The 57,671-nt window shown below is 61.7% G+C and carries 49 protein-coding genes and 3 pseudogenes (1 of these 52 running past the window's edge); 15 read left to right on the forward strand and 37 right to left on the reverse strand.

The genetic code is table 11. The features are described 5' to 3' along the window. Positions 1–622: 622 nt before the first annotated feature. From M1E07_RS01860 to M1E07_RS01880, 5 genes are all read right to left on the reverse strand, one after another. Positions 623–2,266 (reverse strand): AMP-binding protein, encoded by a 1,644-nt coding sequence (locus tag M1E07_RS01860; protein ID WP_461188608.1) that lies wholly within the window; start codon positions 2,264–2,266, stop codon positions 623–625. Between the two features lie 404 nt (positions 2,267–2,670). Then, the gene (locus M1E07_RS01865; protein WP_461188609.1) at positions 2,671–3,621 is read right to left on the reverse strand and encodes an alpha/beta hydrolase; all 951 of its coding nucleotides are present in this window, start codon (positions 3,619–3,621) and stop codon (positions 2,671–2,673) included. 278 nt (positions 3,622–3,899) lie between these two features. Continuing rightward, positions 3,900–6,359: a glycoside hydrolase family 2 TIM barrel-domain containing protein gene (locus tag M1E07_RS01870; protein ID WP_461188610.1), complete on the reverse strand. Its 2,460-nt coding sequence runs from the start codon at positions 6,357–6,359 to the stop codon at positions 3,900–3,902. Then, the gene (locus tag M1E07_RS01875) at positions 6,356–7,369 is read right to left on the reverse strand and encodes a Gfo/Idh/MocA family protein (RefSeq protein WP_461188611.1); all 1,014 of its coding nucleotides are present in this window, start codon (positions 7,367–7,369) and stop codon (positions 6,356–6,358) included. The genes M1E07_RS01870 and M1E07_RS01875 overlap by 4 nt, the downstream gene beginning before the upstream one ends. 7 nt (positions 7,370–7,376) lie before the next feature. Continuing rightward, positions 7,377–8,759, reverse strand: coding sequence for an MFS transporter (locus M1E07_RS01880; protein ID WP_461188612.1), 1,383 nt, complete (start codon positions 8,757–8,759; stop codon positions 7,377–7,379). A gap of 275 nt (positions 8,760–9,034) precedes the next feature. Between M1E07_RS01880 and M1E07_RS01885 the strand changes: the two genes are divergently transcribed. Continuing rightward, entirely contained in the window at positions 9,035–9,847 is an 813-nt protein-coding gene (locus tag M1E07_RS01885) for an IclR family transcriptional regulator (RefSeq protein ID WP_461188613.1), read from the forward strand. Between the two features lie 26 nt (positions 9,848–9,873). Here M1E07_RS01885 and M1E07_RS01890 read toward each other — a convergent pair whose 3' ends face one another. From M1E07_RS01890 to M1E07_RS01905, 4 genes are read right to left on the reverse strand one after another with little or no spacing between them, the layout of a single operon-like run. After that, positions 9,874–10,548: an SDR family NAD(P)-dependent oxidoreductase gene (locus M1E07_RS01890; RefSeq protein WP_461188614.1), complete on the reverse strand. Its 675-nt coding sequence runs from the start codon at positions 10,546–10,548 to the stop codon at positions 9,874–9,876. A 2-nt stretch (positions 10,549–10,550) separates the two neighbouring features. Continuing rightward, positions 10,551–11,585 (reverse strand): zinc-dependent alcohol dehydrogenase, encoded by a 1,035-nt coding sequence (locus tag M1E07_RS01895; protein ID WP_461188615.1) that lies wholly within the window; start codon positions 11,583–11,585, stop codon positions 10,551–10,553. Further along, entirely contained in the window at positions 11,582–12,442 is an 861-nt protein-coding gene (locus M1E07_RS01900) for a fumarylacetoacetate hydrolase family protein (protein ID WP_461188616.1), read from the reverse strand. The genes M1E07_RS01895 and M1E07_RS01900 overlap by 4 nt, the downstream gene beginning before the upstream one ends. 12 nt (positions 12,443–12,454) lie before the next feature. Continuing rightward, on the reverse strand, positions 12,455–13,357 hold the full coding sequence (locus tag M1E07_RS01905; protein WP_461188617.1) for an SMP-30/gluconolactonase/LRE family protein: 903 nt from the start codon (positions 13,355–13,357) through the stop codon (positions 12,455–12,457). Positions 13,358–13,479: 122 nt separating this feature from the next. On the opposite strand from M1E07_RS01905, the gene M1E07_RS01910 reads away from it, so the two are divergent. The 4 genes from M1E07_RS01910 to M1E07_RS01925 all read left to right on the forward strand — a co-directional run bounded on the left by M1E07_RS01910 (position 13,480) and on the right by M1E07_RS01925 (position 19,488). After that, positions 13,480–15,198: an IlvD/Edd family dehydratase gene (locus M1E07_RS01910; protein ID WP_461188618.1), complete on the forward strand. Its 1,719-nt coding sequence runs from the start codon at positions 13,480–13,482 to the stop codon at positions 15,196–15,198. 1 nt (position 15,199) lies between these two features. Then, the gene (locus M1E07_RS01915) at positions 15,200–18,004 is read left to right on the forward strand and encodes an FAD-binding and (Fe-S)-binding domain-containing protein (protein WP_461190462.1); all 2,805 of its coding nucleotides are present in this window, start codon (positions 15,200–15,202) and stop codon (positions 18,002–18,004) included. A gap of 128 nt (positions 18,005–18,132) precedes the next feature. Beyond that, positions 18,133–18,396 carry a hypothetical protein gene (locus M1E07_RS01920; RefSeq protein ID WP_461188619.1) on the forward strand — a complete coding sequence of 88 codons (264 nt, stop codon included), beginning with the start codon at positions 18,133–18,135 and terminating at the stop codon, positions 18,394–18,396. A 252-nt stretch (positions 18,397–18,648) separates the two neighbouring features. Further along, a complete protein-coding gene (locus M1E07_RS01925; RefSeq protein ID WP_461188620.1) occupies positions 18,649–19,488 on the forward strand; it encodes an alpha/beta hydrolase in 840 nt (279 codons plus the stop codon). 353 nt (positions 19,489–19,841) lie between these two features. Here the strand turns inward: M1E07_RS01925 and M1E07_RS01930 are convergent, their stop codons facing one another. The 7 genes and pseudogenes from M1E07_RS01930 to M1E07_RS01960 form a co-directional block, all read right to left on the reverse strand. Continuing rightward, positions 19,842–20,624, reverse strand: coding sequence for an IclR family transcriptional regulator (locus M1E07_RS01930; protein WP_461188621.1), 783 nt, complete (start codon positions 20,622–20,624; stop codon positions 19,842–19,844). Positions 20,625–20,797: 173 nt separating this feature from the next. Continuing rightward, complete coding sequence (locus M1E07_RS01935; protein WP_461188622.1) at positions 20,798–21,715, reverse strand: carbohydrate ABC transporter permease; 918 nt, start codon at positions 21,713–21,715, stop codon at positions 20,798–20,800. After that, positions 21,712–22,563, reverse strand: a complete 852-nt coding sequence (locus M1E07_RS01940; protein ID WP_461188623.1) for a carbohydrate ABC transporter permease — start codon at positions 22,561–22,563, stop codon at positions 21,712–21,714. The genes M1E07_RS01935 and M1E07_RS01940 overlap by 4 nt, the downstream gene beginning before the upstream one ends. A gap of 158 nt (positions 22,564–22,721) precedes the next feature. Then, the gene (locus M1E07_RS01945) at positions 22,722–24,080 is read right to left on the reverse strand and encodes an ABC transporter substrate-binding protein (RefSeq protein WP_461188624.1); all 1,359 of its coding nucleotides are present in this window, start codon (positions 24,078–24,080) and stop codon (positions 22,722–22,724) included. Positions 24,081–25,224: 1,144 nt separating this feature from the next. Further along, positions 25,225–25,575, reverse strand: a pseudogene (locus M1E07_RS01950) (ABC transporter permease); the annotation flags it as partial. Between the two features lie 318 nt (positions 25,576–25,893). Further along, a complete protein-coding gene (locus M1E07_RS01955) occupies positions 25,894–26,889 on the reverse strand; it encodes a Gfo/Idh/MocA family protein (RefSeq protein WP_461188625.1) in 996 nt (331 codons plus the stop codon). A gap of 2 nt (positions 26,890–26,891) precedes the next feature. Next, positions 26,892–28,073 carry a Gfo/Idh/MocA family protein gene (locus tag M1E07_RS01960; protein ID WP_461188626.1) on the reverse strand — a complete coding sequence of 394 codons (1,182 nt, stop codon included), beginning with the start codon at positions 28,071–28,073 and terminating at the stop codon, positions 26,892–26,894. Between the two features lie 108 nt (positions 28,074–28,181). On the opposite strand from M1E07_RS01960, the gene M1E07_RS01965 reads away from it, so the two are divergent. Then, complete coding sequence (locus M1E07_RS01965) at positions 28,182–29,219, forward strand: LacI family DNA-binding transcriptional regulator (RefSeq protein ID WP_461188627.1); 1,038 nt, start codon at positions 28,182–28,184, stop codon at positions 29,217–29,219. A gap of 205 nt (positions 29,220–29,424) precedes the next feature. Here the strand turns inward: M1E07_RS01965 and M1E07_RS01970 are convergent, their stop codons facing one another. The 9 genes from M1E07_RS01970 to M1E07_RS02010 form a co-directional block, all read right to left on the reverse strand. After that, entirely contained in the window at positions 29,425–30,063 is a 639-nt protein-coding gene (locus tag M1E07_RS01970) for an RES family NAD+ phosphorylase (RefSeq protein WP_461188628.1), read from the reverse strand. Next, on the reverse strand, positions 30,057–30,689 hold the full coding sequence (locus tag M1E07_RS01975; protein WP_461188629.1) for a hypothetical protein: 633 nt from the start codon (positions 30,687–30,689) through the stop codon (positions 30,057–30,059). Before M1E07_RS01975 ends, M1E07_RS01970 begins: the two co-directional genes overlap by 7 nt. 545 nt (positions 30,690–31,234) lie before the next feature. Then, entirely contained in the window at positions 31,235–32,395 is a 1,161-nt protein-coding gene (locus M1E07_RS01980) for a glycerate kinase (RefSeq protein ID WP_461188630.1), read from the reverse strand. 5 nt (positions 32,396–32,400) lie between these two features. Beyond that, positions 32,401–33,867 carry a C4-dicarboxylate transporter DctA gene (gene dctA, locus M1E07_RS01985; RefSeq protein WP_461188631.1) on the reverse strand — a complete coding sequence of 489 codons (1,467 nt, stop codon included), beginning with the start codon at positions 33,865–33,867 and terminating at the stop codon, positions 32,401–32,403. A gap of 139 nt (positions 33,868–34,006) precedes the next feature. After that, a complete protein-coding gene (locus M1E07_RS01990; protein WP_350004235.1) occupies positions 34,007–35,104 on the reverse strand; it encodes a tartrate dehydrogenase in 1,098 nt (365 codons plus the stop codon). Between the two features lie 126 nt (positions 35,105–35,230). Next, positions 35,231–36,154 carry a LysR family transcriptional regulator gene (locus tag M1E07_RS01995; RefSeq protein ID WP_461188632.1) on the reverse strand — a complete coding sequence of 308 codons (924 nt, stop codon included), beginning with the start codon at positions 36,152–36,154 and terminating at the stop codon, positions 35,231–35,233. A 147-nt stretch (positions 36,155–36,301) separates the two neighbouring features. Beyond that, entirely contained in the window at positions 36,302–36,547 is a 246-nt protein-coding gene (locus tag M1E07_RS02000) for a hypothetical protein (RefSeq protein WP_461188633.1), read from the reverse strand. 54 nt (positions 36,548–36,601) lie between these two features. Next, positions 36,602–36,913 (reverse strand): hypothetical protein, encoded by a 312-nt coding sequence (locus tag M1E07_RS02005; RefSeq protein ID WP_461188634.1) that lies wholly within the window; start codon positions 36,911–36,913, stop codon positions 36,602–36,604. Positions 36,914–37,278: 365 nt separating this feature from the next. Further along, entirely contained in the window at positions 37,279–38,907 is a 1,629-nt protein-coding gene (locus M1E07_RS02010; RefSeq protein ID WP_461188635.1) for an SLC13 family permease, read from the reverse strand. Positions 38,908–39,624: 717 nt separating this feature from the next. On the opposite strand from M1E07_RS02010, the pseudogene M1E07_RS02015 reads away from it, so the two are divergent. Next, a pseudogene (locus tag M1E07_RS02015) lies at positions 39,625–40,008 on the forward strand (ATP-binding protein); the annotation flags it as partial. A 27-nt stretch (positions 40,009–40,035) separates the two neighbouring features. On the opposite strand, the gene M1E07_RS02020 reads toward M1E07_RS02015, so the two are convergent. The 6 genes from M1E07_RS02020 to M1E07_RS02045 all read right to left on the reverse strand — a co-directional run bounded on the left by M1E07_RS02020 (position 40,036) and on the right by M1E07_RS02045 (position 46,532). Beyond that, entirely contained in the window at positions 40,036–40,818 is a 783-nt protein-coding gene (locus tag M1E07_RS02020) for an ANTAR domain-containing protein (RefSeq protein WP_461188636.1), read from the reverse strand. An 855-nt stretch (positions 40,819–41,673) separates the two neighbouring features. Next, the gene (locus tag M1E07_RS02025; RefSeq protein WP_461188637.1) at positions 41,674–41,802 is read right to left on the reverse strand and encodes a hypothetical protein; all 129 of its coding nucleotides are present in this window, start codon (positions 41,800–41,802) and stop codon (positions 41,674–41,676) included. A gap of 52 nt (positions 41,803–41,854) precedes the next feature. After that, the gene (locus M1E07_RS02030; RefSeq protein ID WP_461188638.1) at positions 41,855–43,462 is read right to left on the reverse strand and encodes an aldehyde dehydrogenase (NADP(+)); all 1,608 of its coding nucleotides are present in this window, start codon (positions 43,460–43,462) and stop codon (positions 41,855–41,857) included. A gap of 111 nt (positions 43,463–43,573) precedes the next feature. Then, positions 43,574–44,632 (reverse strand): Ldh family oxidoreductase, encoded by a 1,059-nt coding sequence (locus M1E07_RS02035; RefSeq protein ID WP_461188639.1) that lies wholly within the window; start codon positions 44,630–44,632, stop codon positions 43,574–43,576. Positions 44,633–44,634: 2 nt separating this feature from the next. Then, entirely contained in the window at positions 44,635–45,609 is a 975-nt protein-coding gene (locus tag M1E07_RS02040) for a hydroxyacid dehydrogenase (RefSeq protein WP_461188640.1), read from the reverse strand. Continuing rightward, positions 45,606–46,532, reverse strand: a complete 927-nt coding sequence (locus M1E07_RS02045) for a dihydrodipicolinate synthase family protein (RefSeq protein ID WP_461188641.1) — start codon at positions 46,530–46,532, stop codon at positions 45,606–45,608. Before M1E07_RS02045 ends, M1E07_RS02040 begins: the two co-directional genes overlap by 4 nt. 115 nt (positions 46,533–46,647) lie before the next feature. On the opposite strand from M1E07_RS02045, the gene M1E07_RS02050 reads away from it, so the two are divergent. The 8 genes and pseudogenes from M1E07_RS02050 to M1E07_RS02085 all read left to right on the forward strand — a co-directional run bounded on the left by M1E07_RS02050 (position 46,648) and on the right by M1E07_RS02085 (position 52,878). After that, positions 46,648–47,328, forward strand: a complete 681-nt coding sequence (locus M1E07_RS02050; RefSeq protein WP_461188642.1) for a GntR family transcriptional regulator — start codon at positions 46,648–46,650, stop codon at positions 47,326–47,328. Between the two features lie 490 nt (positions 47,329–47,818). Further along, positions 47,819–48,694, forward strand: coding sequence for a tripartite tricarboxylate transporter substrate binding protein (locus tag M1E07_RS02055; RefSeq protein WP_461188643.1), 876 nt, complete (start codon positions 47,819–47,821; stop codon positions 48,692–48,694). Between the two features lie 8 nt (positions 48,695–48,702). Next, positions 48,703–49,239, forward strand: coding sequence for a tripartite tricarboxylate transporter TctB family protein (locus M1E07_RS02060; RefSeq protein ID WP_461188644.1), 537 nt, complete (start codon positions 48,703–48,705; stop codon positions 49,237–49,239). Positions 49,240–49,252: 13 nt separating this feature from the next. Further along, on the forward strand, positions 49,253–50,761 hold the full coding sequence (locus M1E07_RS02065; protein ID WP_461188645.1) for a tripartite tricarboxylate transporter permease: 1,509 nt from the start codon (positions 49,253–49,255) through the stop codon (positions 50,759–50,761). 395 nt (positions 50,762–51,156) lie between these two features. Beyond that, positions 51,157–51,471, forward strand: a pseudogene (locus tag M1E07_RS02070) (extracellular solute-binding protein); the annotation flags it as partial. Positions 51,472–51,722: 251 nt separating this feature from the next. After that, a complete protein-coding gene (locus tag M1E07_RS02075) occupies positions 51,723–52,022 on the forward strand; it encodes a DUF4193 domain-containing protein (RefSeq protein WP_440154199.1) in 300 nt (99 codons plus the stop codon). Positions 52,023–52,142: 120 nt separating this feature from the next. Continuing rightward, entirely contained in the window at positions 52,143–52,415 is a 273-nt protein-coding gene (locus M1E07_RS02080; RefSeq protein ID WP_461188646.1) for a hypothetical protein, read from the forward strand. Positions 52,416–52,605: 190 nt separating this feature from the next. Continuing rightward, positions 52,606–52,878 (forward strand): hypothetical protein, encoded by a 273-nt coding sequence (locus tag M1E07_RS02085; protein WP_461188647.1) that lies wholly within the window; start codon positions 52,606–52,608, stop codon positions 52,876–52,878. 729 nt (positions 52,879–53,607) lie between these two features. Here the strand turns inward: M1E07_RS02085 and M1E07_RS02090 are convergent. The 6 genes from M1E07_RS02090 to M1E07_RS02115 form a co-directional block, all read right to left on the reverse strand. Next, the gene (locus M1E07_RS02090) at positions 53,608–54,366 is read right to left on the reverse strand and encodes an SDR family NAD(P)-dependent oxidoreductase (RefSeq protein WP_461188648.1); all 759 of its coding nucleotides are present in this window, start codon (positions 54,364–54,366) and stop codon (positions 53,608–53,610) included. Positions 54,367–54,400: 34 nt separating this feature from the next. After that, positions 54,401–55,243 (reverse strand): fumarylacetoacetate hydrolase family protein, encoded by an 843-nt coding sequence (locus M1E07_RS02095; RefSeq protein WP_461188649.1) that lies wholly within the window; start codon positions 55,241–55,243, stop codon positions 54,401–54,403. Between the two features lie 81 nt (positions 55,244–55,324). Further along, complete coding sequence (locus M1E07_RS02100; protein ID WP_461188650.1) at positions 55,325–56,296, reverse strand: aldo/keto reductase; 972 nt, start codon at positions 56,294–56,296, stop codon at positions 55,325–55,327. Between the two features lie 2 nt (positions 56,297–56,298). Then, positions 56,299–57,177: an amidohydrolase family protein gene (locus M1E07_RS02105; protein WP_461188651.1), complete on the reverse strand. Its 879-nt coding sequence runs from the start codon at positions 57,175–57,177 to the stop codon at positions 56,299–56,301. Positions 57,178–57,189: 12 nt separating this feature from the next. Continuing rightward, positions 57,190–57,618 carry an RbsD/FucU family protein gene (locus tag M1E07_RS02110; RefSeq protein ID WP_461188652.1) on the reverse strand — a complete coding sequence of 143 codons (429 nt, stop codon included), beginning with the start codon at positions 57,616–57,618 and terminating at the stop codon, positions 57,190–57,192. After that, positions 57,615–57,671: the 3' portion of an L-fuconate dehydratase gene (locus M1E07_RS02115; protein ID WP_461188653.1), read on the reverse strand. Its footprint extends 1,329 nt past the window's final position; the window shows 57 of its 1,386 coding nt (coding positions 1,330–1,386); its start codon lies beyond the right edge, outside the window; the stop codon is at positions 57,615–57,617. Before M1E07_RS02115 ends, M1E07_RS02110 begins: the two co-directional genes overlap by 4 nt.

Below are 57,671 nucleotides of genomic sequence, written 5' to 3' on the forward strand. Positions count from 1 at the left end.
TGTCTGAGAACAAGACCGAAGCCCCACCGGCAGGTGAATCCTCCCTTGCGAGACCGCCTTTACGTCAGGCTGGGGTGTACTTCTTTTGCAAAGGACCAGCAACGAATTACCAGGCTCGGCCAAGTGAAACTGAGCCCAAAGCCGACGTTCTCCGACGCACTTCGCTGAAAGCCTGGCTCAACTTGAACGACATCACCCTCGATGACATCGCAAAGGCTACCTGCAACCTTGCGCGTCGTAAGGTTGGCGGGCGGCAAACGCGTGAGGTCGGCGGCTGCCCTGGACGCGTTGATCATCAGCTGACAATTTGGTGGTGCTGTTTCTGCGGTGCTGCCACGCGTGCTTTGGAGACAGCGCCACAGCGGCTGAATATCTATCGCCCTGACGCTCGGGAACCGCTGGAGCCGGGCGGGTCCCGGCCACTGTGTTAAAGCAAGCCCCGGAAGCGGGGGGCGGCGCTAAACCGCTCGCTTCCGGGGCTTGCTGTTTTGCTGTCTAATTTTGTTTTGTAGTCGTACCTGACTTTGAAAAGGTCACGGCATCTCCGGCCGTCAGCCGTAGCGCGCCATGTGGGGCCAGAGAGCCAGTCAGACAGGCTGTCGGGTTGTGGCCCCGCTTCCCGTCAATGCTCCAGAGCGCGCTGTTTTCGCAGGACGTAGCGCTGCAACTTCCCGGAGGGCGTTTTGGGCAAATCATCCACGAAGTGAATTTGACGGGGGTATGCGTGTGCTGCGAACTGCGTCTTGACGAGTTTTTGAAGCTCAACGACCAGGTCTTCGCTGCCAGTGGTCCCCTCGGTGAGGACAATGTACGCTTCCAGGACTTCACCACGGAGTTCGTCCGGGGCTCCAATGACAGCACATTCCTGGACGGACGAGTGGCCGGCGAGGATGCTCTCCACGTCGAAGGGTCCGATGCGGTATCCGGCCATGATGATGAGATCGTCGTCGCGGGATGAGAAGAAGTAGTTTCCGTCTTTGTCTATTTTGCCGGCGTCTCCGGTGAGGTACCACCGCCCGTCCGGGCTGAAACGTTCAGCAGTTTTTTCCGGGGCATCTTTGTAGCCGGCGAACCACATGAGGGGGCTACCGGCGACATCGACGGCGACACGGCCCATTTCACCGGCTGCGGCTGGTTCGTCGCTGCTGTCTTTGAGGACTGCGCAACTCCAACCGGGGAGGGGCCGTCCCATGGAACCTGGCCGAAGCTCGTCCCGCACTGCTTCGTGCCAGGCGTTGATGATCATCATTCCGTGTTCAGTTTGGCCGTAGTGGTCCCTTACCGGGATGCCGAAGGTCTCCTCAGCCCAGGTAATCACTTCCGGTGTCAAGGGTTCCCCGGCGGAGGATGCCCTGCGCAGTGGAATGTTTCTCGTCCCGGGCGCGTACTTTGAGCGCATGGTCCGGTACACGGTGGGCGCCGCGGCGAAGTTGGTGACGCCGAAGCGTTCCAGCACATCAAAGCTGAGTTCAGGGGAAAGGCCTGCGTGCAGCAGCAGGTTTCGTCTGCCTGCCGACAGAGGCCCGAGGATCCCGTAGTAGAGGCCGTAGGCCCAACCCGGGTCCGCGGCGTTCCAAAATACGTCGTATTCACTGACGTCCAGCCCGACTTCGATGTACTGCCGGAAGGATGCCAGAGCCCGGACGGGGACTGGGACGCCCTTAGGCGAGCCTGTGGTTCCGGAGGTGAAGATCAACACCAGGGCACCGTCCCCTCCGACGGCTTCGGCCGGGATGCCCGGCCTTTGAGTTGCAAGGAGCGGGGTGAGGGCAAGATCCGGCGCTGAAACATTTTCGCCAACTACAATCACTGCAGCCGTCGTGTCCTGAATCTTTCGGCGCTGGTCCGCATCCGTAATGATCACTTTTGCCTTTGACGATGCCATGCGCATCTCAATTGCTGGCCATGCGAATGCCGTGAACAGGGGTACATGCACCGCACCACGGCGCCAAATGGCCAGCAGCATGACCACCAGATCAGCCGATTTTCCCATGAGCGTTGCCACGGCATCCTGAGGGCCTACGCCCAGCTCAGCCAAGGCCGCAGCCCCCCGTTCGGACCGCTCACGCAGCTCTCCGTAGGTTATGTCCTCACTGGACAGGTCGGCTTCGACAATAGAAAACGCTACAGCGTTTGGATCATGGCTGTCACAAAGTAGATCCGCAGCACAGGCGTCAGAAGCACTGTACTGGTTGAGAAGGGCCTCGGCTGTGGGGACCTGAAGGGACATCGATTCTCCTTTGAATGGTGACGTTCCGGAAAGCATGAAGCGGCCCCGCTATTTCTGTCTGGCTAGTAGCGGATGGATAACCTATGGAGTTTTCCACGCATGTGGTCGGGAAAGCGCTTCTCGTGCCAAGGTAGGCCAATTGCAGTTGTTTGAGGACCTCCTTCGTGGCCATAAGTTGTTCCTTGAGTGAAAGCGAGGTGCAGACAGTTGGGAGTTGATCAGTTGCGGTACTTGCGGCAGGGACGCTCGAAACCTCAACAGCGGACGAACGCATAGGCCGGCTTTGCCGGGGACTGAAGCCAGGACTCTCAGGAGAGGCTCTTTGTCTTCGTGCTTCGTCAAGCCTGAACTGTTCCGTCGAATATCAGCTGCTACGAGGCCTGTTTGCCCACGGGGGCCCGATGCTTCTCATCGAGCCCCCGTACTGCTTCTTGCAGGTGTTAGATGGTCTCGTCGCGGATGAACCGGGTGATGGTGTTCAGTGTGTTATCGGTTTCTGCGACTGCGGGGGTCATAGCGAGGTGTCCGTGAGGAACGCCTTGGGCGAGGTATTCCTGTACTGTGACGCTGGCTTGGCGTGCTTCCTCAGCGAAGGCGTCTGCGGAACCGCGGAGGTCGTCGTACTCGCAGGCGATGACCAGGGTGGGGGGCAGCCCGTGTAGGTCATGGCCTTCTATGAGGGTGTAGAGTCCGGGGTCGGCACCGCGGTAGTTAGCGATCACCCATTCAGCGAATTCAGGTGACATCCGCAGTACCTGGGGCACCTTCGAGAGATCGGCCTGCTGTGCTGGGGCGGGGACGGGTACATGGAGGAGCGGGTAGACGATCACGAGACCGTCGGGAAGGGTTTTCCCGTCGTCCCGGAGCTCCAGTGTTGCACCCATGGTGAGGTTAGCCCCAGCGGAGGCGCCGCCGAGGAAAACGCTGGCGTTCTCGGCCGCGATGTCACTGGTGTTTTGGCTCGCCCACTGGAAGGCTTCCGCCATTTCACGGTGCAGGGTCGGGTAGGCGATTTTTCCGTCAACGAGGTGATAGTCGACGGAAACGACTGCGATGTTGCCGCGGGCACAAAGCTCGCGTGCGACTCCGTCAGCTTCCTGAAAGTCCAGGGTGCCGCCAACGAAGCCGCCGCCGTGGGCCCAAACCAGTACCTGGCGCGCTTCAGCCTTTCCTGCGGGTGGTTCATAAACCCTCAGGCGCAGTGAGTCATCGCCCAAGGGCCCGTCGATGAAGGTGTCGTGGCTATGGATTGTTGGGGGCTGGTAGGTGGGGTCGTCGGTGTAGGAGGACATCAGCCGGGCTGCCAGGGTGGGGTCGCTCATGATGGCTTCTACCGGGTAGGCGTCGGCCCATCCGAACTGGCGGTTAATGATCGGGTCTAGCTCGCTCACTTTGGATCCTCCTGAATCGTTTGGTGGTGCACCTGGTTGCTGTCCGCCTTCAGGGGGTCCGCCGGGAGTACCTGAGTGCGGGGGATGGCTCAGGAAAACGGGTCCTGCTCTCTGAAGCCGAGGGTGGATCTGCGGTTCTCTGTCGGGGCCTCCTGGGATGGGTGGCTAGGGGAGGCCCCGACTTGAGTTGTGTAATCAGCCGCAGGGGAAGGTGACACTTCCGCCTACCCAATGAATGACGGGTGGTAGTTCTCCAACCGCCGACATTGGGAGCTTGATTAGGCTGAGGGCTGAGCCGTCGTTGGGGTCGCCACTACTTCCACCACAGTGTCGGTTTGCCCTTGGGCTTGTGCAGTGAGGGTGATCCGGCCCGGGCCGGTGGGGCGCAGGATGGCCAGGGCCCGGCCGTCATAGGTGGACAGGCTCCTGCCATTGAAGCCTTGCTCCGGGTCGGGCTGGGCGGTAGCGAAAGCCACGAGTTCAGCTGGGCCGTCCACTGAGACGGAGACTTCGGCGATGGCATCCGGGGCGAGTACGCCAGCCTTGTCACGCATTGAGATCTCGATGAAGGCAAGATCGGAAGCATCAGCGCGGATCTCGCTGCGGTCAGCGCTGGCGGACAGGGCGACCGGGCCGGAAGCGCTGGTGAGGGACGTTCGTGCCACTTCGGTTCCCTCCCGGAAAGCGACGGCTGTCAGTTCGCCAGGGCGGTACTTCGTTTCGAAGCGTGCAATGAACGCTTTTTCGGTTCCGACCTGGGCAGTGCCGATGGCCTCACCGTCGAGCAGCAGCTTGATTTCGTCAGCGTTGCTGTAGACGTCGATGACGACGGGGGATGCCTCGTCCACGTCCCAGCTCCAAGTGTTGGCGACGTCGTCCCATGCCCACGGGCCAACGGAAAGCGACCGGCCGTATGACTGGGGCCTGTGCACGGCGATGTATGGTTCGGCACGGAGGCCCCAGACGATTTCGCGCCAGTACGAGATGGGCCGGCGGACCCCGGTGATGTCGATTGTTCCGCAGTCTGCGGTGAGGAAGGGGTATGGTGCGGTGATGCCGGTGTTTTGGATGGGATCGTCTGCGTAGACGGCACGGCCTACGCCTGCTTCACCCATGTAGTCCCAAGCGGTCCAGGCGAAGTCACCGATGACATGCGGATACTGCTCCACGAGTGCCCAGAGACGGTCCAGGGCTCCGGGAAAAGTTTCCGATCCGTACTCGACCCGGTTTGGGTTCTTCTCAGCATCGACCGCGTAGCGTGCCTCCGAGTAGTTGATCCCCGATGCGTCGAGCTGGGAGTGTGCCTCTTCGGTGCGGTCAGAGACCGGGTCGGAGGCGCCGAAGTTGTTCATCAGCTCGCCCAGGGCGGCAATCATTGAGTTAATGTCTGTGGGTTCGTCGCTGTCACCTGACGATGCCTGCAGTAGGTCGCCCGCGGCTACGAGGCCGTTGATGGCGTTGGTGACCAGGCGGGTGCTATCGAGTTCACGGACTTTCGTGGCGAGTTCGCGTCCCCAGCGGCTGCCGAGCGGGCGGCCTACTTCAAAGATCTCATTGCCGATCGAGTACATGATGACGCTGGGGTGGTTGAAGTCCTTGGCGACCATCGCCTCGACGTCGCGTTCCCACCACTCTGGGAAGGACAGGGAGTAGTCGTAGCTGGTTTTGCCTTCGGTCCAAACGTCGGTGAGTTCGTCGATGACGAGCATCCCGATCCGGTCGCAGGCTTCGATGAAGGAACGACTCAAGGGGTTGTGGGCGCTGCGGATTGCGTTGTAACCGGCCTCTTTGAGAATTTCGACGCGGCGCTCTTCGGCCCTGGCGATGGCAGCGGCTCCGAGCGGTCCGTTGTCGTGGTGAACGCAGCCACCGCGGAGTTTTAACGGTTCGCCGTTGATGCGCAGGCCGCGGGTGGGATCGAGTTGAATGGTGCGGATACCGAAGGTCGCGACGTCTTCATCGAGCTGGCTGTCGTGCTCGGTGACGGTCGTGCGCAGGGTGTAGAGATTGGGGTGATCGACGCTCCAGAGCTTGGGCGAGGATACGTAAAGCCGCAAGTGGGCTGTGGCGCTTTCGCCTGGCAGCAGGGTGAGCGGTGCCAGTGCAGAAGCGACGACATCAGAAGCCGACTGGTCTTGCTCGGTAGCATCTGTCCTGACCCGGACGGTGCGGGTGTGCCGGCTCTGGTTGACGACAGTTACTTCTGCAACGACGACGGCGAGCTCGGAGTCGACCTCCGGTGTGGTGATCTTTACTCCGTTGGGCGCGACGTGTACCGGGTCAGCGACCATGAGCCAGGTGTCCCGGTAAATTCCGGTTCCGCTGTACCAGCGGCTGTCTTCGTGTTGGCGCGCCTCGACCTTGATGGTGTTGGAAGCCCCGAAGGCGAGGTAGGGGTCGATTTGCACGGAGAACGTGCTGTAGCCGTTGGGCCGTTGCGCTACGAATTCGTTGTTAATGTAAATGACAGCGTCACGGTAAATTCCCTCGAACTCCAGGGTTACGGAGCGTTCGCGCCAGTCTGCCGGCACGTCAAAGGTCTTCTCGTAACTGACGTGGCTTCCGGGGAAGTAGCCGGTGTGCGCGCCGTTGTGTGCGGTGGAGCTGCGCTGAAGATCGCGCATGCTGTCGTGGGGCAGCCGCACGGTGCGGGGCTGACCCGCGCCCGGCATAAGGGCTTCGAATGCGGATTTTTTGGGTCCGACGGTCCAATTGTCGTTGAACGGCTCGCGGATCATTGGTGGTCCTTTCGTTGTGGTGCTACAGCTGCCCCAAGCAGCTGGGCTTTGATGGTGTCCAGGAGCGCGAAGGTCTTGAGGGTGTCAGCGCTGGTGTGAAGCGGGTGTTCGGTGGCGCCGCTTCCGATGGCCTCTGCTACTGCACGGAACATGGGGGTGTAGCCGAACCCCTCGGGCTCGAACGGGTGGCTTTGGGGTTCAAACAATGCAGTCATGATGTCGCCGTTATAGACCTTGAATTCTCGGGTAGCCCAGAATGGAGCGGCAAGACTGATCCATCCTTCCGTGCCTCCAATGGACGCTGACGGATCGATGAAGTCAACCATTGAGCTGGACAGCTGGGCGAACCGCCCGTCCTCGTACTCGAAGGTGACAAACTCGGTGGCGTCAATCCCGCTGTCTTCGACGGTGCCGCGTGTGGTGATCGTGGCTGGCTCTCCGAGGATCATCCGGGCGAGGGCGACAGTGTAGATGCCTTGATCGAGGAGGGCGCTGCCGCCGAGCTCGGGTTTCCAGCGGCTGCCGGAGCCGCGGGGAAAAGAGATACCGAAGGAAGCCTGGACATTTCTTACCTGCCCGATGGCGCCGGAATCAATGACCTGTTGCAGTTTCTGGAAGGCCGGGCTGAATTTCACCCAAAAGGCTTCCATCACGAATTTGCCCTCTTGGCGTCCAATATCGAAGACTTCGGCGACCTCTTGGCTGTTCAAGCCCATGGGTTTTTCGATGACGACGTGCTTGCCGGCTTTCAGCGACTGCTTCGCCAGGTCGGCGTGGGTGCCGTGTGGGGTGCCGATGTAGACGATGTCGATGTCCTGATCGGCCAGCATGTCTTCAAATGAATATGAGCAGGCAATGCCGTGCGTTGCAGCGAACTCTTCGGCCCTGGCGGTGGAGCGTGACGCGACCGCCGACACATGGTTCCCGTCGACCCGTTGGAGGTCCGGGACAATGGCGTGGGAAATATCGCCGGTACCGACAACCGCCCATCGAAGCTTCTGTGTGCTCACCGCTGCCTCAGAGATTCGTGGAAGTGGGTGCGGATTCGGTGGTGTCATCAGTGCGGCGGCCGGTCAGAAACGCCTGGATCTGCGGATTGTATTTCTCCACGTCGAGGAAGTATACGACGACGGTGAGAAGGATTATCAGGGCTACCGGCAGCCAGATGAAGGCGGCCTGGATGGCAGCGACCGCCGAGTCCGGCTGGCTGGTCGCCAGGCTCTGGTAACCGCCCGCGGCAAGAACCCATCCCACGGCGGCCGCCCCGACGCCTGAACCGACCTTCTGCCCGAAGCTGACCGCGCTGTAGGTCAGGCCGTCGATCCGTGTTCCGAATTTCCACTCGCCGTAGTCCACGACGTCGGCGACCATGGCCACCATGCCTGCAGCAAATGGAACGCTTCCGAAGCCGCGCACCAGCAATCCGACCAGCACGATGGTGATGTTTGACGGATCGAGCACGACGATGAGCGAACCGATGAGCTGCAGGCCCAGGCCGATGAGGAAGGCGGTGCGCTTCCCGATGCGCGCCAGCAGCGCCGGCATGAAGGCGATGCCGACCAGGGGTGGCGCCAGAGTCGCCAACGTGATCGTGCCGAACAGGGACGGGTCACCGAGGACATCGGTTGCGTAATAGATTCCGACGCCGCTTGTGATGCCGCTGATGAGGTAGAAGCCAAGGAACATGGCGGCGGCGATGAAGAAGTACTTATTGGCGAAGAGCTGCTTGAGCAGGACACGCAGCGGCTGCCGGTCGCTTCGTTCGTCCTCGCGGGCTTCAATGACGCGTTCCTTTGTGCCGAAGAAGACAGTGAGCAGCGTGACCAGCCCGATCAGACCGTAGATCGCGGTCGTAGCCGTCCATCCCTGCTGCCCGCCGCCGAAGCTCTCGACCAGCGGGATGGTGATGTAGCTGACGATGAGAGTGGTTGCGATCGCTGCGAAGAACCGGAAGGTGGACAGCACAACGCGGGTCTTCGGGTTAGCCGTCATCACCGAGACCAGGGCGCTGTAGGCGACGTTGGAGGCCGTGAAGAAGACGGCCATGACCAGGGAGTACATGATAAACGTCCAGATAATGCGGCCGGTCTCATCCAGGCCTGCGGGCACGCTGAACATCAGGACGAAGCAGAGCATGAGGGGAGGCGCGGTCCACAGGATCCACGGCCGCATTTTCCCCCACCGCGTGGAGGTCTTATCCATCATCGCGCCCATGGTGATGTCGGTAATTCCGTTAAGGAGCTGCCCGACCAGCAGGATTGTTCCGGCGATGCCCGCTCCAATTCCCGCCACTGTCGTGAGGTAGAAGAGGAAGAAGGAGGAAGCGGGCATGAAGACCACATTCGAGGCGACGTCCCCCAGGCTGTACGAGAGCTTCTCCCGCATTCCCAGTTTCGTCATTGGATCCAGTCCGGGCGATTTGATCGCCGACTCTTTCATAGTTCCATGCATGTGCAACAACTCCTTCGTTGTTCGTCCCTTGCGGTACTGAACTTCTGGCACCTGTTATGCGGCGCGTCTCACATGTGAGTATGACAGACGTCACCAGCAAATTCCAACTACCTATATAGTTTTCCAATATATGCAATTTGCTAGGGTGGGTTTTTGTGGACAACAGGCCGTGGGGTTCATGTTTGGTCAATATCAGGGAGGCAAGAGGGCTTCGGGAAGCGGGAATGATGAGCGTTGATACTGATGATGGTCGGGTTGTGGGCGCGGACCGGGTCCTTGCCGTTTTGGTGCAGCTGGCCGAGTATCCGACCGGGGTGACGCTGGACGAGCTGGCACATCGACTGCGCAGCTCCAAGTCGACGGTTCACAGGGCGCTGGCCTCGCTTCGACGCGCGCGCCTGGCGATGCAGCTCGGCCGTGGCGTTTACGCTTTGGGCGATGAATTTTTCAGGCTGGCGTATCTGAACCAGGCCACACGTCCAGAGGCTGTACTGATGGAGCCGGCGCTCCGGGAGCTGGCGGCCCGCTACGGCGAAACGGCCCATTACGCCGTTCTTGACGGGGCAGAGGTTGTCTACCGGGCAAAGGTAGACCCTCCGCGGGGAGCGATGAGGCTGACCTCGGTGATCGGGGGACGGAATCCGGCTCACCGCACCGGTGTCGGAAAGCTTCTGCTCAGCTACTCTCTTTCGAGTCTCGATGAACTGCGCGAGTGGCTCGGTGACCAAGTCCTGGAGGCGCGCACCCCGCATTCGATCACAAGCGTGGAATCGCTCTGGCAGGAACTGCTGCGTACCCGCGAACGCGGATACGCAGTCGATGACCAGGAGAATGAGCTGGAAGTGAACTGCATCGCAGTCCCTGTCCTTTTGGACGCCGACATTGAACCGACGGGTGCAGTCAGCGTCAGTGCACTGGCATTCCGGACTCCGCTCGAGAAACTTCTGTCAGAAGTGGGCGCTATCCGCGAGATCGTGGCGCGTTCGCGGGGATTGCATGATTATCCGAGTGATCAAGGCTCGGCCGTTACCGCCTGATGGCGTCCGCGCTGACGCGGGCGCCATCAGTACGTTGCCCGACCCCCGCTGATGTCGTAGACGGATCCGGTGGAGAAGCTGATTTCCTCAGACGCCAGCCATGAAACGAGTGCCGCGACCTCCTCCGGCCGCCCCACCCGCTTCATGGGGATCAGGCTGGTGATGTGTGCGAGCACGTCAGGTGCGGTGCTGTCGTTCATGGGGGTGGCAATCACGGCCGGGGCGATGGCGTTGACCAGCACGCCAGTGGTGGCCAGTTCCTTGCCCGCGGATTTCGTCAGCGCAATCACTGCGGCCTTGGAGGCGGAGTAGATGGCGAGGTTCGGGTTTCCGTCTTTGCCTGCCATGCTCGCGAAGTTGATGACCCGGCCCCAGCCCCGTTCGACCATGCCCGGCACAAAGGCCCTCATGGTCGCCACGACGCCCAGGACGTTGACCTCCAGAACTTTCCGCCAGTCGTCAAGGTCGGTGCCGAGCAGCGGCTGGTTGGGCCCGACAACGCCGGCTGAATTGACCAGGATGTCGATGGGGCCCGCCGCTTCCGCGACCCGGGCGAGGGCGGCTTCATCGGTGACATCGACTTCGTAGTCGACGTTGCCGGCGATGTCGAGGGTGACAACTTCTATTCCGTCCCGGGCAAACCGGGAAGCAGCTGCTGCTCCCAGGCCACTCGCGGCTCCCGTGATCAGTGCACGCTTCATCGTTAATCTCCTTCAGTGTGGTTGTCGCCAGCGATGGCAACGTGAATTTTTGGGCCGGGGCCGCTGTCTGCGGGACGCCCGCCGGCCAGGATCCCTGCCAGGTCTTCGAGTACGACTGTTGCTGCAATGAGGGGGCGGGGATCGACTGCCCCGGAGGCGTAGGCCTCGATGGTCCCGGCCAGGCCGGCCGAGGCGCCGAGGATGCCGACAGCCGTCACGTCCTTTAGCGCAAGGGTCCGTGTGTCGATCATGCTTGGGCTCCCGGCCAGTCCGACGTACACGACCCGCTTTCCGGGCTCGACGAGGTCCAGTGCCCGGGCCGGCAGCTGCGGAGCGTTCGAGCAGTCAATCACCGCGTCCCAGGGAAGGTCCGGGAGTTCTTCCTCTGTCCACACGCCGTCGAACCCAAGGGTGCGCGCGAACTCGACAGAGCGCGGGCTGCGGCCCATCAAGTGGACTTCGGCACCTGCGGCCCGGGCGAACATGCCAACCAGGAGTCCGATCGTGCCGGGTCCAAGAACGAGCGCGCGGTCTCCTGGGCGAAGATTGGCCGCCTCGACGGACCGGAAGGCGTTGCCGCCGGGTTCGATCATTGCCGCCGCTGCGTCATCGACGCTGTCCGGCAGTGCGTGAAGATAGGCGGCCGGGAAAGCGACCTGCTCGGCGAGGGCCCCGGGGCGGCCGCCCCGGACACCGAGTTCGGTCCGGAATTCGCAGACATGGTGCAGGCCTGCCCCGCAGCGGCGGCAGTCCCCGCAGCCGAGCATGGTGTCGCCGGTGACCCGCTTGCCCAGCCAGCCCGGGTCGACGCCTCCACCGACGGCGGAAACCTTTCCGGTCCATTCGTGGCCGAGCCGGACGGGATAGGACGCGTTTCCGTCGTGGAGATACTGCATCTCCCCGGTGTAGAACTCGACATCGGTTCCACAGATACCGGCCCGGGTCACATCGACTACTACCTCGCCGGGCGCCGCCGTGGGCTTCGGGACGTCCTGGACCCCGGCCTCGTGGGGGCCGGTGACGACGAAGGCTTTCATCGCGGTGCCAGTACCGTCTGGCGCTGGCTGCCCAACCCGGTAATGCCGAGTTCCATGACATCGTTCGGCTGCAGCCAGATCGGGGGATTGAAGCCCATTCCCACGCCCGGGGGTGTTCCGGTGTTGATCAGGTCTCCCGGTTCGAGGACCAGGAACTGGCTGAGGTAGTGCACGATGAAGTACGGGTCAAAGATCATCGTCGCGGTCGAGCCTGTCTGACGGCGGACTCCATTGACGTCCAGCCACATGTCCAGGTTCAGGACGTCCTCGACCTCGTCGTGCGTGACCAGCCACGGGCCGGCGGGGTTGAACGTCTCGGCCGACTTGCCCTTGGCCCACTGGCCGCCCCGCTCCATCTGAAATGCACGTTCACTGACGTCATTGACGAGGGTGTAACCGGCAATAACGCCCTTGGCGTCCTCGGGGGTGTCGAGGTAGCTGGCCCGGCTTCCGATAACGATGCCGAGTTCAACCTCCCAGTCAGGTTTGGTCGCACCGCGGGGGATCCGGACATCATCGTTGGGCCCGATGAGCGTGTTGGGTGATTTGGTGAACAGGATGGGTTCCTCGGGTACTGCCTGGCCCGTCTCGGCTGCATGGTCGCTGTAGTTCAGGCCGATGCAGAGGATCTGGTGAGGACGGGCGATGGGGGCCCCAATGCGCTGCCCATCGAGTTTGGAGACCTCCTGACGGCTGGCGCGTTCGGCCACGACGGTGCGGATACGTTCAATGCCGCCGTCGTGGAAAAATCGCTCGTCGAAGTCGCTCACCACGTCGGAGAGGTCAACAAAGGTGTCGTCGGTAACCAGGGCCGCGGGCTTTTCGTTGCCGGGGGCGCCGATGCGCAGGAGTTTCATGCTTCCTTCTTTCTAGAAAACCGGACCGCGCCAGTAGGGCTGCGGCAGGCCGGGAACGGGGGTATTTAACGTGAAAAGTGCGCCTGACTGCGGGTACTGGGCGAGTTGGGCCTCGCTGAGGTCCTGGGTTGCCGTGGTGATAACGAGTGTCTGAAGGGACGGGCCCGCGAACGCGACGCTGGTGACGTGGGGGGCAGGGACCTTGATGACCGAGACGAGCTGGCCGGCGGGGGAGTACCGGTGGACTTCACCCAGGCCCCACATTGCAATCCAGAGGTGTTCCTCGGCGTCCAGGCACATGCCATCGGGCAGACCGTTGACCTGCAGGAATTCACTGCGCGGACCGGTGGTACCGGACATGGCGTCGTAGGACCGCACGTAGACGACCTGTTTGAGGGTATCGATGCTGTACATCCGCGAACCGTCCGCAGTCCAGGCCAATCCGTTGGAGAGGGTAAGGTCGCCGTCGAGTTCTGTCACTTCACCCTCTGCGCTGCTGACACGGACGAGGACCTCCGTTGATGAGGGAAGGCCCAGCGACAGCGAACCGACGATGAAGTTTCCGGCAGGGTCTGCCTTGCCGTCATTGAGCCGGCGCCCGCAGTCCTGCGGCAGAATCCTCGGTCCGCGGCTGACATTGCCGTCGTTGTCCCGCACGAGGATCTCCTCGGCACCTGCAACCAGCAATTCTCCGCCGGCTGCTACCGCGACCGCTCCCACGGTCTCCTGGAATTCGATGCGTTCCAGGATCTCCACGCGGCCATCCTCCTGCAGGGCTCCGGCGAACACCAGGCCGCGGCGGATGTCCACCCAGAGCAGCCGGTTCCTGGCCGCGTCCCAGACCGGACCTTCACCCAACGTGCAGATCTCGGCGTTCGCGAGCACAACCTCAGCGGTCACCATATCCATCTCCATCTCCATCTCCTTTGATGCAATGCGCTCGAGACCGTCGGCGGCGGGACCTGCATGAAGCGTGCGTCACAGCTATACTAATCAAATTCCACTAAATAGATCCAATTTCCGAAAGTTGGTAAATCATGGCGTCGACCTTGCGGAGCTCCGAATGGTACTCGGGCCAGGACCGAAACGCTTATATCCACCGTGCATGGATGCGCAGAGGCACACCGTCAAGCGCCTTCGAGGGCCGGCCGCAGATCGCCATTGCGAACACTGCCTCCGATCTCACCCCGTGCAATGCTCATCTTGACGAGGTGGCACAGTCGGTGAAGAACGGCATCTATGAAGCCGGCGGTATCCCGCTGAACCTTCCGGTCGTCTCCCTGGGCGAGACCCAGGTCCGGCCGACCGCGATGCTGTGGCGGAACATGGCCGCCATGTCGACCGAAGAAATGCTGCGGGCCAATCCCATCGACGGCGTCGTGCTTCTGGGCGGCTGCGATAAGACCATCCCGGCGCTGCTGATGGCAGCTGCCTCCGTTGACATCCCGGCGGTCGTGGTTCCGGGTGGTCCGATGATCACCGGCACCTTCCGCGGCCAGCCGCTTGGCTGCGGCACCGATGTATGGCGCCTGAGCGAGGAGGTACGCGCCGACACCCTGTCCGAGCGTGACTTCATGAAGTCCGAGTCGTCCATGATCCGCAGCAAAGGCCACTGCAACACCATGGGCACAGCGTCGACCATGGCGCTGGTCGCCGAGGCGCTCGGGACAGTCATCCCCGGCCTTGCCGGCACACCAGCCCCCGACAGCCGGCTCCTGGAGGCCTCACATGAGACAGGCCGGCTCGCGGTTTCACTAATCGAGGCAGACCGCCGGCCCAGTACTTTCCTGACCAAGGGCTCATTCCACAACGCCATCGTGGCCCTGGCCGCGATCGGTGGTTCGACCAACGCTGTGGTGCACCTCCTGGCCATCGCCGGCCGGTTGGGCATCGACCTTACGCTGGAGGACTTCGACCGGATCGGCCGGGACGTTCCCCTCCTGGTGAACCTGCAACCGGCAGGCAAGTTCCTGATGGATGACTTCCACAGTGCCGGCGGGTTCCTTGCCGTACTTCGCGAAGTCCGCGACCTGCTCGACCCGGACGCCCTGACCGTCACGGGTAAGCCTTTGGTTGACCATCTTGAGGACGCGCGGATTTGGGCGCCCGAAGTCATCATGTCCCGCGAATCCCCCCTGCTGCCTGCTGCCGGCATCAGCGTCCTGCGCGGCTCCCTCGCACCGGGAGGAGCCATCATCAAACCCGCGGCCGCATCAGCCCATCTGTTGAATCACCGCGGCCGCGCCGTGGTCTTCGACAGCATCGAGGACTTCCACGCACGGATCGATGACCCCGACCTGGACGTTGACGCCGACTCGGTCCTGGTGCTCCGCGGTTGCGGGCCGAAGGGCTACCCGGGCATGCCCGAGGTCTCCAACATGCCACTTCCCAAGAAGCTGCTCGAAGCAGGAGTTCGTGACATGGTGCGGATCTGTGACGGACGGATGAGCGGTACCGCCTACGGCACCGTGGTCCTGCACGTAACACCGGAAGCTGCCGCAAACGGGCCCCTGGGGCTGGTACAAACCGGGGACTTCATCATCCTGGACGTGGAGAACCGCCGCCTCGATCTGGACGTCCCCGAAGAAGAACTTGCACAACGGGTCCCCAACGAAGCCACACTCAACGGCTTCGCAGCCCCGCAACGGGGCTGGGAACGGCTCTACGTCGACCACGTCATGCAGGCCGACCAGGGCGCAGACCTTGACTTCCTTGTCGGATCCTCAGGATCGAAGGTAAGCCGTGAGTCACACTGACATGCTGAGCCTCAAGGACGTCGAACCGGACCTGGTCAAAGCCCTGGAAAGCGCCTGTACAGCCGTATCGGTGCGGGCTTCAGACCGCCTGTCCGGTTCCCACGACGCGTCCCACTACCAGCTGACCCCTCTGGCCGTAGTGACCCCCGAAACCGCCACGGAAGTCGCTGCGGTCCTTGCCGAGGCCCATCGGTACCAGGTTCCGGTCACCTTCCGCTCCGGCGGAACGAGCCTGAGCGGACAAGCCGGCAGTGCAGGAATCCTTATCGACACCCGCCGCCATTTCCGTTCCATCGATGTCCTGGACAACGGCAGCCGGGTACGGACCGGGCCAGGGGCCACCGTCCGGCAGGTCAACACCCGACTTGCCCGGCACCGGACAAAGCTGGGCCCCGACCCCGCCAGCGAAATCGCCTGCACCATCGGCGGTGTCGTTGCCAACAACTCCAGCGGAATGGCGTGCGGCACCGAGGCGAACACGTACCAGACCATTGCCTCCGCCATCCTCGTGCTGCCCAGCGGCACCACCATTGACACCGGTGACAGTGATGCCGATGAACAGCTCCGCCGCAAGGAACCGGCCATCCACGCCGGACTCGCAGAGCTCCGCGACCGTATCCGCAGCAACACCGCTTCCGTTGACAGCATTAGGACGCTGTACTCCATCAAAAACACCATGGGGTACGGGCTGAACTCATTCCTGGACCATGAGCTGCCCATCAAGATTCTTGAGCACCTTGTCATTGGCAGCGAGGGGACCCTGGCGTTCGTCGCCGAAGCGACGTTCCACACCGTCCCGGTAAAAGCGTTCGCCGCGACAAGCCTGCTCGTCTTCCCGGACCTGGCCGCGGCGACAACGGCTCTGCCGGACCTGGTCGCTGCCGGTTTCGCCACCATCGAACTGCTGGACGCCACCAGCCTGCGTGTCGCACAGCGCGACCCCGAAGCCACTGCGGAGCTCATTGCCCTGGACGTGGTGGACCACGCAGCACTTCTGGTCGAATGCCAGGAGCAGACCGAGGCTGACCTTAACCTGCGGCTGGCCCAGGCGCCTGAAGTTTTCGCCCCGTTGACCCTGGCAACGCCCGCCACGATCAGCACCGACCCGAAGCAGCGGGCACAGCTATGGCACATCCGCAAAGGGCTTTACACCCTGGTTGCCGGTAACCGCCCATCAGGTTCGACCGCGCTGCTGGAAGACATAGCCGTCCCGGTCGAACGCCTGTATGCAACCTGTACCGAACTCATCAGGCTCTTCGAGGTCCACGGTTACGAAGACAGCGTGATCTTCGGCCACGCCAAGGACGGCAACATCCACTTCATGATCAACGAACAGTTCGACCGGCAGGAGTCGCTGCGCCGCTACGAGGCGTTCACCGACGACATGGTCCACCTCGTTCTTTCCCAGGGCGGGACGCTGAAGGCCGAACACGGAACCGGGCGCATCATGGCTCCCTTCGTCCCCCGCCAGTATGGTGACGCTCTCTATCAGGTCATGCTGGACCTGAAAGCACTGGTCGATCCGCACAGGATTCTTAACCCCGGAGTGCTGCTCACGGACGACCCGGACGGGCACGTCCGCGACCTGAAGACAACGCCAAGCGTCGAAGCCGAGGTGGACCGGTGCGTCGAATGCGGTTACTGCGAGCCCGTTTGTCCCAGCAAAGACCTCACCACAACACCGCGTGAACGTATCGTTCTCCGCCGCGAAATTGCGCGGGCACGTGAGAACGGAAATGACGCGCTGGTCCGGACGTTGGAGCGGGAGTACCAGTACGACGCCGTTGAAACCTGCGCCGTGGATGGAATGTGTCAGACGGCCTGCCCGGTGCTGATCAACACCGGTGACCTGGTGCGCCGGCTGCGGGAAGAGGGCGCCAACCCGGTCGAGCAGGCGGGGTGGAAAATGGCCGCGAAGCACTGGGACGCCTCAACCGGTATCGGCGGCAAGGTACTTTCCCTGGCCAAAGCAGTACCCGCCGCCCTGCCGGCAGCAGCCACCCACGTTGCCCGTGCTGTCCTTGGGCACGACAATGTGCAGCTGTACTCCGGCGATTTACCCGGCGGCGGCAAACGGCGGCCGACACTGTCATCAGATAAGCCGGTCGCCGTGTACTTCTCCAGCTGCACCACCACCCTGTTCGGGTCTGAACAGGGCGACGGCGTCGCAGAATCTTTCCTCCGCCTGTGTGAACGCGCCGGGGTCGAACTCACCACTCCGGACGATCTGCCCTCACTGTGCTGCGGAACTCCCTGGAAGTCCAAGGGCCTTTCGAGCGGATACGCCGAAATGAAGACCCGCGTCGCGGCCTCCCTCCGACGAGCCACCCGGGACGGCGAACTGCCGGTCGTCTGCGACGCCTCATCATGCACCGAAGGGCTCCACGTCCTTCTCGAAGCGGCAAATGATGCGGCAATCCGCGTCATTGACGCCGTGGAATTCGTCGACCAGGTCGTCCTGCCAGGCCTACCCGAAGCCACGAAGGCCAAATCCCTGACAGTACATCCGACGTGCTCCTCCACACGGCTCGGCGTCAACGACGCGCTCCTACGGGTCGCAAACGCCTCCGCAGACGAAGTAGCCGTCCCGGAAGACTGGGGCTGCTGTGCCTTCGCCGGGGACCGGGGCATGCTGCACCCTGAACTCACCGCATCTGCTACAGACCGCGAGGCAACCGAGGTCAAGGCCGCAGCGACAACCGACTACGCATCCATCAACCGCACCTGTGAGCTGGGAATGACCCGGGCAACGGGCCAGCCCTACCGCCACATACTCGAAATCCTCGACGAAGCAACAACGCGCTGAGTACCCAAGGAGCGAGGAGTGCACCTGACAGGCCGCTTCAGGTGCACTCCTCACCGACACCATTGGCCAGTGGCGACAGCACGGAGAGCGACCGCCCGGCGGCAAACACATCCAGGAGACTGACAACCGTGACAAGCAGGCATAAACGACATCCTCTCCTCATCCGGGATTGGACAAGCCTCTGGCGCGAGGAACTGGTCGAACTCCGCCAAGGCCACGACGTTCTGGGTTCAGGCGAGATTGACGAAGTAGCAGCTGACGGCAGCGCCGTCTGGATTCACTTAGACGGCTGGGGCAGGAAACTGGTCCACGAAGGTGACGGCGTCTACATCTATCGCGTTGATCCCCGAATACTCCAGGACCGCATTGTGGCTGAAGTGAACCGGACCTAGCGAACCAACCAAGTGCACAACTGCACGGACGCCCGCAGCGGAGTTGCAGCCAGTCAAACGTCACTCGCGCGGTTCTTTTCACCGGCTCGACTACACAGACGACCAACTTAGGACGCGAGGTCGTCCCGATGATTGCCTATAGCTCGGTGACGAGCAATCGGAGCACTGGTCACGGCACAAGCCTTCCCCGCCAATCGTGGAGGACGCAATTGAGCGTGAAACGACGCAATGAAGCATGAAAGGAACCCTTCCATGGTCCAAACGCTTGAACCCATCCGGCTCTGGGACGGAACCGCCCCGGGCTCTGAGAGCTGGAACGTGCCCGAGAACCTCTGGCAGATGCCCAACCCATTAATACCTGACTACGGAACGATGGATTTCGCGTGGAACGTCACCGAACCCACGCTTACGCCCTTTTTGCCTGACCCTGTTTCGGCGACCGGGGCAGCGGTCATGGTTTGCCCCGGCGGCGGATACTTCACCCTGGGGATGAATTACGAAGGTTACGATGTGGCGCGCTGGCTCGCCGAGCGCGGGGTCGCGGCGTTCGTGCTGAAGTACCGTGTCCAGCAGACGGTTGTTCAAGACAATACAGAGTTCCTGAACCTTTTGATGCAGGTTGCGATCCCTGACGGGCTTGAACGCGTGCTTAACCGTATGGATAGCTTCGCGGAGGCAGCGGCAGACGGCCGCACAGCCCTTGCCCTGATCAGACGGGAGGCGGGTAACTGGGGCGTAGATCCTCAACGCGTTGGGGTTATGGGGTTTTCAGCGGGTGCCCGGCTCGCTCTCGACCTGACCGCTCTCGGCGATCCTGACGAGCGCCCCGCCTTCGTAGGGAACATCTATGGTCCCCGGACACCGAACCAAATCCCTGCGGACCCTCCTCCGCTCTTCATCGCCGTTTCCGCCGACGACCCCTTCTTGGCCCACTGCCAGGACACTGAGCGGGATTGGCGGGCAGCCGGTGGTGCGGTCGAAAGTCACTACTACGCTCACGGCGGGCACGGGTGGGGCATGGTTCCCTATGGGCGTCCTTCCGACCACTGGATCGACGCGTTTCACACGTGGACGCGCGCGGTGACTACCTAAGCTCGCCTAAATTCTGTCAGCCGGATCCACCCGGGCCGATGATCAGATGACTGATCGGCAGACAGGAACCCCTGGGGACATCGACAGCCTCATTCCCCGATGCGGCTGTCGATGCCCCGACAGGGGCCGGGTGCTTTCTTAGACATGGGAGCCGGACGTCGCAATCTGCCCGCTTCGTCTGCAGCCCGATTCAAGAGCAGAACGAGATGCAGCAGTGTTGTGCAAATGGGGCTCGGTCCATCCGCAATGACAGGCTCTCGGCTCTGACTACGGCTTTTCGGCCGTGTTCCTTCTCGACGATGGCAACCCATTGACCACGCGACGCCCGTAGAGGCCAGGCTACCCGGACGTACCTATGCGGCAGAGATTCCCATGGTTCCGTTATCCACTGCCTCCTGAATGGCAGACGCGTCAGCAATCAGTCTTTCCAGCGGTGTACGGAAAGCGAGAGCACTGACACTAACTGATGCGCTGGGACTGGACGCCGGGCTCCAGCGAACCGGTACGGCAATGCAATTGATGCCCAGCTCGTTTTCCTGGTCGTCAACGGCGTAGCCGCGTTCTTTGGTTTTGACGAGCTCGGCCCAAAGCTCAGTTACCGAAGTGATTGATCGCTTGGTCCTGGCGGGCAGAGGGCCGTCGCCGACGAGTTCGCGAAGTTCTCCCTCATCATTGATCGTGTAACTCAGGAGCAGCTTCCCCACTGCGGTTCGGTGTGCAGGGTTGCGGCCGCCGACGACCGAGGTGAGCCGAACGCCGCCTTCGGGAGGGTCCACTTTTGCGCGGTAGACCACCTCCGCTCCCTCGAGCACCGCAAAGTGGGCCGTTTCTCCGTACTTGCGGGCCAGCGCGTGCAGAATTGGCTCGATGAGCGCAGACTCCGGCCGTGAGCTTTGAAACTTTAGGGCCAAGCGGACGAAGTCATCGCCCAGGCTGTACACACCGCGACGGACCTGGGCAGCGAGCCCGGCCCTGCGCAGGGCACCCAGCGCCCGGTGAATAGTCGGTTTACTGCTCGCCAGCCGCTGAGCGAGATCATCCAGGGTGATGCCCGTTGGATGATCCGCCAGCTCGACAAGAACCGCAAGCACCCGGTCCGCTCCAACCGCGTGGGTTTCCTCCGCTTGTACCGCCATGATGGTTCGCACTCCTTAGTCATGCTCTAATTCAGACTATCGGAATATCCGTCCGTATAACACCTGTAGAATACAGCCCGCGTGTGCCTGCCCACCCCTTCTGTGGCAGTGCCCAGCGCCCGCACCTTGGGCCGGCATTGAAGTCACGGTAGAGGCTTACTCCTGTGTCTTGCTTACTTGACGCTGCCCGCGGTCAGGCCGTTCTGCCAGTAACGCTGCAGGTATGCGAAGGCGAGCATCAGGGGGATTACCGACAGCAGGGATCCGGTGATGACCGTGGAGAAGATTACCGAGGTCCCGCCGCTGGCGGCTATTTGACCATTGAGGTGAGCCAGTCCGACGGTTACGGGATAGAGGTCATCGTTCCTGATCATCAGCAGTGGCAGCAGGTAGTTGTTCCATGCGCCCACCAGGGAGAAGAGCAGGACGGTGACGAAGCCAGGACCCAGCAGCCTGAAGGCGATTTGGAGGAAGATCCGCAGTTCGCCTGCGCCGTCTACGCGGGCGGCTTCGATCAGAGAGTCTGATATGGCGTCCTGTGCATAGACACGCATGATGAAGACACCGATGGGGCTGGCTACGGCCGGCAGGATAACGGTGAGTGGCGAGTCCGTCAGCTGAAATGAGCTGGCAAGGATGTACTGGGGCAGGGCCAACGCCGTCGCGGGAATCATGATCGCTCCCAGCGCCAGGGAGAAGAGAAGCTTCTTGCCCTTGAAGTCGTACTTCGCGAACGCATATCCGGCCATGGTGGAGATGAATGCTGCCGCGAGGGCCGCGACTCCTGCGTAATAGACGGAGTTCAGCATCCACCGCCCGAACAGTCCTCCCTCGTACTGGAACACCGCCACGATGTTGTCCCAGAGCGCGAAATTGCCCGCGAACCAGAGCCCGAAAGACGTGAAAAGGTCCGAATTGCTTTTGGTTGAGGCTATGAAGAGCCACGCCAGGGGCAGGACAAAATAAGCCGTGCACAGCCAGATCATGACGGTGAGGAGGGCGCTGTTTTCACGTTTGCGGCGCCTGCGCGGGGAACGGAGAGGTTTTCCCGTTATCGCGCGCGGTTCAAGCAGGTCGACGTTGGCACTCATGAACGCCCCTTCCGGTTGGATGACAATTGGACGGCGTAGGAGACCAGGACGATGACAAAGCCCAGGACGAAGGACATTGCAGCGGCGTAACCGATGTCATTTGATCTGAATGCTGTGTTGTAGATGTAGATGTTGGGTGTGTAGCTGGAATCAATGGCCCCCGGACTCAGCGGCGCGAGCAAGTTCGGTTCGTTGAAAAGCTGGAAGCCGACGATGACCGACAGGACCAGGCAAAGCATGACGGAGGGCAAAATCTGGGGGATCTTTACACTCCACGCAGTCCGCAGTTCTCCTGCACCGTCGAGTTTCGCCGCTTCATAGAGCTCAGCGGGAATACTCTGCAGTGCGGCATACAGAATGATCATGTTGTATCCGAGCTGGCCCCAGAAGGCGATGTTGATCATGCCACCCAAGATGTTAGCCGGACCGAGAAGGTCCGGATCTGGCAGCCCAAGGGCATTCATTACCTGAGCGATGGGACCAAAGTCGTTGCCGTACAGGTAGCCCCACATCAGCGTGGCCACGACGACCGGGATAGCGTTGGGAATAAAGATAAGGAGCCGGGACGCTTTGCTGCCCCGGATCCGTCCAGTATCAAACACCAGGGCGAACACCAGAGCGAGCCCAATAGTGAGGGGCACCTGGATGAGCATGTACAGGCCCACCCGAAGCATGCCCTCCAACAGCGCCGGGTCTGTTAAAGCCCGGACGAAATTATCGAACCCGACGAAAGTCGATCCGCCGATGATCCGCGTGCGGAACATACTCGCCCAGACTGCGTAGAACAGCGGCAGCACGATCATGAGAATGAAAATGAGGAAGAAAGGCGCTACTAGCAGGTAGGCCACGGCCGACTGGTGACCGCCTTGCTGGCCTTTGCGAAGACGGGGCCGGCTGTCAGCTCGCTGCGCTGGAGGTGAGGTTGTGGTTGTCATGGCTTCCTTGGAGATAGGACGATGATGAGCTGTGGGATGTGCGGTCCGTTAGTGGACCGCACATCCGGAGTTCAGTCCTGTTTGACCTCAAAACCCTGGTCCTTTGCGTACTGCACCAGCTTGTCCTGATAGGCATGCAGACCATCGGCCATGCTTGTTTTGTTCGCCAGGGCGGCGGCGACAGTATCGTTCAGGGCGGTGTTCATGTAGGCATAGAACGGTGGGTAAACAATCACGTCCATTTTGTCCGCGGTGTCCGCGAAAAGAGCGTTAACTGGCTGCCCGCCAAAAAATGCATCCGGCCGGTTGCGCCACTCGGGATCCTGGAGCACGGCTTTGGTCGCCGGGAAAAGACCGGCTTTGGAACTCAGGAGCTCTGTTGACTCGGGGTCCGAATTCATCCATTGTGCGAACGTCGCTGCTGCAATGGGGTTTTTTGTTGACTTCAAAACGGATGTAGACGAGCCGCCGAGATTGGGGAAGACGGGCTTCGATGGGTCCCACTGCGGCACTTCGGCAACGCGCCACTTTCCTGCGGTGTTGGCTGCAGTTCCCTGAAGGAAGATCGGGCCCCAGGGGGCTGTAAACCATGACGCATACTTTCCCGTCGCCATTCCTTGGTACCAGGGATCGGTGAAGGGCGCGTCCGTAGATACCAGGTTTCGGTCTATCAGGTCCTGCCAATATGCCGCCCACTTCATAACGTCGGCGTTGTCCGTGGCAAGCTCGACGTTCTCGCCCCCGTCCCAACCGTGCAGTGGTTGCTCTGAGGCTTGGTAGGACAGGGCTTGAATTTCCAAGCTACTCAGGTTTGTGATGTAGCTTCCGGTCTTGTCCTTGACGGTCTTTGCCGCCTCGGCAAAGTCTTCCCAAGTTTCGGGGAACTTGGTGATCCCGGCCTGCTCCAAAATATCGGTGCGGTAGAGGGAAGCGACGGGACCGGTGTCCTGTGGAACGCCGTATACGCCATCGCCGATGGCTCCTGTCGCCCAAACTGCCGGCAGGAATTCGTCCTTCAGATCTTCCGCACCATAGGGCCGGAGGTCCAGCAGATCCTCTGACAGGACGAAGGACGAAACCGAAGGGGACGAAAGATGCACTGCATCGGGCATTCCCGACCCTGCCTGGATTGCGGTGCGGAGACGCTGCTCCTGCTCCGCGCCCGTTGTCTGCACCAGCTCCACATCGATGGCCGGGTACTTCGCCTCAAAGGCATCCACAAGCACTTGCGCGCTGGGCAACCATGACCAAAATGTCAGCTTGGTTGGCGTCTCGAGGGCCTTTGTAACTTCGTCCTGGCTGACCTCTTGTACCGCCGCCTCACCACCGGGGGAAGAAGGCGAACAGCCCGTGAGGGCGAGTGCTGCAGTAATTGCCACTGCCCCCGACACTCGCGAGAGCTTCCTTAGGCCTGATTGATTCATGCTCATACTCCAAACTTCGTTGTTTGACTCCGCAGGTCCGCACGCAGAGCGGCTGGATCCAAGTAAACGCTATTTGGAACATTATGTCGATGGTTGGAATATAGGTTTTTGAACGTATGCCCCAAAGTGACCTAGGATCGCCCTCCACCTGGAGGAACGTCACAGGTGCGCCGTTTGGATGCTCGCCTAGCCAGACAGCCCGACACCCGTCTACCCAAGGCCTCACAGCGGAAGGACGGAAGCAGTCGCAACACCATCAGACGCGGGAGTAAGTGGCTGCGCTCCGGTTACCGGGCAGCTAGTTCACCCTTGGCCGGTGCTCGGGCGCGAACAGGGCGGCCACGAACTCGTTGTGCCAGTCCAGCGAAAAACGTATTGGCGGATGGTGTGGCAGCAGCCCGGGGCCAACACGGGTGTCGGTGGCGGCCATTCCCTGCCCCGCAGCGCGACTGTATTGAGCAGTAGGACTTCCTGAGTCGGTGCAACGCGACAAATGATCGAAGGAAACAGCCCTTCTGTAGGCCGCCCCCCACTCATTTTAAAGAGCCGATAACGGATATTCCGTCAACCCGGCTGAATCGGGCAAACTCGCTCCGTTGACTCTGATCCGTCTACAGCTGGGGTCAATTCCGGTTATCCACGGCTGGAAGTAGGAGCCGTTGGGGTAGCTCCCTGGCAGCAGTAGCGGTGGACACCTATGAGGATTGTCCCCGGCTGGGGCGGGCGGACCTGACTTCTCGTCAAACGTAGATCAATTTGGGTTTTTAGAGGACCAGGCACGAAGCCGTGTGTCAGCTTTGGGTGTACCTAAACCTAGTAATTCCGAGTGACGAGATCTCGACCCTCGGGCATTTTTGATCACGGTCTGCGATAGCCATGGGCGGACCAGCCAAGGGGTCGGTACACCCCGTTTCCTATTCCTAACCCGCTTGCGCGAGGGCTTGCTCAACGATGTGTTCGGCGATGGCGAGGGAAGCCGTGGCCCCGGGGGAGGGTGCGTTGCGAACCTGAACGAGCCGCCCGGTGGTGCGGATGACGAAGTCGTCTACCAGTCTTCCGTCCGAGTTGAGGGCCTGCGCGCGGATCCCGCGCACGCCCTTGACCACGTCGGCTGATTCGATGGCCGGCACGAATTTGCGGGCTTCCTCGACGATAGACCCACCCCAACCCAGACGTTCAGGCTGAAGTACCAGCTGAACATCGACGCCGTGAGCGCCGAACTGATCACTGCAACACCTGTGGAGAGGTCAAACTCCCCGCCAATCATCAGCAGCGACACCCCCACGGCCATGATGCCGATCGTGGAGCTACCGTAAAGAACGGTGGCGAAGGCGTTTGGCTGGATGAAAGTCTGGGAGACCGAGGCGAAGAAGACGAAGAGGACGATCGCGCCTACCAGGGCTCCGACTTCGGGACGTGCCAGGAGTTTCTGGAAGGGGTTGCGCTTCGCCACGCGCTCATCTGCCACAGCGGGTTTTGGCATTGTTGGGGTCAGGGTCATGGAATTCTCCTAGGTGTGCCGGGCCCAGTGAGGGCTGGGCCCGGCTGGCGGCTTGTTTAGCGGATGCCTTGGTCGAGAACTGCTTGCGCATCCGCTGCCCCCCGATCGATCTCGTAAGGCTTCAGGACGGGTACGACATCCACTACGGAGTTATCGAACGGATTGATGACTTCTTGGACGTCGCAGCTGGGAAAACAAGGGGTGGAGGTTCAGCGCTGGAGATCCATTTGCACCGGATGACTCCTGAGCTAGTTGGGACTCGTTTAGGTCGTTGTCCGACGGCTGCCACGAGCAAGGCCTTCACGGCCGATTCGGGGATCAGTAAGAGATTGGTTCCGACCGACCGGTTGCCAAAGAGTGAGTGGCCGCTTCGGCGATCGCTTGGGCTTTCAGTCCGTCCTCCAGGGAGGGGCTGACGGGGGTGCCGTCCTCGAGCGCTTTGACGAAGGCGGCGAGGGCTGCGGCATACGTCGGCTTGACTCGTTCGAACCATCCGGGGTGGAGCCCGTCGTCCGTGATCTTGCCGGCGGAGTAGCGCGCTACGTTGCCGTTGCGGTGGCGGCGCGCCTCGGCCATGCCGGTGGATCCGAGGACCTCGATGCGTTCGTCGTAGCCGTATCCGATGCGACGCGTGCAGTCGATCTGGACGAGTGCCCCGGAGGCCAGCCGGAGGGTGACGGCCGAGGTATCTACGTCACGGTAGGCGGCCAGGCGGGGTTCGGCCAACGTGGACCCGGCGGCAAAGACTTCAACGGGATCGGATCCGGAGATCCATCGGGCGAGATCGAAGAAATGGACTGCCTGGTCGCGCATCTGTCCGCCGGAGACGGCGATGTACTCGAGGGGAGGCATGGCTGGACCTCTGCTGGAGAGCTGGATGAGTTCAACGTCGCCGATCTCTCCGGAATCAACGATGCGCTTCAGCTCGCCGTAGTCGCGGTCGAAGCGGCGGTTGAAGTCGACCATGGCGCGGGTGTTGCGTTCCCTGGCATAGGCGACAGTCTCGGTTGCCTCCGCGAGGTCGAGGTGGATCGGCTTTTCGCACAAGACGGCGACCCCGGCATCTGCGGCGCGCCGGAGATGGCCGGCGTGGGTGTCCGTCGAAGACGCTATGAATACGGCATCAATCGCGCCGGCGTCGAAGATTTCGTCGAGGCTGCCGGCGACGGCGGCCCCGTATGAGCGCGCGAGGACATCGGCGCGGTTGGTGTCGACGTCGTACACCAAGCGGAAGTCGACGTCCAGGTTGGCTGCGAGGCTGGCTGCATGGACGGTGCCGATGAATCCGGCGCCGATGAGGGCGAAGCGTTGCATGGTCAGGCCTCCTGGCAAGTTGCGCTGGCCGGGATGGTCCAGGCGCCGTTGTTCGCGTGGGATGCGGCGACGGCTTCGACAAACTGCACGCCGATGAGCCCGTCGATGCCGGTCGGAAAGGACAACTCGCGGATTGTGCTTGCCGTGCGGTCACGTCGTGCCGTGAGTTCATCGGCGAGGTCACGGTAGAAGTTTGCGAATGCTTCGAGGAAGCCTTCGGGGTGGCCGAGGCCGACGCGGGTGACCCGGGCAGCATCATCGGACAGAGTGCCGAGTCCGTGCGTCAGGATGGTCGTGGTGCCGTCGAGGTCCTGCACCGACAGGTGGTGGGGATCCTCGTGTTGCCATTCCAAGCTCCCGGCGTCGCCGAAGACGCGGATGCGCAGGCCGTGGTTGTGTCCCGTCGCGGCCATGCTGGCCCAGACGCGCCCCGGTACTCCGCTGTTGAGCCGGAGCGATACCGTGGCGTTGTCGAAAACCGTGCGCCCAGGGACGAGAGTGTGCAGCTGCCCGGAGATTTCTTCCGCTTCAAGGCCAGTGATGTAGCGGGCCAGATGATAGGCGTGGGTGCCGAGGTCTGCCACGACGCTGGGGAATCCGGCAACGTCGGGGTCGGTGCGCCAGGAAGCCTGCTTGTGCCCGGAGAGTTCCAGCGGTGTCGCCGCCCACCCGGAGGCGTGCTCGACGTCGACGAAGGTGATGCGGCCGAGCGCACCGTCGCGCACCATCCTGCCGGCCTGGCGGACCATGGCATAGGCGGAGTAGCAGTGCGGCACGGCGATGAGGACGTCGTTCTCGGCCGCGATGCGCACGAGCTCAGCGGCCGTAGCCGAATCGCTGGTGAGCGGCTTCTCACACACGACGGAGATTCCCCGCTCCAGGAACGCCTTCGCGATCGGGAAGTGGCTGTCATTCGGAGTGGCAACGACAGCGACGTCGATCCCCTCCGGGTGCGCTGACTCCGCCTCGGCCATCTGCTCGTAGTCCGCGTACGTACGCTCCGGTGAAATACCCAGGCTGCCGGCAACGCGTACCGCCTGCCCGGCATCCCGCCCGAAGACGCCGGCTTCCAACGAGTAACGGTCATCGAGCCTCATGCCGAAGCGGTGTGTCTTGCCGATGTCGGCGCCGGCGCCGCCACCGACCATTCCTGCCTTGAGGCGGATCCTGCTTGGTTCAACCATTACTTTGCTTCTTCCTGGGTGCCGTTTGGACAAATATGGACCGTTCCATAGTGCGCCAGAAGAAACGTCTCCGCAACACCTACACTGGATTTGATGCAAGGAGGATGGATGCCTGAAACGGACAATGACGCACGATCACTGCGGCAGCCGACAATCCGCGACGTCGCCGAACGGGCGCAGGTGTCCAAATCCCTGGTTTCGCTGGTTCTCCGGGACGCGCCGCACGTCAGCGATACACGTCGCCAGGTGGTCCTCCAGGCCATGGCCGATCTCGGGTACCGGCCCAATGCCCATGCCCGGGGGCTCTCGCGCACTAAGAGTGACAGCGTCGGGGTTCTCCTGAACGATCTGCGCAATCCCTGGTTCGTGGACCTGCTCGAGGGCCTTGCCGCGACCCTGCATGCTGCGGGTTTGTCGCCGGTCCTGGTTGACAGTTTCACGGACAGGCGCATCGGCAGGGATTCGGTGGACGCGATGCTCCGGCAGGGCATCGACGGGCTGGTGGTCATCGGCACGACAACCGAATCCGATGCCATCCAGGGCGCTGCCGAAACCATCCCGGTAATTCTCGCCGGAACCCGCGATCCGAACCTTCCCGGAGTCGACGTCGTTGTCAACGACGATGAGGCTGGTGCCCGTGCTGCGACCCAGCACCTCATAGCCCTGGGTCACCGGCACATCGCGCATCTCAGCGGGCCAGGCCGGATTGGTGAGCTTCGCCTGGCCGGATTCCGCGAGGCGATGCAGGACGCCGGACTCGATCCGGACGAGTTCCCAGAGACAGGTGGGATGAGCGAGGAGAGCGGGTACGCCGCCACCCGCCGACTCCTTACACAGGAACACAGGCCCACAGCAGTCTTCGCCTTCAACGATATTGCCGCGATAGGGGCTCTCTCGGCAGCCGCGGACCAGGGGCTCAGTGTTCCGGCCGATCTTTCCATCGTCGGCTACGACAACACCTACCTCTCCCGCATCCGGCACCTGTCATTGACCTCCGTCAGCAACGGAAACTTCGCCATTGGCGTCCAATCCGCCAAATACCTCATTGAGCGGCTGGAAGCCCCGGTGCAACTCCAGAGGCTCCACCTCGTCCCTACAACCCTGGAAGTGCGAGGTTCCACAGCTGCTCCTCCAGCCAGCAACTAATACCTGGTCCGACGCCCCGTATACTCCTGCGGGGTGAGGGTCTTTTTCCACAGGCAAACCGCGCAGGATTCGCGTTGACTCTTCCTTCTTTAGGAACGCGATAGGTGCTCGATCGCCGCCTTCAACGGCTCTCCCCGGCCATTTTTGGAGCGCCGATAATGGATATTCCGTCAAGCTCGAGCAGGCCGCTTAGCAGAGTACCGGTCTACCTCGCGAGGACGTCGACGTTGAGTGGCGCGCAAGTGTTGACCAGCCAGCGGAAGCCGTCGGCTGCGGCGAAGGCAAGCCCGCTTCCGGGGACGACTTCAAGGTGATCCTCCTGAACCCTGTCACCAAACAGCATGTAGGCCCTTGCGCTGTTGTCGCGTTTAGACATCCAGCCGATGCCGTCAAACCCTGTGGCATGGGCAGCGTGAGCCCACTTGCGCGTCTGCGGATAGTTGTCCATTGGGGTGTCCGTGAGTTGGGTGGCCTCGACCCCAAGGGCGCGGAGGCCCAATCCAAAGAATTCCGCGATCCGGACTGGCCGCTTTAGCTCCAGTCCGGCCAGAACACTGTTGGCGTAAATGCTTCGGGGAAGCGGCGCGGGAGCACCAACCGGGACATCATGAAGCAGGGTCTCGGCCAAGGCGGCTTCCCGAGTCTCGGCGAGGTACAGGGCCGGGACGGCTGGATCGCCGAAGAAGTGGAACCTGCCGGCCCCCTTCGGTCCGGGGTTGAACTGGTTGGGCCGAAACCGGTTGGAATGGATGCGCTGGAGGATAGTGCCAGCATCCAGGATCCCGGAGCGGGGCTCGAAGGGGATGGGTGGTTCCGGGGTGGCCGGCCAGGAGGCCGTCACCATATGGCCCCGAAGTGGGCCTCAGCCGCCGCGAGCAACTTTTCCGGGTCGTTGAGGTGGTCTACCGGCCGGCGCTGGTCAGCGAATGCAGCCGACGGCGCTGCCATCCACAGGACCAGGTCTTCGTCCGGGACGTCGAGGCCGCGGATTAGCGCCAGTAGCTCCGGAATGATAGGCAGGACGGAACCGCGCTGCACGTCGAACTGAAATTTCGGGTACCGGACTGCCTGGCGGCGGGCATAGCCGAGCAGTCTGCCGGCGGCGCGCTGCGAGGACGCGAAGTTCCGGTTGGTGGCTTTGGCGCCGAGGAAAGCTGCCGTTTCGGTGCTGCTCATCGATGGCAGTTCGTGTTCGATTCGCCGCCACCAGTTCTCCTCCGCCTGCAGGCTGCGGGCGAGTTCAGGAGATGGCATTTCCGGGTTGGACGCGATCGCAGCCCCCAAAGCCGCGATGCTGTTCGCTTCACTGAGAGCCCGCTTCAGGATCCACCCATCGACACCGGCTATCTTTGATGGTTCTTTTATCGTCGAGGACGGAGAAGACTTGGTTGAGAACGCGCTGCCTGCAGCACGCCGATGAGCTACTTTCGCCTTCTTCTTCAGGATCACGTCGCGCCGCGAGGTAACCATTTCGCCTCCTTAGCAATGACGGTTATTACATATCACTCTAGCGCGTGATTTGTCATCCGCGAAAGATACGAGCCGCTAATGCTGGCGCCGTTCCCCGTCGACAAGCGGCGCGCGCAACACGCGTTCTAAGCATGTCTAGCATTCGTCTTTCAGCTCCGGACGTTGGCGTCAGAATAGTGCGGGATTCCGGTTTTGTTGACACTGGCTCATGATTTTCTCAGATGCCACCCTGACATCCGGAGCGACGAAAAGGAGCCTGATAGCCCAAGAATCATCGCAGTGAATCGACCGGATCTGTACTAATGAAGTTCGCTCGGGGCATGAGGGTTACTGTGTCACCCGTTGTGGCCCCGATGGCCCTACGAGAACGTGCCGACGACTCCACCGACAGGGACGAGGTCCCGCATTCCCCCTCGTCGGACGGCCCTGACGTCAGGCTGGGGGGTGCCCCAACAAGACGAAATCACCACCGGATTGCGAGTACAGAAACACCCGCCCGTGTTACCCGGGCGGGTGTTTCTGTTCCAGCAGTATGTGGAGTTGCGCTACAGGAGGTTTGTTCCGATTTCTTTGCCGATCCGTTGGAGCAGGTTGGCGGAGAGGTAGGGGTCTTTGGAGGAGTCCTGATCTGTGTAGTCGGCAAGTGTGTAGACCCGGGTGAGGGACATTTCAGACCACCGCTCCTTGGGAAGCAGCGAGCGGCCGGCGACGGCGATGATGGGACGGGTGCCTGACCGTCGCGCAACAGCGGCGGGCAGTTTCCCTGCCAGGGTCTGCTCGTCGATGCTGCCTTCGCCGGTGATCACCACATCGCAGCTGTCCTTGCGGGTGTTGAAGTCCAGCAGGTCCAGGAAGTAGTCGGCTCCGGATACCTGTTTGGCGCCGAGCAGCAGGCAGGCGTAGCCGATGCCGCCGGCGCTTCCGGCACCTTCATGTGCTGCCAGTGACTCCGCGTCGGCGAATCCGGCTTCGGCCATTTTGGTCACGAAGTGCCCCAAGCTGTCGTCGAGGAATGCGACGTCCTCCGCTGTGGCCCCCTTTTGTGGGGCGAAGACCGCCGGTGCGCCGTTGGGGCCGCGGAGGGGGTTGTGCACGTCGCTCGCGACGACGAGTTCGGTGTCCTGCAGTTCCGGGAGCGCGGTGCGGTGAACGGACTGGATCTGTCCCAACGCTCCTCCGCTGCCGTAGAGCTGGCGCCCTTCGGAGTCGTGGAAGCTGTAGCCGAGGGCGGTGAGCATTCCCATTCCGCCGTCGGTACTGGCGCTGCCGCCCAGTGCCAGGACGATCCTTGCAGGGTTAAGGCTGAGCGCGAACAGGACGGCTTCGCCGAACCCACGGCTGGAGGAGTTCAATGCCTCCAGTTTGCCTTCGGGCAGCAGTCCGAGTCCGCAGGTGTTGGCCACCTCGACGACGGCGGTGGTGCCGTCGAAAGCGATGCTGGACTGTACGGGTTGGCCGGTGGGGCCGGCAACGGTGTAGCTGTGGCGGGTGAAGCCGGAGGTGACGGCGGCGTCGACGCTGCCGTCACCTCCGTCCGCCAGGGGAAGCAGTTCGCACTGAACCGCTCCGGCCGTGCCCGGGACGTCAGCGGCGGAGCGAAGCCCTGTGGCCAGGGCCTGCGCTACCTCGCTGGCCGTGAGGCTGCCCTTGAACTTGTCGGGGGCGATAAGGGTCCGCACGGTCTTGGGGGCAGTAGTTGTGCTCATGTTAGTTAGACAGTCTCCGAGTGGATGGGACGAGAGCCCGCGGGGGCAAGCTCGGCAACCGGGCCCGCGTGCCTGGCAACAGTTTCCTTGGGCCCATGGTGGCCGTACTCGGTGAGGTCGTCGATGTCAGTGACCTCGTCCAGGTGGATCGGGTCCTCGGAGGGCATGGGCTCCACGGTTTCACCGGCGAAGACCCGGCGGGCACGGTCGGCGTCCAGGGTGCGGTCCCACCAGGCGATGAAGAGGGTGGCCACGGCGTTGCCGGTGAAGTTCACCAGGGCGCGGCACTCGGACATGAACTTGTCGATGCCAAAGATGAGCATGATGCCCGCAGCCGGGATGGTGCCCAGGGTGGTGAGGGTCGCGGTGATGGCGATGAAGCCGCCGCCGGCCACGCCTGCAGCGCCCTTTGAAGTCAGCAGCATGACCGCGAGAAGGCCCAGCTGCTCGCCCAGGGTCAGGTCCGTGTTGGTGGCCTGGGCGATGTAGAGGGCGGCCAGGGAGAGGTAGATGGCTGCGCCGTCGAGGTTGAAGCTGTAGCCGGTGGGGACAACCAGGCCTACGGTTTCCTTCTTGACGCCGGCGTGCTCAAGCTTGCGCATCAGGCCCGGCAGGGCCGGTTCGGCGGTGGAGGTGCCCAGGATGAGCATGTATTCCTCTTTGAGGTGCCGGATCATCGTGAAGATGTTCAGCTTCAGGAACAGCATGATGGAGCCGAGCACGATCACCACGAAGAGGATGGAGGTGATGTAGAACAGGGCGATGAGTCCGCCCATGCTGGTCAATGATGAGACGCCGAACTTGCCGACAGCGTAGGCCATGGCCCCGAAGGCACCAATGGGGGCTGCCTTCATGATGAAGCTAAGGATCTTGAACATGACCCCGGTGAGGCGCTGCACACCGTCCAGGACGGGGGCGCCGACCTTGCCCATGGCGTTCAGGGCGATGCCGAAGATGACGGCGATGAAGATGATCTGCAGGATGTTGCCCTCAACGAAGGGGGAGACCATGCTTTCCGGGATGATGTGGGTGAGGAACTGCCACCATTCCTGGTTCGCGCCGGCGTCAATCAGTTTCGCGGCGGACTCGGAGGTCTCGATGCTGCCAGCATCTGCGTTGACTCCGTCGCCCAGCCGAAAAATGTTGATGGCCACCAGGCCGAAGATCATGGCCAGGATGGTGCCGACCTGGAAGTAGGTCAGGGCCTTCAGGCCCGTCATGCCCACCTTCTTCAGGTCCGCGACGCTGGCGATGCCGCCGACGATGGTCAGGAACACGATGGGGCCGATGAGCATCTTCATCGCATCAACGAAGGTGGTCCCGATGGGTTCCATGGCGATGCCGACACTGGGCGCCAGCCAGCCGACGAGGATGCCGACGACGATGGCGGTCAGTACCCAGAAATACAGTTGGCGGTACAAAGGTGTTTTGCGGGCCGCCGAAGCTGTACCGGCGGTAGTGATGTGGTCCATGATTCCTACCTCGTTGTGGAATGTAGCTGGAGGGTGCTCGATGAAGGTGGGCATGACGGAGTGGACGGCGGCGGTGTTCTGCCGCCGTCCACTCCGGGCTATGTACTGACCGCCGGAATCGTCCCGGCAGGTTTTCTGGCTAGACGGCGGCCAGGGTGTTGGTCAGGGCCTTGATGATGGCCTCGGTGACGTCGTCGGTGTTGGCGTTCCCGCCGACGTCGCGGGTCAGGTGGCCTGAGCCCGTGGCAGCTTCGATGGCGGCTTCAACCTTGCGTGCTTCCTCGTGGAGGCCGAAGTGGTCCAGCATCAGGGCGGCGGAGGCGATGGCACCGATCGGGTTGCTGATGCCCTGCCCGGCGATGTCCGGAGCGGACCCGTGGACCGGTTCAAACATCGACGGGAAGCGGCGTTCCGGGTTCAGGTTCGCGCTTGCGGCCAGGCCGAGGCTGCCGGCCAGCGCCGAGCCCAGGTCCGAGAGGATGTCGGCGTTCAGGTTGGACGCCACGACGACGGACAGGTCCTCGGGCTTGAGGATGAACTTGGCACTCATGGCGTCCACGAGGACGCTTTCGGTCTGCACGTCTGGGTAGTCCAGGGCCACGCGGTTGAAGACTTCATCCCAGAGGACCATGCCGTACTGCTGGGCGTTGGACTTGGTGACGGAGGAAACCTTTTTCACGGTACGGGTCCGGGCCAGGTCGAACGCGAAGCGCATGATGCGCTCACAGCCCTTTTCGGTAAACAGTGCAGTCTGCAGGGCTACCTCGTTGCCGGGGCCGCGGCCGCTCAGGTTCCGTCCGCCCAGGCCGGCGTATTCGCCTTCGCTGTTTTCGCGGACAACGACCCAGTCGAGCTCGGTGTTGTCGGCCTTGCGCAGCGGGGACTGGACACCGGGGAGGAACTTCACGGGGCGGATGTTGGCCCACTGGTCGAAGTTCTGGGTGATGTTCAGGCGCAGGCCCCAGAGGCTGATGTGGTCCGGGACGTTCTCCCAGCCGACGGCGCCGAAGTAGATCGCATCGAAGTTCTTCAGGGTCTCCAGGCCATCGTCGGCCATCATCTTGCCGGTTTCTGCGTAGTAGCCGCAGCCCCAGGGGAACTCGGTCCAGTCGAAGGCGAACTTGCCGTTGGAGTCCTTGGCCAGGGCGTCCAGGACGCGGCGGCCTGCGGAGACAACTTCCTTGCCCACACCGTCTGCGGGGATTGCTGCGATGGTGAATTTCTGGGTGGCGCTCATGTGCCTACCTCCTCGTTGAGTATTTAGCAGTGAGCCTGTTAGCGGGGTCACACTGTTCTTCCTCTTCAAGTAGACGGCCTGCTCCTATTCCGCGTCCAAGACTAAGAATCGATACGGCATATAGGCTCAGCCTATCGACGCAGATAGGTCCGCGGTTTGCGGGTCCGGAGAGGCATGGAGTTTTGCCACTGCCAGGAAGGCACGGGCAGCGGGCGTGAGGTCCTCTTTCCGGCTGAGGACCGCAACGTCCAGGTGGGAGACGGGTTCGATGAGCAGGGTTCTGAGTCCTGATCTTTGGGCCAGCGGTGCCCAGGATGAAGGCATCACCGCGTGGCCCACGCCCGCGAGCACGAGCGGCAGGATCGAGGTCCGGTGAGCGACTTCGGCAACGATTTCAGTGTCGACGCCGTGGGCCAGCGCGTCATCGACCAACCACCGCATCAGGGAGCCGCGTTGGCTCGCGATCAGCTGGTGGCCGCCCAAGTCTTCCCGTTGGATGGACGTTCCGCGGTTGAAGGTGTCGGCCTGGGGATTGACGATGAGAATCAGGGGCTGGCGCTCCAACTCAAGGACCTGGACTCCTGGCACCCTGATGGGTGTGGGGGAGCCGGCAAGGCCGATCTCCGTGCTGCCTGACCGGACGGAGTCGATAACTTCTTCCGGTGTGAAGGCGGCACTGACATTCAGCCGGACCGAAGGGTGCAGCCGGGTGAAGCCGGCGATCATGGATGTCAGCGGCTCAATGCCGGGGGAGGGCATCGAAATGATGTCCAACCGCCCGCTTCGGATCCCGCGAAGAGCCTGGACTGCCGAGGCCGCCGCATCAAGATCACGCATGACCAGTCTGGCCGGGCCGACGAGTTCTTTGCCTGCTTCACTAAGGACGGCGCGGCGGCCGATGCGGTGGAACAGTGGGACGCCCAGGTCCTTCTCCAGACTCGCGATGGTCTGCGAGAGCGAGGGCTGGGCGATCAGCAAATGCTCGGCAGCCCGGTTGAACCCGTCGTGATCTACCACGGCCAGAAAGTACTTCAGCTTTCGCGTATCCACGCAGCTCCTTAACGCGTTTTCGAACCTTTGGGTTTTGCAGCAGCGTCCTTGAGAAGCCCTCTCCGGGACGACGGGCAGGGCCTAAATAGCCTACGCCTATCAGCCGGATTGCTTCTATGTCTTGGACGCATTCGCAAGCGTTGGCTCTCATGGACGATAGAGCGACCACTTCAGGTGCCGCAGCCGCCGGAAGGTTGGTCCTCGCGCGCTGGGCGTCATCAGGCGGCCGGGATCCGCGTACGCGAACGCTACGCGAACGGCCGCGCCACGATCTGAAACGAGAAGAATCTGGTGCTCTACGTCTGCTACGGCAGCGAGTTCGGTGGCGGCTGCCAGGTGGTCCGCGTCCGGAAGAAATGGCTGGCGTGACCCGCCGTCTGCTGGTGCTGCCAAGTCTGCGCGGCCGGCTCAAATGCCCGCTCAGAGAGACTTGGGGCGGTGCGGGGTTCAGCCTTTACCAGGGCCGGGGCTGCCCGGCACGAGATCAACAGCGGCAGAGTCGCTTTTTGAGTCCAAAAATGTGGTGTATCCCTCGGCCCGGTCCAACAGGCGACGCCCGGCGCCGCTGTCCTGCAACAACCACAAGTACCGCCCGTCATCGGAGATGTCGTCCACACGTCCCATGATGCGCGGGTTTCGCTTATCTGATGTCAGGAGCACGACGGTGTCACCGGGGGTCAGCTCGCGCCAGTTGCCTATTTCCTTACGCATGCGGCTGGAGAGCATGGGGTGGTGAGTGCGGGGATTCGAGATGTACATGCCGTGCCCTTCGTTTCAAGGTCAATGCTCAAGTGACCGGCGAGAGTGTTTGATGTGCCGTTTTCCTGGCGGGAAGGAAGATAAAACCCGGCGCGGGCCCCGAGTTTCGGGTGCGTGTTGCGGTTCCGCGTGCCCGCGCCGGGAGAACTATCGCTTCAAGGGTTCCCACTGGAGGGGCCTGTCCTGGAGCAAGCTGAAACTCGTTGCGGGTCCCTGTCCTCGTGCGCGGCGTCGCCCGCCTATCTGCCGACCGGGCGTCCATAGTCATGCTAAGCGCCCCGGTTTCCAGGACAACCTGCGGGAGAACCGGCCAGATCCACAGCCTGCCGTTGAGGTGACTGTGGATCTGACCGGTTGGGTTTTGATTATCTGCCGATGCCCGTGATACCGACCATGATCGGGACGATGCTGATGATGAGGATTGCGCCGAGGATATCGAAGGTGAATCCGGTGCGGACCATGCGGGTGATGGGAACGGCGCCGGAGCCGTAGACGATGGCGTTCTGCGGCGTTGAGACCGGCAGCATGAACCCGAACGATGCGGCGAACGTTGCTGCCAACGCGGGAACGAGGGGGTCCACTCCCATGGCGACACACAACGGTATGACGATGGGAACAACGACGGCCGCGGACGCGGTGTTGCTGGTTGTCTCCGAGATGAGGATCGCCAGGATTGCCGCGAATGCGGTGATCGCCACGATATTGGTGACGCCAAGGTTCTGAGCGGCAGCGTTCCCGATCGTTTGGGCGAGGCCGGTGGCCGAAAGGAGGGCGCCGAAGATGATGCCCGTACCGAAAAGGATGATGGTTCCCCAGTCGATCTTCGCGGCGTCGGACCAGGTCATGGTCGCGCGGCGTTCCTTCCAGTTGGTCGGAAGGATAAAGAGCAGGGATGCGCCGATCACAGCCACGATGCCTTCGTCCAGCCGGTCGTCAAGGAACGCATACAGATCGGAATCCGGACCGGTGATGAGGCTTGCGATTGCCGGGAGGAGCCACAGCGTGACGGTCAGGCCGAAAGCGATGAGCGTGTTGATTTCGGCCCGGGACATCTTGCCCTGCTCGGCCTTCTGCTCGCGGATGAATTTGTCCACGCCTTCGATGCGACGGATTTCCGGCTTGTTCAAAAGGAACATGATGAGCGCCAGCACGACGAACATTGCTGCGCAGACGGGAGCCACTGTGGCTGTCCATTGAACGAAGGAAATCTTGGTACCGGTTGCTTCCTCGATGAGGCCGCGGCCGATGAGGTTCGGGGGTGCTCCTACCGGTGTCAGGAGGCCACCGACGCTGGCGCCGTAGGCGAGCATCAGCATCAGGGCTGCTCCCACGCGGAGACGAAGCGGGTCGAAGTCTGCTTTGACGACGCCGCGGTCCTGCATAAGTTTTGCGATCACGGCCAGGATGCCCAGGGCGGTGGGCATCAGCATGGCGACGGTGGCGGTGTTTGAAACGAACGCGGAGAGGACGCAGGTGATTGCGCCGAAGGCGATGATGACGCGGTAGGTGGATTTGGCGACACCGGGAATGGACAGAACGGCGAATGCCAGCCGCTGGGCTATGCCGTGTTTCAGCATGGCCGCCGCGAGTATGAAGGCGCCGATGAAGGTGAAGATGGTTGTCGAGCCAAAGGGGCGCAGCACCTCATTGGCTGGTGCCACGCCGAGCAGGACGACAGCAGCAACACCGATGAGCCCACCCACCGGGATGGGTACCGGTTCGCAAATCCACAGGATTATGACGCCCAGCAGAACAGCTGCGAGCAGCTGCTGGGTGTGATCCATCCCGGTCGGGAGAAGCGCGAAAATAATCGATACCGCCGGCGCCAGAAAGAATCCCAGTGTCTGCCGGGCCCGCTCGAACTTCTCCTCCCGCGGAGTCAGCTTCTGCTCGCTCAAACTCCTGAACGTCTTGCCGCCCAGTAGGGCGGCGCGAACATCAGTCCGCGGCGGTGGTGAGGTGGCCGCTGAAGACTCAGTCAAATTGCTGGACATCGTCGTCCTTTCGTCATAGGGGTTTGGACCTACTGTGCATCCGTGACCCGAATCACGTCCAAGACGAAATCCCTACTGACCTAATAGGAAAAACCAATCTCTGCCCCCACAGGGACGCTTTAGCCAGTTGCCTCACTACTGCAAAACCCGGGTGCTGTAGCCCACGGCAAGGGCAATGTTCGCCTCCAGAAGCCGGCCGAGCCAGCGCCCTTCACCACACGAGGCGGTCGTTGCAATCGCCTACGGAGGCGTATCCGGCTCCGATCTGCACTACTGGCAGCCCGGAGCCGCCGCGAAGTCCGACCAGAATCCGGGGCATTGCAGAGACTCCCCCGACTGGTTTGAAAGGCCGATAACGGATATTCCGTCAGCCTGGGGAGCTCGGACAAGCTGCCCTGGTGACTCTGTTCCGTCCACAGTTGGGGTCAATTCGGGTTATCCACGGCTGGATATTGGGAGCCCTGGATTAGCTCCCTGAGCAGCAGTAGCGGTGGATAACCCATGAGAATTGTCCCTGGCTGTGTGCGGCGGCGGAACCCAGCCCCTCAGTGGACTCGGTTGAAGTGCCTTGTTTTTGGAGCAGGTCGGCAGGGACACGGTCCGGCAAGCTCTGACGAATTCCGTGACACCAGCGCGGAAGGTACCGGTGTGTAGCTCGCCACGATTAGACGCGTTCAAGCCGGCGATCGACGTGATGCTGGTGCAGGATACGACGGCGCCGCGGAGAAGGGGCACCGGGTGAAATACCCGCTCGCCACTCGGCTGGTGAACGAACTCGTCGAAGCAGCTGACGAGAAAATGCTCGCCAAAACCATCACCCGGTACGGGCGGGTGGACCTGCTCTGTATCGACGAGCTCGGCTATATGGAACTCGACCGGCGCGGCGCCGAACTCCTGTTCCAAGTCCTCACCGAACGCGAAGAGAAGAACTCCATCACGATCGCCAGTAACGAGTCCTTCTCTGGGTGGACGAAAACCTTCACCGACCCCCGCCTGCGCGCAGCGATCGTCGACCGGCTCACCTTCAAAGGGGCCATCATCGAAACAGGCACCGACTCTTACCGCCTCGCTCATACTCTTGCTCAGCAAGGACTCGGCTAGACCAGCGCCGCGAGAAATGCGTGGTGGCTATCTGCCTCTGCGCGGTGCTGTCGCTTGGTAGACGATGGCGGCGGCAACGTCCTTCAGCTTGACGTTGTTGTTGCTGGACATCACCTGCAGTCGGTTAAAGGCCTCTTCGCTTGTGCAACGGTGCTGAGCCATGAGAATGCCCTTGGCCTGCTCGATGCCGGCCCGGGACCTCATTGCTTCCTGCAGTTGCTCCACCTCTTTGCGCGCGGAGTGATAAAGGCTCGATGTCACCATGGTCGCTGCCGAGTACTCGGTGAAGCGCTGTTTCCGGTCGGCGTCAGACACATCCGGATCAGCACTGAGGTAAGCCAGGAGGCGGACGAGATCCTCGCGGTGCTCGGTCACGTCGCGTACCTCTTGCAGGAAAGCGACCACATGACCCTCCTCATCCAAAACAGGATTATTGACCGGGCTCCAGTACCGCTCCAGGAACGCGCCGGGGCGCCCAGGATCAGGGATGTCGAACCGATGAAGGAACATGCTGTCCCTCTTCCCGGTTCTCTTCACACGCTCAAGCGACTCGCGCATCACCCTGGCCGGTTCCTGCTCTGCCTGGGACGGGCTCTCGCCGAACACCTCGAAAGCCTGGTGCCCAACAAGATCAACGGAGGGGATTCCCACGAGGTCGACGAACGCGGGATTCACGGCGAGGATCACGTACTCGGGATCCATCAGCGAGTACGCCGACGACGTTGCCTCAAAGATGCCCCGAGCATAATCGCTGATCCGATCAACTGATTTCCCCGACCCGCCCACGCCTGCACTGTCGTACTGTTCCATGTCGCCGTCCTCTCCCTACCCGGTACCTCAGCATCCGTCGTGCGGCTTGGAACGGAAGCGTGATAATCATGTCAACGGTGGGGTCCGAATTGACCTCTTATCGACAGTGTCAAAAGGATCGGGTTGCCGCGGGAAACCTCACCCCCGCAACCCTCTCATTGAGACAGATCTTTTCCGGCTTACCATGAGGATCAGAAGCTACCCTGATGGTAAGCAGTGTTTGCTGGGGCTATTCCGGTTCCCCGGGGGTGTTCTCGTAGGGACATGGGCATTAACCATTCCCCGGTTATAGAGGCCTGGGCAGGCCGTCTCATGGATCAAGAAACCCAGCAACGAAGCTCTTGGCACGCAGCCCGCGATGCGGAACTGACCACGTACGACGTGTGGTTGCAGTACTTCAGCATCGGAGGACGGTCGGTCATGATGATTCGTGAATGCAGGATCTGCTGTGGCTGGAGGGGTTTCTCGGCTTCCGGTGACCAGATGTGGGACGGGGCGATTGCTACAAGGAATTTCTCGCGACACAACAGCTCTGAGGCAAAGTGTCGGCGGGACAGCGGGGGTTCTGCCTGCCTGAGTGCCGTCCTCATCTGGCACGCGGAATTCGACGGGGCGTTCTTCGTTGGTGGCAGAATAGCGCCGAAACGCCGATTTATTGACAGTGGATCATGATGTTCTCAGATTCCACCCTGACAGTCCGAGGGGCAGGAAACTCAGGTGCGGTAGCCCGAGTTCCATCGAAATAGTCCAAAGAATCGGGACTTGATGTAAATCGCTTGGGGCAGGGGCTGGCGATGCCAGCTGTTGCAGGTCGGTAAGTGTCTGAGAACAAGGCTTGAGCCGCCGACAGGCAAATCATCCCTGGCCAGAGGGGCCCGACGTCAGGTTGGGGTGTGCCACAACCGGACGGAGCCGGTTGTGGGCTGCGTCCTGCCCGATGGGGGTGTAGTGGCCGACTTCGACCCGGATATTCGTGCCGGTCATCTTGCCGAAGACGAAGAAGGTTCGGATGGCCTTCTTTCAATCTGTGTGGCCATTAATCGGCGGCCGCCGTTTGCACCACCCCGTTCATGCGACGGTTCAGTTTGAAGGGATTTCTGTCGTGGAGGAGTGCTGGCAGCACTTGTTGGGGGACGTTTTGGTAACTGACCGGGCGTTGAAAACGGTGGATCGCCAACGTCCCCACTGAGGTTGAGCGGGAGTCTGACGTTGCGGGAAAAGGCCCTCCGTGGACGATGGCGTGGCCAACCTCAACGCCGGTGGGCCAGGAGTTGAAGAGTATCCGTCCGACTTTCCGTTCGAGAACCGTTATGAGCTGCGTGGTTTCTGCGGTGCTGTCATTAGGGCAGTGCAAGGTAGCGGTGAGCTGCCCCTGAAGTTTTTCAGCTGCCTCAAGGAGCTCTCCCTGGTCCTGATAACGCACGATCAGCCCGGCCGCGCCGAAAACTTCCTCCTGCAGGCCAGGGGAGGACATGAAGGTTGCCACGGAGGTAGTGAAAAGTGCCGGAGCCGGCGCGTTCAGAGTGGTGCCTGGCTGACCTTCCCCGACAGGCAAAACGCCGGGCGTCTGCCGCAGATGCTGGATCCCGGTTGCGCAGGCGTCTGCGATTCCGGAACTCAGCATGGTGGTGCCTGTGGCCGCACCAAGCACAGTGGCTGCTTTTTGAACGAAGGAATCACCGTCTTTTCCTTCCGGAATGAAGATCAGCCCGGGGTTCGTGCAGAACTGGCCGGACCCCATGGTTAAGGAGTCGATGAAGTCGGCGGAAAGCTTGTCCTCGTCTCCTTTGAGTGCTGCTTCGAAGATGAATACCGGATTTATAGAGGACATTTCGGCGTAGACGGGAATGGGCTCTGGACGATTGGCCGCGGTTTTCATGAGTGATATGCCGCCGCTCCGAGATCCGGTGAACCCGACCGCTTTGATGCGTGGGTCTGCTACCAGTGCCTGGCCGACGGTCTTTCCCGCGCCGAAGAGGATGGAAAACACGCCAGCGGGAAGGTTGCTGTCCCTAACTGCTCGTGAGACGGCTTGGCCGACAAGCTCGGCCGTGCCTGGATGGGCGTTGTGTGCTTTCACGATGACAGGGCATCCGGCAGCGAGGGCCGATGCAGTATCGCCCCCGGCTGTTGAGAATGCCAACGGAAAGTTGCTCGCACCGAAGACTGCAACCGGCCCCAGACCAATATGTTGTTGCCGGATGTCATGACGGGGCGTTGGTGTCCGATCTGGCAGAGCGGGGTCGATGCGCGCCTGTACGTGGTCTCCCTGCTTCACAACCTCGGCGAAGAGGCGTAACTGGCCCGTAGTTCTGGCAAGCTCGCCCTCAATACGGCCGCTCGGCAGGCCAGTTTCGGTAGCTGCCCTGTCGATCAGTCCGCTGCCGAGAGCCTCAATGTTTCTGGCGATGCGTTCCAGAAAGGCGCCCCGTTCCTGAGGAGACTTACGACGGTATACGTCGAAGGCGGATTCGGCGGCCTTCGTTGCGGTCTCCATCTGCGAGATGCTCACCAGCCCGAAGCTTGGATCCATCTCTTCCCCTGTGGCCGGGTTGACTGCCTTTGTATGGCCGTCCTCACCACGCACGTACTCTCCTGCGATGATCGAATTTCCGGTCACTGACGGACCTGCTGGGGTGCTCATTGACTGTTCCTTGCTGGTTATGGTGTGTGCGGAGGGGTGCGGTCTCCGCAGTGTGGATAGCGGCGGCCAGGCTGTGGAAGCGTGTAGGGCCGTCTGATCCTTGAGCGGGTGCTAGGCCAGCTGCTTTTCGACTCCTCTTGACCGGGCGGTGGCGACAAGCTCGTCGAAGATGGACGGACTGAGGAGCAGGCCTGTCCGAAGGTTGTCCGTTCTCTTTCCGGCTTCTAGATCGCCCGGCATCAGGACTTTTTCGTACCCGGCTGCGGGAGTACCGTTTCGTGTTTGGTCTTCCCGGGTTGACATCCGGTCCAGGAATGCGCTGAGTGGAGTCATCGCGGAAATATCCAGCGCTATGAAGAAATGCCCCAGCAGCTGCGGGGCGGAATCACCGTACATGCGTGGCATGTCAGCGCCGAAAGAGGCTCCGTTCAGGACTCCGGCGAGTATGTCCACCATGATGGCCAGGCCCGATCCCTTCGGTCCAGCCATCGGCAGGAGCGTGCCGTCCAGTGCCTCTTTCGCGTCTGTAGTCGGTTGCCCGCCCGCATCGAGGGCCCATCCCAAAGGGATTGCTTCGCCATTCTTGGCCGCGACAATGATCTTTCCCCTGGCCTGCGCGCTCGTGGCCATGTCGAGGACAACGGAGGGCCCGTCCTTCGTGGGGACGGCGATGGAGATCGGGTTCGTGCCCAGGGAGGCCTCTTTGCCTCCAAATGGAGCCATGACAGGGGAGCTGTTCGTACCGGAGATGCCGATCATGCCGGCTTCTGCAATTTTCCTGGTCCAGTACGCGGCGGTTCCGTTATGATTGGAGTTGGTCACACCAACCCAAGCTGTACCTACTGCCCGGGCCTTGTCGATGGCAATCTCCACGGCCTTCTGGGATGCGACCTGCCCCCAGCCGTTGTTGGCGTCAAGGAGAGCAGTTCCCGCGGTTTCAGAGACCAAGGTGAGGTCTGTTTTGGGATTCACGAGGTTTTGGTCGAGGCGGGCAAGGTAGTCAGTAACCCGGGAGACTCCGTGTGAATCGAGACCGATGAGGTTGGCGTCAACCAGCGACGTGGCAATTACTGACGCTTCATCGAACGGGACTCCGGCGGCGGTAAATACATCGGTACAGAAGCTGGTGAGAGCCCCTGCGTCGATGGTGTGGGTTTCGTTCTCGGCCATGTCTAGCCCTTCACTATTGATTGGTGGTTAGGAAGCCTGACCGGCCACTGTGGCTCACGGTCCTCTGCCACGGCGATGATTCCCTGGGCTGCGTGGACAGCCATCCGGATCATTGACTCGTTGTTGTGGGCGGCCATGTGTGGGGTCAGCAGGACGTTGGTCAGGCGCGTAAGCGGATGCCCAACGGGCAGCGGTTCTTCCTCGAAGACATCCAGGCCTGCACCCCGCACCCGCCCGGACAGGAGGGCGTTCTCGAGGGCCTTTTCATCCACCACTTCACCGCGGGAACAGTTGATGAAGTAGCTGCCCTGTTTCATGCTGTCGAACCTCGTGGCATCGAAAAGTCGCCGGGTTGCGGTGGTAAGTGGCACGTGGACGGTGACGACGTCGGCCGTGGCCAGGAGAACTTCCAGGGACACTGGCCTGATGGCAGGATCAAGGTTTGTTGTGTCGACGTAGGGATCGAATCCCACAATGTTCATGCCGAGGCCGATTGCAGCGCGGACGGCCACTGCCTGGCCGATTTTGCCCAGGCCGACCACGCCCAAGGTTTTGTTGGCCACTTCGATGCCGTATAGCGAGTTGCGTGCTTCGAAGTTACCGCGCCGCAGTTCGGTGTCACAGGCCATGAGGTTTTTCGTCAGAGCGAGGAGAAGCATCAGTGCGTGTTCGGCCACTGCGACAATGTTCGCTTCGGGTGCGTTGGTGACCGTGATGTTCTGCTCGCGACAATAGTCCAAATCAATATGATCGACGCCGACTCCATGGCGTGAGATCACCTTCAGATCCGGTGCAGCTTCCAAAACCGCCCTGGGCAAGGGCAATGTGCGGGTGAGGACTGCCTGACAGGTACTGATGTACTTTCGCAGGGTGGGGATGTCTGTGCCCGACGGTTCCACGACCACATGGCCGGCCGCCTCAAGCAGGGCAAGACCTTCGGGCGCAATTCTCTGGGGGACCAGGACACGTAGCGTCATGAGGCGACCTTGGTCAGCTCGCGGCCAACAAGCGCGCCAAGGAAGCCCGCGACCAAAGCGCGGTCCTCTTCGCTGAGGGTAGAGATCGGGGGCCGGACGTCCCGGCTGCACAGGCCCAGCTGCGCGAGGGCCTCCTTGACGACGCTGACGTTGTTCTCCGAGTTGTGGCGGGCCCGCAGTTCTTCAAAAGGACGGATGATGGCCCAAATTTCCATGACCCTGTCCCGGTCACCCAAGCGGAGGGCCTCCAACATGTCCAGGGACAGCTTTGGGGCGAGATTGACAAGTCCGGAGGTGAACCCGGTCGCGCCGTATGCGAAGTAGCCCGGCGCCGAGGACTCGGCGAGTCCTGCGATCCACACGATGCCCTGGTTCTGGCATCCCTGCATGACCGTGGCGAAACGAACAGGGTCAGGGACGGCGTACTTGACGGCGACGAGGTTAGGGGCGCGATCGGCCAGGCTGTTCAGGTCACTACCTTCGATGGAAGGGTTGCGCAGGTAGGTGACGACCCCGAGTTCCGGAACAGCAGAGGCAATTGCCGCATGGTATTCCACCCAGCCGGAACGGCTTACATAGGGATGAACGGGTTGGTGGATCATGATGGCGTTCGCCCCTGCCGCCCGGGCATACTCGGCAGCCTCGATCGCTTGGGGGAGGGGTCCGCCGACACCTGCCACGATCACCGCTTTGGTTCCCACCGCATCGACGGTCGCATCAAGGACCTGGCGCGTCTCGGCCGGGCTGAGGGCGTAGTACTCGCTGGTGTTTCCGTTTGGTGTGACTACCTTGATTCCGTTGTCGACCATGTTTTCCAAGACCCTCCTGTAGGCCGGTCCATCGACTAGGCCGTCTGAGGCGAAGGGCGTGACGGGGATGGCAACGATACCGGCCAGAGCCGCGCGCAGCTGATGCAGATCCATTGGTGACCTTTTTCTTTTGTTGGGCTAGTAAGATCTCATATACTAGATACGATATGGCGTATCGTCAACGCGGTAAGATTAGCGGAACCGTCCACGCGTCAAAGGAAGTGCCGTCTTGGCTGAATACACAGGCATAGTTGCCCGGAAGCTCGATGCGCCGCAATCGCGTATCGATCAGGTCATTGCCGAAATCCGCACCGCAATTCTTACTCGGCGCCTGGTGCCCGGACAGGCACTGGTTGAAACGGAACTCGCCCGAGCCATGGGAGTGTCCAAGACGCCGGTACGGGAGGCGCTGAAGGTTTTGTCGCAGTCCGGTCTGGTTACCTTCGTTCCCTATAAGGGCGCGTCCGTGACGACTGTGGATGAAGAATTCATTCGATCGGTTTATGAAGTGCGGCTGCTCCTCGAACCAGAGGGGGTCCGGCGCTCGGTAAATCAGGGCGGCAAGCAAAGCCTCGATATGGCTGCAGACCTTCTTGCCCAGGCCAAAGAAGCGGCGCTGGCTGATGACCGCGGGACGCTGAGTCTCCTAAACCGTCGCCTTCACGCTGAGCTGTACGCCCACTGCGGAAATCCCATTCTGATCGGCATTCTCGAGAATTTGCGAGACCGTGCAGCGTTGATCAGCGTAGTCGGGTGGGCAGGTTCTCCCACCTGGCAAATCGAGTGGCAGGAACACGCGGCGGTCCTGGAGGCTGCGTTGAGCGGAGACGGTGACCGGGCGGCCGAACTGCTCCGCGAGCATCTTCAGGGTTTTTTTGACCGGACGTTGGCCTCGTTCTCCTCGAGGTAAAACCACCGGAGCATGCTACCCGCGTGCTGTATTTGCCGAAGGGGGGGCGGAGCACGACAGCTGGGAGGCGTCCCCATCCTGGATCACCTGCGGCATCCATGGCTGCCGAACCGGCCGCCAGCTGGACTTGCTCGCATTGGCCTACCCACTTCAGACGCGCCTCCTGCCATGCCGAGGCCCCGCTTCCCGCTGCCCTATGGGACCCCCATGGACCCCGCACCCGGCGTCACCCAAGCCCGTATAAACGGGGCCTTGCATCTCATATATGATGTACCGTATCTTGATGTGTGGTTGCCGTCACTTTCGTGGGCCGAACCCCTGCCGCTTGTTAACCTTTCCAGGAGAATTCATGACAAAGCCGTCGCCCCGTTTCCCGTCCCGGCGTTACCTCGCCATTCCTGCCCTTATTGGGGCCCTTGCGCTTACGGGCTGCGGAGGTGTTCAGGGAGGATCCTCGGATGCATCGCAATACCCGACAAAAGCACCCGAAATGATCGTCCCTTACTCTCCGGGCGGAGGTTCGGACCTTCTGGGCCGCGCTCTCGCCAATAATCTCGAAGATCCCCTGGGGCAGTCCGTCATCGTCATCAACCGCGAAGGGGCCAGCGGGGCTTTGGGAACTAAGGACGTTGCCAACAGCCGTCCCGACGGCTACACCTTTGGGGTCATCAACGCAACGACCTTCAGCGTCTCTCCGCTCTTTCAGCCAGATGACGCCCAGAAACTCGAGGACTTTAAGGTTCTGAAGGCACTCTCCTTCGAGCCGAACATCATCTACACCCGGTCAGACTCGGCCTATAAAAAACTCGAGGACGTCCTTGCATTGAAGGGTGGCGAAACCACCGTCAAGTACGCTCACAGCGGCTCAGGCGGGGCCTCGCTCGTTGGCGAAAAACTTTTCTTCGGAAAGGCGGGCGTGAAAGCCACGGGCATTCCGTTCACGGGTGGGGCCGAAATCGTCACCGCCGTGCTCGGCGGACAAGTCGACTTCGGGGCCGGCCCTATGTCTGAAGTCATGGCCCAGGTCGAAGCCGGCGATATCCGTATCCTGGGAGTCTTCGCCGACGAGCGAGTGGACTTCCTGCCGAATGTACCGACAACTGCTGAAAAGGGCGTGGACGTTCAAATCGCACAGATGCGCCTACTCATGGCGCCCAAGGGCTTGCCTGCAGAGGTGTCCGAAAAGATCACCGCGGCTGCGGATACGGCCACGGAAACCGCGGCTTACAAAGACTTCCTCGCGGACAACTACATCCTGCCCAGCGACCTTGTCGGAGACGAGGTCGTTGAGGAAATCGAACGCAACCGGACGAACATCGCCGCGGGCTTCAAGAGCATTGGCTTCGATCCGCTGACCCAAAAGTGATGTTCCCCGTGCCGGATAAACTTCAAGTACAGGAACGGGCGGCTGTCCCCACCTTCGAGTCCGCCGCCGATAACGACCACCACGCTGAACCGGACATGCCACCGGCCAGCCGCCTGACAGATACAATCGCCCGGCTCGTCCCCGGGGCCGTCGGAGTATTCGCGATCCTGCACGTTCAAGAGCTGGGAGTTGGCAGCCTTCAGGAACCCCAACCGGGATTTTGGCCGCTTGTACTTTCAGTTCTGCTCATCCTGATCTCGTTGATCATGGTGATCGCCGGCAACCGGCTCAAACGAGGCGAGTCATTTCAGCGCGGTGCCCTTGAAGTTTTGGCTGGGGCGGCCACGCTCGCCGTTTTCGCGCTCGTGATCGAATACGTGGGGTTCGAGCTCCCGGCAGTATTGATGATGCTGTACTGGCTTCGCGTTCTGGGCCGGGAAAGCTGGCGCACCAGCCTGATCGTTTCCGCCGCAACGGTGACGGCGTTCTACCTCGTCTTCATTATCGCGCTGCGAACGACCGTCCCTCACCTAATCAACTTCTAACGAAAGGACGGTCGTGGATTTCGTTCCCATCATCAATGGCTTCGCCGTCGTCTTCGAACCCTCGAACCTTTTCTTCTGCCTTGCCGGGGTGACGGTCGGAATGCTCGTCGGTGTGCTACCGGGCCTCGGGCCGGTTGCAACCATCTCTATTCTTCTACCTATTACCTACGCCCTGGAGCCGACAGGGGCAATCATCATGCTCGCCGGTATCTTCTACGGGGCACAATACGGCGGAACAATTACCTCTGTTCTGTTGTCTCTGCCAGGGGAAACAACGTCGGTCGTGACAACCTTTGACGGATACCAGATGGCCAAGCAAGGCCGGGCCGGGTCCGCCCTGGGCATTGCAGCCGTCGGGTCATTCGTCGGGGGAACCGTTTCAATCATCGGTCTGACCCTCGTCGCGCCGCTCATTGCATCATTTGCCCTTCAGTTCGGCCCAGCCGAATATACGGGGCTCACCCTGCTCGGGATACTGCTCGTGTCAACGCTCGGCACAGGTTCCGCCATCAAGTGCATTGCGGCGGCGCTTCTGGGCCTCCTCCTGGCGACCGTCGGACAGGATCCATTCGCCGGCGTCGGCCGGTTCGACTTCGGGAGCACGGACCTCGCCGCCGGCCTCGACTTCGTACCGATAGCCATGGGTCTCTTCGGACTCGGTGAAATTCTTCACGACCTGGAACGCCGAGCTCGCTCGACGCCTAAACCGACAGCATTCAGTAACGCCTGGATAAAGCGCGTCGACTGGATCGAGTCCAAAGCGTCGATAGCCCGGGGGACCGTTCTCGGGTTCATCGTCGGTGTGCTTCCGGGAGGCGGAGCTACGATATCTTCAATGCTTTCCTATGCAGTCGAAAAGCGGCTGTCGAAAACCCCTGAAAAGTTCGGTAAGGGTGCAATCCAAGGCGTGGCGGGCCCTGAGACTGCCAACAACTCGGCAGCCACCTCCTCGTTCATTCCACTACTGACTCTCGGTATCCCCGCCAATGCCACCATGGCCGTTATCTTTGGCGCGCTTCTCATCCAGGGCATAACCCCCGGTCCCCGTCTGATTCAGGACCATCCGGAAACTTTCTGGGGAGTTGTAAACTCCATGTGGGTGGGAAACATCTTCCTCCTGGTTATGAGCATTCCTCTGGTGGGCCTGTTCGTCCGCATCATGCGGATCCGGATCACGATTCTTGCCCCGATCACCGTACTGATCACGATGGTCGGCGTATACACGGTAAACAACAGCGTCTTCGACATGTTTATCGTCGTTGTATTCGGAGTAATCGGGTTCCTGCTCAAAAAGTTTGGCTTCGAACCCGGCCCGCTTGTCCTTGCCTTCGTGCTCGGATCCCTGTTTGAGAGGTCTTTCCGTCAATCCCTCTTGCTGTTCGACGGAAATCTGTTCGGGTTCTTCGGCAGGCCGATCTCTGCCAGCGTTCTAGTGCTCACAGTGCTCATGGTGGCAGTACCAGTGATCACCCGAAAGCGGAAGCTTGCCGTCCAACGCAGAGAGCTTGACCGGGTCGGATAACGGAACTCCTACCACCGACACAATCCCTCGATTCGCCCAGTAAACCGCAGCATGGCAGTAGGGCGTGAGACGGCGGTTGCCCCGGTCCGGGACTGGGGCAACCGGCCGGAAGGACTTGATGACTGCTTGTTACTCGGTGCTGCTTAAGAGCTTAAAACCGGACTCCCGGCACGCTATTCCAACCTGCTGTTCCGCTTCAAGCAGCAGTTTCTCACCAAAAGGCACCGCCACTACGGCCAACAATAGGCCTGGTTCCCTCCTCCAATCCCAATTCCCCCTATCCCAGTTCAGCAAGATCAAAGAACATCGGAATACAGGGTGCACTCTCTTCCCGTTCTGTCCCTCATACCAATTCCGGGAGAACGAGTACAGTAACCGCCGCCTCCCAGCGCAGGATCCGCAAGACCGGCCTCGTCGCGGCAGCGATTACGGCCGTTCTCGCCCATGAGCGCCTGCGGTGGGGGATCCCCACTGAAAGTGCCGACGGTACGGTCGAGCTCAGGTTTTCCTGGTGGGGTGGCGACAAACGGGCCCAGCTGACCCAGGAAGCCATCGCCGCCTTTGAGGCAGGGAATCCGAAAATCGAGATCAAGCCTGAATACGGCGACTGGGGCGGGTACTGGGACAAGGTGGCAATCCAGGTAGCGGCCAACGATGCCCCGGACATTATTCAGATGGACGAAAAGTACATCATCGAATACTCCAGTCGGCGGGGACCCAGTTCGGATTGGCAGCCACTCCCCTAGCCAATTTTCAAGCGCCGATAACCGCGATTCCGTCAACTTCCCTCTCTCGGCCAAGTCGGCCGGCTACGATGTCGCGCGGGCGTTGGCATAGGCCTTTCCTCTTCCCGATGAATAGGGGAGGGGGAGGAACAGCACCGCTTTTTTGGGGAATTCTTCCAATGTCCTGTACGTTGCAGGACCGGTAACCCGCCCCAACAGAGAAGAGATGCACCGCCGTGGCAACCGATTACGACGAACTGCGCACCGACGTTAAGGAGTCCCAGGAAAATTCGCTGGAGGCCCTGAAGTCCGCCAAAGCACCGGATGCGAAGTCTGTGGTTCAGGAGCTCGACGAGGCTGACACCCTCGACGGCCTCACCCCGGGCGGCGAGTTCATCGCCGAAGAGCTCGTTGTGCAGGTCATTCCGCAGGCTGATGATGAGTTCACCTGTTACTCGTGTTTCCTGGTCCGCCACCGTTCGCAGAAGGCGCGCGAGAAGGACGGCCATGCCTACTGTGTCGAATGTGAGGGCTGAGCCCCACTACTGGCCGACTGTCCCGAAGCGGGTCTGGGACAGCAACCGGCGAAGAATTTACCCTGCCAACCGCGGCAGACATGTAAGACCCACTTCCGGTCTCTCGGCGAGCCCGAAGGGATGCGCCGGACCGTCCGGGTGTTTATCGGCGAGAAAACCTTCTGCCGGGGCTTCCAGCTCAAAGACGGGTTTCTCCACGAACCCGTACTGCGGCTCTTTGACCACGCCATGGCTCTGAAGGTCCCGCACAACGTGTTCGCCGCGTGGATGGTCAGCCCGCTCTCAGCCGGGGCGTGCTCCAGACCAGTGGACATGCTGAACAGCATGACGCTGCTCCAGAGCTCCCTCGCTGCTTTCGCAGACAGATACCGTCCGGTCGAAAAAGCACGCTGACGCCTTGATGGCTACCCTCTTTGGCCAGGCGTGCATGAGTCGAGGTCTTCAGCTGGTTTTGGGTTCCGATCTTCAGCAGTGCCACGCGAGGCTCGACTCTCTTGGAGCGAAAAAGGAATAGGGACGCCTTCCAGCGCCTTGTTGCTGATGGGGCCGCTGACCGTTGGCTGCCTCATTCGAAAGGACCCTCTTGCCCACAGCTTTCATTCCCTTCACCATGCGCGCCTCAGCCCGTAATGACCACCGCGCCACCTTCCGCACCGACATTGAACGACTGAGCGCCGGACACCGGCACTGGGCGCCCCTTGACGTGCTCAGGTCCACGAATACCCAGGCTGTTTTCCGCGGTGCCGTCCCGAAGGGCGCACACACCGCGACTGATGCGAGCCTTGCACGCTTCCTCCAGGACCGTCTGGCCACTGTTGACATCCATCTGGACCTCCGCGTCACGATCGAGCGATAGGCGGCCCCAAGGCCCCGGACCACGGTCCGGGGCTTTTCTTGTGCCCGTTATAGTCACGAGTCCGGTCAGGCCAAAGGAAGGCCAAAGGAACCGCGGCTGAAAGGGCTATTTGAAGTCGCGGGCAACTCGTCCCCAGGGCACTTGCGGCCGCCGATGGGCCGGCCTCACCTGCACGCGAAACTCGAACAATGATCGGTGTGGCGTCAGAATAGGGCGAAATTTCCGTTTTATTGACAGTCGCTCATGATGTTCTCAAATCCCACCCTGACAGTCGGATGGCAGGAAACCGAGGTGCGGTAGCCCGAGAATCATCGAAATAGGCCAAAGAATCGGGACTCGATGAGACTCGTTTGAGGCCGGAGCTGACGAAGTCCCCTCTTGCGGCTCGACAGGTGTCTGAGAACAACACCGAAACCCCACCGGCAGGTGAATCCTCCCGCGTCAGACCGCCATTACGTCAGGCTGGGGTGTGCCTCATCCTGATAGTGGTCGTAGCGCGGGAAGCTTGGCCAGATGCTTAGGATCGCGCCAAACTGCAAGTTCTGGTGTAACGGCAAAATACCGCTGTATACCGTTTCCCACGTACGCAAGAGTTCCCGCAGAAGGGAACGGAGTCCGTGCTTTTCCACAGCCCAAGCAGGTAAAAGTCGGACTTGTCGAATAGCCATCGGACGTCCACAGGACGGAAGCTCCGGAGAGTTTGGCATCTTCTGCTACACGTTCACTCTCCTATGATGCAGAAGCGCGCGGGCGTAGGCGCAGCGCCTGCATGCCTCCATCGACTGCGAGGTCGACGCCCGTGGTGGAACCCGCTAGTGGGCTGGATAAGTAGAGTATCGCGGCCGCGATCTCATTCGGGCTGACGAGCCGGCCGTGCGGCTGGCGGGCCTCCAGCGCCGCGCGCTCTGCAGCCGGATGCGGTGCGGTGGCAAGGAGCCGACCGATCCATGGCGTGTCTGCCGTGCCCGGGTTTACGCAGTTCACCCTGATGCCTTCGTGCAGGTGGTCCGCGGCCATGCTCAGCGTTAGCGAGAGCACTGCGCCCTTGGTGGCGCTGTAGAGGGCGCGCTGGGGGAGGCCGGCGGTCGCTGCGATGGAGCAAGTGTTCACTATGGCCGCGTACTCGGATTGGCGCAGATACGGCAGGGCAGCCCTCGAGACCCGGACCATTCCCAGGACGTTGATGTCAAACACTTTGTGCCATTCGTCGTCGTCGTTGGATTCGATGGTGCCCTGGGCGCCGATACCGGCGTTGTTGGCTACGATGTCGATGCCGCCCATCGCTTCCGCGGCTTCCCTGACTGCGCTGCGGACGGATGCGTCATCGGAAACGTCGCATTTGATGGCGATGTGGTCCGGTGCGGCTTGCATCGGCTGCAGGTCCAGTACCGCCACCGCGGCGCCGCGCTCCTTGAGCATGGCCGCCGTTGCGGCCCCGATTCCCGATGCGCCCCCCGTGACAATTGCCTTAAGTCCTGCAAACTCCATTGTTTGTTCCTTTCGTTTCCTAAAGCCAGGACAGCTAGGCCTGGAAGAATTCTTGTTGTTGACGTCCCAGCCCGGCTACTTCGATTTCGACGACGTCCCCCGCCTGCAGATATGGGAACCGGCCGGACAGGGCCACACCTTCGGGGGTGCCCGTGCAGATGAGGTCGCCGGGTTCAAGGACCAGGAACTGGCTCAGGTCGTAGATGATCTGCTCGACGTCGAATATCAGGTCGCGGGTGCTGGAATTTTGGCGGATTTCGCCGTTTACCCAGCTGCGCAGTTCGAGGTTGCCTGCATCCACCTCGTCGGGGGTGACCAGGTACGGGCCGGTAGGGCAGAATCCCGCGCAGCTCTTTCCCTTGGACCATTGGCCGCCGGAGACTTCCAGCTGGAATGTGCGCTCGGACAGGTCGTTGACGGTGACGTATCCGGCGATGTGGTCGCGGGCCTGTGCTGGGGACCCAAGGTAGGAGGCCCGCCGGCCGATGACCACACCCAGCTCGACTTCCCAGTCGGTCTTGGTGGAGCCGCGGGGGATGGCCACCGCGTCGAAGGGCCCGGCCACGGTGTTGGGGGCCTTGTGGAAGATGATCGGTACCGTTGGAGGCGTTGAACCTGATTCCGCTGCGTGTGCCGCGTAGTTCATGCCCACGCAAATCACTGAAGACGGCCGGGCTATCGGAGCGCCGATCCGGCCCTCGACGGCGAGTTCGGCCAGTTCTCCGGCGGCGAGTGCGGCCGCGGCCCGGCCCGGTCCGTCCGATTCCCAGAAGTCGGCGTCGATGTCCGCTGCCAACTGCTCCAGGGAGTAGTACGTGTTGTGGTGTAGGAGGGCGGGTACTTCCTTGCCCGGCGCACCTATACGCGCGAATTGCATCAGACGTTATCTTCTTTCTCGAGGTTCGTATGGAGGGCTTTGATGCACCCTGATCGGTGGTGGCGGATGGCGTGCTGGCCGCTAGGTGATAAGCCCGTGTTCGCGTAGGTCGTCCCACAGGGCATCCGGAACGGTTTGGGCCGCCAAGTCGAGGTTCTGCTTCACCTGCTCCGGTGTACGCATGCCCAGCACTACGCCAGTTACTGCTGGGTGCTGGTACGGATACTGAAGTGCGGCGGCCGGCAGGGTCGTGCCATGCGATTCGCAGATGTCCGCCAGCAGATTCGCCCGGTCCAGTAGTTCCTGCGGGGCTGGCGCATAGTTGTAGGTGGCATTGCTGGCCGGCCGCTCCTTGGACAGCAGGCCCGAATTGAAGATGCCGACGTTCACCACGCCCACTTCACGCTTCTCGCAGGCAGGGAGCAAGTCGACTGCCGCGCCCTGTTCCAGCAGCGTGTACCGGCCGGCGAGCATCACCACGTCAATGTCCGTTTCGTTGACGAATCGGTGGAGCATCTGCGACTGGTTCATGCCCGCGCCCCAGGCGCCGATCACTCCTTCGTCCCGCAGGGCGGACAGCGTGGGTGCCGCCCCTTGGACGGCCTCGGTCCAGTAGTCGTCGGGGTCGTGGATGTACACGATGTCGATCCGGTCAGAGTTCAGGCGCTGCAGGCTTTCCTCGATGGAGCGCAGCACGCCATCGCGGGAATAGTCACGGGCCCGGTAGAGATCGTCGGGCACGTCGAAGCCTTCGGTGTCCTTGCCCTGCGGTGAGGGGTTGGGCCGGAGCAGCCGCCCGATTTTTGTGCTGAGCACATAGCTGCCACGGTCCTGCCCTGCCAGTGCCAGGCCGAGGCGCCGCTCTGAGAGTCCCAGTCCGTAGTGCGGTGCGGTGTCGAAGTAGCGGATGCCGCCGTCCCAGGCCGCCGTGATGGCATCGATGGCCTCCTGCTCCGGGACTTCCCGGTAAAGATTGCCAATAGGTGCTGCGCCGAAGCCGAGCACCGGAAGTTGGACAGCGGTACCGGGGATGGTACGGGTTTTTGCTTGCATTCTCAGTCCTTCTCCTGTTGGGTTGCTACCGATTCCGTAGCTGTATCCAGCCTGTAAACGCGGTTTGCCGTCCCCTCGGCAACGCTTTCGCGCTCTCCGGCAGACGCGCCTGTCAGTGCCGTTTCCACAACGGTGATCCAGTCCTGGTAGTCGGCCGGCCTCATTAGGGAAACGGGCCAGTCGCTTCCGAACATGCAACGTTCGGACCCAAATAGATTCAGCGTTTCCGTGATGAACGGCAAGGACTGGGGCGCCAGGGGACGGTTCCTGTCCGCTTCCGCACCAGCCCCCGAGATCTTGACGACGATGTTCGGCCGCAGGGCGAGCTCTCGCATTCCGCGGCTCCAAGCCGTCAGTTCGCCGCTGTCGATGGGCGGTTTGCCCATATGGTCCAGCACTATTTGCAGCTCAGGGACGCCGTCTGCGAATTTTGCCAGCGCCGGCAGATGCCTGGAGCGGATGCACGCGTCGAATGTGAGACCGGCTTGGGCCACTTGGCGTGCTCCTGCCAGCATGGCCGAATGCTGGATAAAGGAGTTGTCACGGTCCTGGAAGAGCTGGCGGACCCCTCGGACCAAAGGACGCTCCAGCAACTGATCGAGGTCCTCCGCCACTTCGTCTCCGCGACTGATCGGCGCGAATGCCACGATGGCCGCCAGCTGCGGCCAACCAGTGCTGAGGCTGCTGACCCAGTCCACTTCCTTCAGTGCCTGGTCCTCCCGACAATCGGCCTGGACGAAGACGGCCGCCCGGGTGTTGGATGCAGTGTGCGGAAGGTCCGCGGGCAGGAAAGACTTGTTCAGCGCAGGAGCATCCGCCAGCCAGGCGTAGTCGAGCGCGCCGGGATCCCAGACATGGACGTGGGTGTCGATGACTTTCATGACACTTCCAGGTCAGGCCGTGCCGTCGGGCCGGACGCCGATGGTCAGCAGCAGGTTGGCGTAGTGCCGTGTGTCTCCGCTGGCAATGACGACGGCGACATCATGGGAGCGGGCGGCGTCGTAGAACTCGAAGCGTTGATGGGACGTTATGGGCACCACGGCGCCAAGCGCGCGTTCGTAGCCTTTGACGGCCTCGGTCCAGTTTCCGTCCGGTGGCGTCATGACCGCTGCCGCTTCTATGGGGACGGCGTCGATCAGCACCTCGAGGATCTGGTCGATGGTAAGCAGGCCCGGGCGCAGGTTCAGGGGTATGCGCTTGGCGTCGGCCGGTGCGCCGGTGTTGTGCGGGTAGTTGGCGTCTGCAATCAGGATCTGCGACCCATGGCCGGATTCAGCGAGGGCTGCCAGCAGGCCCGGGTGGGTGAGGGTGTAGTTGATCATGCCTGCTCCTCTGTGCGGGTACTGGCGAAGGCGATGCGTCCGGCTGCGTTGCC

The organism is Arthrobacter sp. Z4-13, assembly GCF_054792705.1.

Coding starts and splice junctions, on each gene's coding strand:
- M1E07_RS02105 (WP_461188651.1), bottom strand. CDS start 57,177: ATGAAAGTCATCGACACCCACGTCCATGTCTGGGATCCCGGCGCGCTC.
- M1E07_RS01930 (WP_461188621.1), bottom strand. CDS start 20,624: ATGGCGGTACAAGCGGAGGAAACCCACGCGGTTGGAGCGGACCGGGTG.
- M1E07_RS02055 (WP_461188643.1), top strand. CDS start 47,819: ATGATCGTCCCTTACTCTCCGGGCGGAGGTTCGGACCTTCTGGGCCGC.
- M1E07_RS01900 (WP_461188616.1), bottom strand. CDS start 12,442: ATGAAACTCCTGCGCATCGGCGCCCCCGGCAACGAAAAGCCCGCGGCC.
- M1E07_RS01975 (WP_461188629.1), bottom strand. CDS start 30,689: ATGGTTACCTCGCGGCGCGACGTGATCCTGAAGAAGAAGGCGAAAGTA.
- M1E07_RS01925 (WP_461188620.1), top strand. CDS start 18,649: ATGGTCCAAACGCTTGAACCCATCCGGCTCTGGGACGGAACCGCCCCG.
- dctA (WP_461188631.1), bottom strand. CDS start 33,867: ATGGACCACATCACTACCGCCGGTACAGCTTCGGCGGCCCGCAAAACA.
- M1E07_RS01945 (WP_461188624.1), bottom strand. CDS start 24,080: ATGAGCATGAATCAATCAGGCCTAAGGAAGCTCTCGCGAGTGTCGGGG.
- M1E07_RS01980 (WP_461188630.1), bottom strand. CDS start 32,395: ATGAGCACAACTACTGCCCCCAAGACCGTGCGGACCCTTATCGCCCCC.
- M1E07_RS01905 (WP_461188617.1), bottom strand. CDS start 13,357: ATGGAGATGGATATGGTGACCGCTGAGGTTGTGCTCGCGAACGCCGAG.
- M1E07_RS01970 (WP_461188628.1), bottom strand. CDS start 30,063: ATGGTGACGGCCTCCTGGCCGGCCACCCCGGAACCACCCATCCCCTTC.
- M1E07_RS02100 (WP_461188650.1), bottom strand. CDS start 56,296: ATGCAAGCAAAAACCCGTACCATCCCCGGTACCGCTGTCCAACTTCCG.
- M1E07_RS01935 (WP_461188622.1), bottom strand. CDS start 21,715: ATGAGTGCCAACGTCGACCTGCTTGAACCGCGCGCGATAACGGGAAAA.
- M1E07_RS02110 (WP_461188652.1), bottom strand. CDS start 57,618: ATGATCAACTACACCCTCACCCACCCGGGCCTGCTGGCAGCCCTCGCT.
- M1E07_RS02005 (WP_461188634.1), bottom strand. CDS start 36,913: ATGTACATCTCGAATCCCCGCACTCACCACCCCATGCTCTCCAGCCGC.
- M1E07_RS01890 (WP_461188614.1), bottom strand. CDS start 10,548: ATGAAGCGTGCACTGATCACGGGAGCCGCGAGTGGCCTGGGAGCAGCA.
- M1E07_RS02010 (WP_461188635.1), bottom strand. CDS start 38,907: ATGTCCAGCAATTTGACTGAGTCTTCAGCGGCCACCTCACCACCGCCG.
- M1E07_RS02095 (WP_461188649.1), bottom strand. CDS start 55,243: ATGCAATTCGCGCGTATAGGTGCGCCGGGCAAGGAAGTACCCGCCCTC.
- M1E07_RS01870 (WP_461188610.1), bottom strand. CDS start 6,359: ATGATCCGCGAGCCGTTCAACGACAATTGGACCGTCGGACCCAAAAAA.
- M1E07_RS02045 (WP_461188641.1), bottom strand. CDS start 46,532: ATGGATCTGCATCAGCTGCGCGCGGCTCTGGCCGGTATCGTTGCCATC.
- M1E07_RS02040 (WP_461188640.1), bottom strand. CDS start 45,609: ATGACGCTACGTGTCCTGGTCCCCCAGAGAATTGCGCCCGAAGGTCTT.
- M1E07_RS02025 (WP_461188637.1), bottom strand. CDS start 41,802: ATGACCGGCACGAATATCCGGGTCGAAGTCGGCCACTACACCCCCATC.
- M1E07_RS02035 (WP_461188639.1), bottom strand. CDS start 44,632: ATGGCCGAGAACGAAACCCACACCATCGACGCAGGGGCTCTCACCAGC.
- M1E07_RS01915 (WP_461190462.1), top strand. CDS start 15,200: ATGCTGAGCCTCAAGGACGTCGAACCGGACCTGGTCAAAGCCCTGGAA.
- M1E07_RS01895 (WP_461188615.1), bottom strand. CDS start 11,585: ATGAAAGCCTTCGTCGTCACCGGCCCCCACGAGGCCGGGGTCCAGGAC.
- M1E07_RS01860 (WP_461188608.1), bottom strand. CDS start 2,266: ATGCTTTCCGGAACGTCACCATTCAAAGGAGAATCGATGTCCCTTCAG.
- M1E07_RS01965 (WP_461188627.1), top strand. CDS start 28,182: ATGCCTGAAACGGACAATGACGCACGATCACTGCGGCAGCCGACAATC.
- M1E07_RS01910 (WP_461188618.1), top strand. CDS start 13,480: ATGGCGTCGACCTTGCGGAGCTCCGAATGGTACTCGGGCCAGGACCGA.
- M1E07_RS02090 (WP_461188648.1), bottom strand. CDS start 54,366: ATGGAGTTTGCAGGACTTAAGGCAATTGTCACGGGGGGCGCATCGGGA.
- M1E07_RS01990 (WP_350004235.1), bottom strand. CDS start 35,104: ATGAGCGCCACCCAGAAATTCACCATCGCAGCAATCCCCGCAGACGGT.
- M1E07_RS02030 (WP_461188638.1), bottom strand. CDS start 43,462: ATGAGCACCCCAGCAGGTCCGTCAGTGACCGGAAATTCGATCATCGCA.
- M1E07_RS02080 (WP_461188646.1), top strand. CDS start 52,143: ATGCGCCGGACCGTCCGGGTGTTTATCGGCGAGAAAACCTTCTGCCGG.
- M1E07_RS02020 (WP_461188636.1), bottom strand. CDS start 40,818: ATGGAACAGTACGACAGTGCAGGCGTGGGCGGGTCGGGGAAATCAGTT.
- M1E07_RS01955 (WP_461188625.1), bottom strand. CDS start 26,889: ATGCAACGCTTCGCCCTCATCGGCGCCGGATTCATCGGCACCGTCCAT.
- M1E07_RS01960 (WP_461188626.1), bottom strand. CDS start 28,073: ATGGTTGAACCAAGCAGGATCCGCCTCAAGGCAGGAATGGTCGGTGGC.
- M1E07_RS01880 (WP_461188612.1), bottom strand. CDS start 8,759: ATGACGAAACTGGGAATGCGGGAGAAGCTCTCGTACAGCCTGGGGGAC.
- M1E07_RS01885 (WP_461188613.1), top strand. CDS start 9,035: ATGATGAGCGTTGATACTGATGATGGTCGGGTTGTGGGCGCGGACCGG.